Here is a 41,936-nt window from a genome sequence, read left to right on the forward strand (position 1 = left end):
CTTTACCCAGCAAACCGTCGACGATCCGCTCCCCCGCCAATTATTACCACGATTAGACGTTGAAGCAGTAGCAGGCCAGTCGGCCAGCTCCGCCTTTATTGATGTCTGGCTGGAAGATGGCGAGCAATTACATGCAGAAACCGCTGTCTATCGCGGTCATCCGCAAAACCCGCTAACTGATGATGAACTCCGTGCCAAATTCGACACATTAACCATCCCGGTTCTGGGCGTAACCCGTAGCGATCGACTCTATCAGGCAGCATTTCATTTCGAACAGCCGGGTTCACTCGCCGCCATTGCAGAGATCCTGGCGGGATAACGAGAAGCGCAATCCCTTTTTATTACCCCCGGCTGACAACCTCAGCCGGGTATGAATACCGTAATTGATACAGGAACGATTTCATGACTATTGCCAGCCAGTTTGCACATAATCTGCTGGAATTTTCTCGCCAGACCTTTCCACCCGCGGTGCTGGCCCATGCCCGAACGGCCATGATTGATACGCTGGGCGTCACGCTGGCAGGCGGCATACAGGATGGCGCGCATAAGCTCAGAGCAGTAATTGTCCCGTCGGCGGCAACAGGCAAGAGCCGGATCTTCGGCACCGACCTTAAGCTGAATGCGCTGGATGCCGCACTGTTGAACGGCACATCCGCTCATTTGCTTGATTTCGACGATTCAAACTCCTGGCTGCACGGTCATATTTCCGTCGCGGTCCTCCCTGCCTTGCTGGCGCTGGCGGACGATCATGACGCGGACGGACCGGCTATTCTGCATGCCTACCTGTGTGGCTATGAAGCCGCCGTACGCATGGGAAAAACCGTCAGCCCGTTTCAGTACCGCCACGGCTGGCACCCCACCACATCGGTGGGTGTGTTCGCAGGCGTCGCCGCGTGCGCCGTATTGCTGAAGCTCAGTGAGGAAGAAACGGCTGCCGCTTTCGCCATCACCGCCTCTCTGGCCTCGGGGATTAAATCCAACTTCGGCAGCCAGACCAAATCGCTGGCGGTAGGACACGCCAACCGTAACGCGGTGATGGCGGTTTTATTGGCGCGTCAGGGATATAGCGCAGGCCCGACCGCGTTCGAGCACCATCACGGCTACTTCAATGTCTATAATCAGGGACCGGAAAATTATGACGCGACGCCGCTGACCGAACCCTGGGACGCGCCATCACACATCCTGGACCCGGCAAAAGGCAATAATTTCAAATACTTCCCTTGTTGCTATGCGATATTATCGCCGCTGGATGGCCTGCTGGCCCTGCGTGAAGAAACCGGGCTGGCCGCAGAGGCGCTTGAGCGTATCCAGATTGCCATTCATCCGATTCGTTTTCCCCATATCAATATTCCGTCACCGGCAACGCCGCTGGCTGGAAAATTCAGCCTGCACTACTGTATTGCCCGCGCCTGGGTACAAGGCCGACTTACGCTGGAGGATTTCATTGATGACGCCGCACTGGCCGATCCTGTCACACAGTCGCTGATGAAAAGAATAGAATTGGTCTGCCATGACGAGAAGACAACACATGCATCTCACGTCACGCTGTTCACCCGCGATGGACAAACGTACTATCGTCACGTAGCAGGAGCACAGGGTTCAAGTGCGGATAATCCGTTGCCAGAAAATCTAATCGCACAAAAATTTCTCGATTGCGCCAGTCAGGCACTGCCATACGCGGAAGCGCAGGCGTTATATCAGCGCCTGTTGCAGGATGATTATCGTTAATATAAAAACCGATGCCTGCCGCTATCTCTGCGGGTCAGGTATCGTGTATACCGTTTATCCTATGATGCTATGCTGGAATTTGACTCATGTTGCCTTTCGTTCCCCCTGAAATCTCGCCGCTATTTGCCGGCGTGTTGGTTTTTTGCAGCTTCCTGACATCGGCCCTGACCGCTGCGCTCGGGCTGGGTGGCGGCGTCACGCTGTTAGCCATTATGGGACTCGGAATGCCCGTCAGCAGCCTGCTTCCGGTCCACGGCATTGTGCAGCTTGGTTCCAATCTGAGCCGCAGCCTGATGCAACGTCTGTATATCGTCTGGCCGCTGGTACTGTGGTTTTTTATTGGCAGTGCGATCGGTATTGCACTGGGAACGCCTGTCGCGGTATGGATCCCGGATAGCGTGGCAAAAATCGCGTTGGCAGGCTTTATTCTGTGGTCGGTTTTCCGCAAACGCACACCACCTAAAAACGTCAACCGTCCCTTCTTTATTCTGGGAGGCGCCATCACCAGCCTCGGTACCATGATCGTCGGGGCGACAGGCCCGTTGGTCGCCGGCCTGATCAGCTCGCAAGGGTTGACAAAACAGCCCCTGATCGCCACACACGCCGTCTGCATGGTGCTGCAACACGGTCTGAAAATCCTGGCATTCGGGCTGATGGGGTTTGCCTACCATGACTGGTTGCCCATGTTGATCGCCATGATAGCCAGCGGAACGCTGGGCACCTGGCTCGGTACGCGGCTGCTGGATAATCTGCCGGAAAAGCTGTTTCGAACCACCTTTCGTCTCACCATGCTGGTTCTTAGCATTCAGCTCATTTGGCAGGGCATCCAGGGATTGTCCCTTATTTAACGCGCATCAGGCTCACCATCTGCCGTGGCACGGTCGGGAAGATTTGTGCCACCCATCAGCATCGCCCGCTTCCCAACGTCTATATCCAATATTCAACTTTAGATAGAGAAATATGCTATTTGCCATTTATCGGCAACATTGAGAACATTTGTATACAAAGGAACGCAATAAAATAAAAAACAATAATTACAGTGCGTTAAACAAAAACCACTACTTCCAGGATGACTTATGCTGAAAAAATTACTCACGCTGATCGCCACTACCGCGCTAACACTGGGAAGTTTTTTACTCCCCGTAGCCCACGCAGACACCGTGACGACCGGAAGCGGGGAAACCCTCAAGAAAATCAAAGCCCGTGGCGAGCTGATCTGTGGCGTCCATCCGGCTCGCCATGGTTTTTCCGCCATTGACAGCAAAGGGCAATGGACCGGCTTGGATGTTGACTACTGCCGGGCATTGGCCGCAGCTATTTTCGGGGATGCCAGCAAAGTCCGTTTTGCCGCGCTATCCACCGCGCAGCGCTTTCCGGCCATCCAGTCCGGCGAAGTGGATGTCTTGTCGCGTAACGTCACCGCAGACCTGTCGCGCGACACCTCTCTGGGGCTGAATTTTGCGCCGCCGACGTTTTATACCGGGACCGGCTTCATGGTCCGCGCCAACGCGGGCGTACAAAAAGTTGAAGATCTGGATGGCGCAACCGTCTGTATCACGCCAGGCAGCAGTACCGAACGTAACGTTGCCCAGATTTTTGCCACACGGCATCTGCGCTATACCCCGGTCGTTATCGAAAACAACAAGGAATATGTCGCCGCCTACCTGTCAGGACGTTGTGATGTAATTGCCCGCGATAAGGTCGCGTTGCCCGGCGTTCGCACATTCGATGCCGAAAAACCTGAAGACCATGTGATTCTGCCGGGGATCTACTCCAAAGAGCCGCTGGCGATGGCGGTTCGTCAAGGTGATGATCAATGGTACGACATCGTGAAATGGGTGGTTTACGCCACGTTCAACGCCGAAGAAATGGAAATTGACCAGCAAGGCGTGGACAGCAAACTCACGTCCAACGATCCTGATATACAGGCGCTGCTGGGCGTGACGGGTGATTATGGACAAAAGCTCGGATTGGATAACAAGTGGGCTTACAACATCATTAAACAGGTTGGTAATTACGGTGATATCTATAACCGCCACTTTGGACCGGATACACCTGCGCCGCTGGATCGTGACTTGAATAATCTCTGGACAAAAGGCGGGTTACTCTACGGATTACCTGTCCGTTAACCCGCTAAATCACGGGAGTAAACTCAGACTACCGGACTTACTCCGCAAAACGACGTTACCGGCGGTTTTCTCTTCGGGTTCTCCCTGTCGGGTAACGTATTGAAAACAGGCGACGACCTGAAATAAAAGACATATCGGTAATGAAATCACCACAAAAAGCGCTATCGCCTGCACATACGCCTTTATTTTCAGGGAAACGTCCTCATCGTCTGGTGAACATGTTTGACAGCAAGTCACTGCGCGCCTGGTTTTATCAATGCCTGCTGGGAATGCTGATCGTCGTCTTCAGCTACTGGCTGTATACCAATGTGGTCGATAACTTACGCTCACAGAATATCGCGACCGGTTTCAGCTTCCTGAATCATGCGGCACAATTCGCCATCGGTGAAAAGCTTATCGATTTCACCCCGCGTGACAGCTACGCGCACGCCGTTGCCGTGGGATTACTGAACACGCTCTATGTAACATTTTGCGGTATTGTTCTCGCCACAACGCTGGGTTTCTCGGTGGGGATCGCACGGGTTTCCCGTAACTGGCTGCTAGCCAGGCTTGCCGGGGGCTACATCGAAATGATGCGCAATATCCCGGTCATCCTGCAAGTGATCTTCTGGTCCGTTGTCATCCGTAATCTCCCCTCGCCGCGTGAGGCTATAGAACTCGGCAGTCTGGGTTTTCTCACCAACCGCGGGCTGTCTTTCACACAGCCTGCCGCCCACGCAGGCTGGCTGTGGACCGGTATCGCCCTGTTCACGGCATTGCTCATCAGCCTGATGTTGACGCGCGTAGCCCGCTACCTGCGCGAGTACCATGGCAGAACATTGCCCGTTAGGGGGCTGTCGCTGGCCCTGATTGTGGGCCTTCCCTTATTGGTGTGGTGGCTTTCCGGCAGCCCGGCGCAGCTCGAACGCCCTGTCCTGCGCGGGTTCAACTTTCAGGGCGGCTTCACCGTCAGTCCTGAATTTACGTCCCTGCTGCTGGGTATTTCGCTCTATTCGTCGGCATTTATCGCAGAAATCGTACGCGCCGGCATTCAATCGATCCCCAGGGGACAACTGGAAGCGGCGCGCGCGTTGTCATTTTCGCCCTGGCACATGATGCGCTATATCATCATTCCGCAGGCGATGCGCGTGATCGTTCCGCCGCTGACCAGCCAGTATGTCAGCCTGTCCAAAAACAGTTCGATTGCGGTCGTCGTGGGTTATCCGGAACTGGCAAATATCAGCAATACACTGATGAACCAGACTGGTCAGGCACTGGAAGTCATCGCCATCATGATGGTGGTTTACCTGACTGTCAGTATCGTGACGTCGTTGTTGATGAATATCTTTAACCGTGCCGTTGCCATCAAAGAGCGTTGAGGAACACCGTATGTTATTTTCAACATTGCCACTCGCCTCCGTCAACCCGCGGCTCCGTAAGTCCTTACTGTGGCTGCAATGCCATTTATTCAGCAGCGTACCGCAAACCCTATTGACGCTACTGCTGGTCGCCCTGCTGTGGATAGTCGGCGGTAAACTGATTCGTTGGGGAATGCTCGACGCCGTCTGGCAGGCTGCCGATCCTGACGTGTGCCGTGCGGCGGCGGGCGCCTGCTGGGTCGTTATTGCCGAGAAACATCGTCCCATTCTGTTCGGGCTCTATCCTTACGAGCAGCACTGGCGTCTGGTGATTGCCATGTTGATCTGGTTTCTGGTTCTCGGTCTATCACTGATGCCACGCTTCTGGCACAGCCGTATTTTGCTGCCCTTATGGACCGCCGCCGTCATCGGGATCGCGATATTGATGAGTGGAGGGATTTTCGGTCTGTCCTACGTCCCGTCTACGGAATGGGGTGGATTGCCGCTTACCCTGTTGCTTTTCAGCGGCACCGTAACGATCGGCATGCCGATTTCCGTTCTGCTGGCGTTGGGGCGTCGCTCTCCATTGCCATTCCTGCGCGGTCTCTCGGTCATTTTCATCGAAAGTCTGCGAGGCGTTCCGCTGATCACCATTCTGTTTGTGGCTGTTAACGTTTTTCCGCTTTTCCTGCCGCAAGGGATGGAAATCAATAAGCTGTTACGCATCGTTATCGGCATCGCCCTGTTTTTTGCCTGCTATCAGGCCGAGGTGATCCGCGGCGGATTGCAATCTGTTCCGCGCGGGCAATACGAAGCGGCCACAGCGCTCAATCTGGGGTATTGGCATACGACGACAAAGATCATTCTGCCGCAGGCGCTGCGCATCTGTCTGCCGGCGATGACCAACCACATTATCGCCGCGATGAAGAACACCTCGTTTGTCATTATCATCGGGTTGTTCGATATTCTCACGGCCACCAGTTCGGTGATGCAGGATCCGCTTTGGCGTCGCTATTACATTGAAACCTATATTTTTATTTCGGCTATCTATCTGCTGTTCGGTTTTTTACTCTCACGCTATGCGCTGTGGGTAGAAAGACGCATTGACGCCAGTCGTAATCCTGAAGTGCTTAACCACGGAGCTTTGTCATGAGTCGTTCACCTTCCACCGAACCAGTAATTGAAATCAAATCCGTCAGTAAATGGTATGGCGACTTTCAGGCGCTCAATAACGTATCGCTGAACGTGGCCAAAGGGGAACGCGTGGTGATCTGCGGACCTTCCGGCTCCGGCAAATCCACACTGATTCGCTGCATTAACCGGCTGGAAGAACATCATCAGGGACACATTCTGGTTAACGGCATTGAGATGAATGACAACATCAAAAACATCAACCGAATCCGCCTGAGTATTGGTATGTTGTTCCAGCAATTCAACCTGTTCCCGCATCTGAGCGTACTGGATAACCTGATTATCGGCCCGACGCTGGTCAGGCAGATGAAAAAGCAACAGGCGACCGAACTGGCCATGCACTATCTGGAAAAGGTGCATATTGCCAATCAGGCACATAAATTCCCACTCCAGCTTTCAGGGGGCCAGCAGCAGCGCGTCGCTATTGCCCGCGCCCTGTGTATGCAGCCGGAAATCATGCTGTTTGATGAACCGACCTCCGCACTCGACCCGGAGATGATCAAAGAGGTGCTGGACGTTATGCTTGATTTAGCGGAGTCGGGAATGACGATGATCGTCGTTACTCATGAAATGGGATTCGCGAAAACCGTCGCGGACAACGTGATCCTGATGGCTGACGGCAGCATTGTTGAATCCGCGCCACCACAAACCTTTTTCAATACCCCGTCACACCCGCGGACACAACAGTTTCTGGATCAGATACTTAGTCATTAACGGGGAAGATTGTCGTCGGTTAGAGACAGAATAGCGGTGGTAAAATTAATTTATTTTATATCAATGGATTAGGCGTCTCTTTTTCACGACAGGACGCTAAACAATGCCGGTGTTCCACCGGCATTGGGGGTTGGCTTAACGGGACGTCAACTGCTCCAGACTTTGTTTCGCTATCTGATACAGATAGTGCGCCGTCGGGAACAGCGCGCGATCGTCCACGCGGAATTTAGGATGATGCAGTGCATACGGGCCGCCAGAGCCCACCATCATAAAGGTGCCGGGCAGCTTTTGCTGATAGAAGGCAAAATCCTCGCCAATCGGGCTGGCATCGACACGACGCGCTTCAAAGCCTTCTTCACTCGCCACTTCCAGCGCGAAATCGACCCATTCTGCCGTATTGACCACCGATGGCGGCCCTGCATGCCAGATAAACTCGATTTCCGCGCCAAAAGTGCTGGCAATACCTGCCACGATTTGCCGGAAACGCTGTTCAATCAGATCGCGAACCTCCTGGCTGAAGGTTCTCACCGTCCCTTCGAGATAAGCCGTATCGGGGATCACGTTCCAGGTACTGCCGCTGTGCACCTGAGTAATCGACACCACGGCATTGTTATCAGAAGGAACGGTACGACTGATGATGGTCTGCACCGATGAAATCAGCTGACCCAGAATAACAATCGGGTCGTTGCCCTCGTGCGGCTTCGCCGCATGGCAACCTTTGGCGGCAATCTTGATTTCAAAGCGATCAACGCCAGCGGTCAATGCGCCCTCTTTGCCGCCAATCACCCCAACCGGCAGCGTCGGATCGTTATGAATACCAAAAATTGCCGCGGCGTTGTCCAGTGCGCCGGTGGCAATCACTTCCGGCGCGCCCAGCCCCGTTTCTTCGGCTGCCTGAAACAGAATACGCACGGTGCCTTTCAGCTCCGGCTCAATTTTCTTCAGCAGAATCGCCGCGCCCAGCGCAGCGGAAGAGTGAAAGTCATGCCCACAGGCGTGCATGACGCCTTTGCTGGTTGAGGTGAATTCCACGCCTGACTCTTCTTCGATAGGCAGGGCGTCGATATCGGAACGCACGATCACCAGCGGACCTTCCTGCTGACCGCCGATTTCCGCGACCAGCCCCGTTTTCAGCGGTAATTCGAGAATACGGATCCCTTCTTTTTCCAGAACTTCTCTGATCTTGCGCGTTGTTTCAAATTCCTGGTTTGATAATTCAGGATGCCGATGCAGATCGTGTCGGAATGCCTGAATAAACTGAGCCAGCGGCTCATGCTGAGATGCTATTTTCATTAATGCTTACTCCACATTATCCGCCCTGTTTACGGGCGTGCAGGTTGCCGGTCCGTCAGGGTACTTTTTGTTTGTTTTTGGGTTAAATATCGTACTCAACCGGCTCGGAGATCTTGGTCAGTTGACGCAGGAAACGCTGTGTCTGCGGGTTATCGGAAAAACTGATCACTTTTTCCGCCGGGCCTTCTTCAACAATATGACCGTCCGCCATGAAGATGACCCGATCGGCCACTTCCTTAGCGAACTGCATCTCATGCGTCACAATCACCATGGTGGTGTTGTTTTTTGCCAGCTTCTGAATCACCTGCAACACTTCATGCACGCGTTCCGGGTCCAGCGCCGACGTTGGCTCATCGAACAGAATCGCTTTCGGATCCACCGCCAGTGCCCGCGCAATACTGACCCGCTGCTGTTGCCCGCCGGATAACGTCACCGGATACTGCGCCGCCTGCGGCAATAGCCCCACCTGTTCCAGCAATGCCAGTCCAATCTCGGTGGCTTGCTTTTTCGGCATTTTCTTCACCACGATCAACGCTTCCGTGACGTTTTCCAGCGCCGTCTTGTTTTTGAACAGATTGTAATTCTGGAATACCATCGCCGTCTGACGACGCAGGGCGTAGGCCTCTTTGGTTGAATAACGGCGCGTATCCAGCAATTGCTCGCCGATCTCAATCGTGCCTGACTCGGGTGTTTCCAACAGATTCAGACAGCGCAACAACGTAGATTTACCGGAGCCGGAGGGGCCGATGATAGCCACGACTTCACCTTTCGCGATATCCAGGCTGATATCGTTCAGCACCACCTGATCGCCAAAGCTTTTAGTGAGATTCTTTACACTGATCATTTCAGCCCCTTATCGCTGTAGCGAGTGATTCAGTTTCTTTTCCAACTGTTTTTGCAGCCAGGCATAAACGATGATCACCAACCAGTAAATCAAACCCACCACCAGGAAGGTTTCGAAGAAACGCAGTGATTCTGCGGCAATCATCTTGCCTTCCGCAAACAGCTCGGATACGCCCAGCGCGAACGCGACCGACGTGTCTTTAATCAGGGAAATAAACGTGTTGCCCGTCGCGGGTAACGCATTGAGCATGGCCTGGGGCAACACAATCCGGCGATAAATCTGCGCCTTGTTCATGCCGATGGATAACCCAGCCTCTGTCTGGCCGAAATCCACCGAGGCCAGCGCCGCCCGGAATATCTCCGCCATATAAGCCGACGTTTTCAGACTGAAACCAATAATGGCTGCCGTCATCGCATCAAGGTTGGATAACCCCGGGAAAATCTGCGGCAGACCAAAATAGATGATAAACAGCTGCACCAGAGAAGGAATACCGCGGAATAGAGAAATGTAGAGCTCTACGATTTTCACCACGATGATGTTTTTGGTTTCACGAACCAGCGCCAGTACCAGACCGATAACCATGGCAAACAACATCGACACCACCGCAAGCAGCAGCGTGGTCGGTAAATAGCTTAGTACCTGGGGGAAGACCTTTAGCAGGTAGGCGAGATCGATATTCATGAGTCATACCATTGATACTGCCATCGGTGCTGTATTCCCGTCATACTTCAAGCTGCATACGCTTTGCGCTGTTCAAAACGACAACGTTTTGTCCTGCAACCCGAATTATTTCGGGTATCGCCGCACCGACGGCATTAAAATTATCGTGAGCGTGCCACGAATTACTGAGCAGAAGGCGGTGTCGTGATATCTTCACCAAAATATTTAATCGCCAGCTCTTTCAAACGCCCATCATCACGCATTTTATTCAGTTCTTCATCAAACTGTTTACGTAAGACATCACCCTGTTCGTTTTTATGGAACGGGAAACTGACTTCTTCTACCACCAGCGAATTACCGACCAGCTTGAACGGCAGATTGCGCTTGTTAATTTCCGCCAGCAAAATCGGACGGGAATTCACATAACCTTCAACACGTTTGGACAAGGCGTCATTCATCGCACCGTCGCGCGTTTCATAAGTACGAATAGTTACGCTGCCATCAGGAAATGCTTTCTTTAAGTTGTTGATATGATTGGAGCCCAACACGCCGGCAACGGTTTTCCCTTTCAGATCATCCAGCGTATTGATATCGGCGTTGTCCTTATGAGTCACAATCTGGCTGCCGTAGTAACTGTAAGGCTGTGCGAAATTGTATTTCTCCTGGCGTGCCGGGGTAATTGCCACCACGTTAGCCACCGTATCCAGTTTACCCGCTTCCAGTTGCCCCATCAGGCCGCTGAAATCGGCCGTCACCCACTCAACCTTGTAGTTCAGATCCTTGGCGATAGCTTCCGTGACTTCAACATCAAAACCGACCAGTTTATTATCCTGCTTGAAGCCGCTGGGATAGCTCTGGCCGGTTGACCCTACTTTCAACACTTTCTCTCCCTGGGCTGCATCCTGAGAATCACAGCCAGCCACAAGAAAAGCTGTCGTTAGCGCTAAAACAGACAACGTTAATTTTTTCATTATCATGCCTCTATTTTGAATTTCTTTTTTTCCACTGGTTATACAGTTGGTCATCAAGGATTTTTTCCATAAAGATCGTCAGGTGTCCTTTCCCCAAATCAGCTTGCCCGACTTCCCTGAAACCATAATTTTTATACATTTCAATCAACCACGGATGGCTTTGCGCAGTCCCCAACGACACGGCGGGAGCCTTAAGCTGAGCAATCAAAATATTCTGCTCGAGCCAGGTCATCATTTGCTTACCCAGCCCCTGCTTTTTATAGTCAGGATGGGTGGCAAACCACCCCAGATGCGGCAAACCATAAGGGCCAGGCTCTGGCCCCCAGGGATAGCGGATGGAGAATGAAGACACCATAACGCCGTTCTTCTCCATCACGTACACGCCGTGAGACGAAATGTGTTTGCGAACCATTTCAATGTCCGCATGCGCGGCAGAGAAATTGATGCCTAGCTGACGTATCGGTTCAAAAGCAGCCAATGCCAGTGCCAGAAAGGGTTCATCATCCTCCAGCGTAGCCTGGCGGAATACGGTACTCATGATGTCACCTTCTACGCAGACAGCAGGCCGGATTTATCCGCATAGCGGATCACCTCATCCACTTTCTGGGGCGCACTCCCCAGATAGTTGGCCGGATTCAGCCACTCTTCCAGTTCAGCAGACGTCAGTTGTTCCGACAACACCGGGTGTTCCAACAGGACGGATTTGAATGACTGGTTCTGCTCGAATGCCTGCATGGAGCATTCGTAAACCAGATGGTGAGCCGTCTGTTTACCCAAACGTTTACCAATCTCAAACATCACTTTCTCGGACAGCAGCAAGCCGTTTTGCAGTTCCAGGTTCGCCAGCATCTGTTTCTCATTCACCGACATGCCGCGCAGAATACCCAGTGCATTCTGAAGCTGTGCCGACAGATAAATGTTGATTTCCGGTAATGCGATCCACTCCGCACGCCAGCTCATTGCATCACGCTCATGTTCCACTTTCATGGATTCATGAATCAGCGCGGCGCTTTTAAACACCGGCGCAGTCAGGCTTGCCAGCCCTTCCAGTGCGGCCGGATTACGTTTGTGCGGCATCGTCGTGGAACCGATTTTACCCTCGGAGAAAGGTTCTTCGATTTCATTGATTTCGGTACGCATCAGGTTATACAGCTCGTTGCCGATCTTGCCCAGAGTACCGCTGATCAATACAACGACAGAGGCGTACTCGGAGAAACGATCGCGAGCGGACTGCCAGCCGATGTTTGGCGTATTCAGGCCCAGCTTATCCAGCGTCAGACGCTCGATATCCGGCCCTTTATCGCCGAAGGAAGCATAAGTCCCGATGGCGCCGTTAATGTTGCCGACCAGCACGCGTTCTTTAATTTCACTCAGGCGTTCGAGGTGACGGACAAACTCATCCAGCCAGACCGCCAGCTTAAAACCGAACGTGGTCGGCAGCGCTTGCATGCCGTGAGTACGACCGGTCATCAGCGTGTATTGGTATTTTTTCGACAGGCGTTTTAATTCGACCGCCAGCAGTTGAGTATCACGGAAAACAATGTCAAAAGATTGCTTTAGTTGCAGAACGGTAGCCGTATCGACAATATCCTGCGTGGTTACGCCATAATGGATAAATTCGCCGGCCGCGCCACACTGCTTCTGGATCGCAGTAATCGTCGGCATCAGAGAATGTTTCATGCGGACAGCATCTTTCGCAATCTCTTCCACATTCAGCGTGCTGGCATCCGCTTTTTCGGCGATGGTCTGTGCCGCTTCCTGCGGGATAACGCCAAGCTCCCCTTCAGCCAACGCCAGCGCCACTTCCACTTCAACCTGCTTTGTCAGACGATGATGTTCTGACCACACGTCCCGCATTTCAGGCGTGCCAAAATTATTCCCTATAAGAAGAAAATCAATAAGATGTGATGCCATAATAGCTTACTCGTTTGTTTGGATTTATCAGGCGGGGTTTTGTCGTTGTTCTAAGTTCTAATCTTGGGAATATAACATGCGCCATATAGCCCCGATATAACTTCTGGATCTATCTTAGATCCAGAAGGTCGGATATGCGGAGCGCGTCAATGGCGCGTCGTAGCGACATACATTGCGCCAGCAATTCGGCATCGGGCCGCCCATCACCATAGGCAAGGGGGGATTTTATGGTTAACACGAGGATTCCTTCATTTTCTTTTTACCAATAACCCGTGCTTAGGCTATTGGTAATTCAAACTGCAAAAGGCGAACAAGTAAACGGAATAAATTATAACGCTAAGATATAAACCCCTTTTTTTTGTGAATGATATAGTCCCTTGCGGATACGCCGTATCGATCCCCTTTAAATAACAATGTGCTGATAAGGTGGTGTCCCATTTAATTTCAGACAGGAACACCACCATGAAAAAAACATTCTCCACCGGCCTAAAAACCATACTATTTGCGATAGGGATATCCGTCGCGCTCACCGGGTGTGATAATTCCGCTTCCACCGACCAGGAAAATATCTTGCGTATCGGCACCACCGGACAAAGTTTCCCCGGCTCTTATAAGGAAAATAATAAATTGGTCGGTTACGACGTTGATGTCGCGGAAGCCATTGCCAAGGAATTAGGATACAAGATCCAATGGACAACGGCCGATTTCAGTGGGTTATTGGGCCAATTAGAAGCGGGCAAACTTGACACCATCGCAAATAATTTCGTCAAAACAACCGAGCGCCAGAAAAAATACAATTTTTCCGATGCCTATTTAAATTATGCATCGCAAATCGTCACCAGCGTAAAAAATGAAAATATCCAGTCGATAGCCGATTTAAAAGGTAAAACCATTTCGGGCGTATTAGGATCGACGCACCTCACCAACTTGCGTAATGCCTTTCCTGATAACAGCATCACCATTCGGACCTATGAAACGCGTGATGCCGCCGTCAGTGATGTGATAAACAATAGAGTGCAAGGCTATGTGAATTCCCGCCCGATCTTATTAGCGGAAATCAATAAACATCAATTGCCGCTCAAACTGGTTGGCGAACCGCTGTCCAATGAAATAGTCAGCTTCCCCTTTGCCAAAACGCCTGAGGGAGACAAACTCCTCGCCGGCTTTAATGAAAAACTCAATGTATTACACCAAAACGGTCAGCTGAAAACGTTGGCAGAGCAATATTTCGGTAGTGATGATGTCGTGGCTAATTAATTAACGAAACGATTAAATCGCCAGGGACAACAAATAGCGCCCCTGGCGATTTAATATCAATTTGGATAATACTGGCGAAAAAAAAGCACATCTTTCGATGTGCTTTTTTTAAAATTGGTCGGCGAGAGAGGATTCGAACCTCCGACCCACTGGTCCCAAACCAGTTGCGCTACCAAGCTGCGCTACTCGCCGAATATACTGCTTTATTGCTTAAGCATCACTGACGCTTATCGTTTGTGTGGTGCGAAGAGAGGGACTTAAACCCTCACGTCCGTTAAGACACTAACACCTGAAGCTAGCGCGTCTACCAAGTCCGCCACCTTCGCATAACCATAAATCACAAACTTGAATCTGGGGTGGCTAATGGGACTCGAACCCACGACAACTGGAATCACAATCCAGGGCTCTACCAACTGAGCTATAGCCACCATAAACCACGCTTTACTACCTTTACGTACTATTTGTTACGCGGTACTTCCTTTACGGGGTAATTGTACCACCGCAGCTCTTGCACACAACTTAGTGGTGCGCCCGACAGGATTCGAACCTGAGACCTCTGCCTCCGGAGGGCAGCGCTCTATCCAGCTGAGCTACGGGCGCTTAGCGCCGTTGCGGGAGGGGATACTACGGATTTAACGAGTGCCTGTCTAGTGCTTTTTTATCGAAATGACGTGTTTGCTTATGCTTTGCTCATTTCGAGTTAAATAACGTACAAATCCGTTTTCCCCTCCCCAAAAAACTACGATTTCACCCCGATTATCGCCGTTTTTTTACCCAGTCCCAGCGCAAAATAGCAAAGGCTAACAAGCGCTAAAAACGCCATACCGACAATTAATGACATTCGCGTATCAATATTTATGTACATTCCTACCAGAACACACAGTAAAAACGCCATCGTCAAATAGTTCACCCAGGGGAAAAGGATCGATTTGAATGGATGGTTCACCAAAGCCGCGCGATGCTGTTCACGAAAACGCAGTTGGCTAATCAGCACCACAAACCACGGCACCATGCCCGGCAGCACGCTGGCGCTATACACATAAACAAATACCTTCTCTGGATTAGGGATGATGTAGTTCAGCAACGATCCCGCCATCAGGCAGAGAATGGATATCGCCACCCCCGTCGCCGGAACGCCGCTAACCGTCACTTTACCCAACCATGCCGGCAGTTGGCGGTTATTAGCCAGTGAATAAAGCATACGCCCACAGCTGTACATACCGCTATTGCAACCGGATAGCGCCGCCGTTAAGACAACAAAATTAATAATCCCCGCCGCGGCGGTAATGCCAATTTTCGCGAAGGTTAAAACGAATGGGCTACCAGACGTACCGATTTCATTCCACGGGAAGATGGTCACGATGACAAAAATCGCCCCCACGTAGAAAATCAGTATGCGCCATAAAATATTATTGATGGCGCGTTTCAGCGTTACCTGTGGATTTTTGGCTTCCCCCGCCGTGATCCCGACCAGCTCAACGCCCTGATAAGACGCGACCACCAGACACAGCGCAAACAGCAAACCTTTCCAGCCACCGGCAAGGAAACCTCCGTGCGCGGTCAAATTGGTAAAACCGGTCGCCTGCCCGTGGTTACCGAAACCGAAGAAAATTACGCCCAATCCGACCACGATCATCGCAATAATGGTCGTAATTTTAATCATCGCGAACCAGAACTCGATTTCACCATACAGCCGTACCGCCGCAAGATTTGCCCCTGCGACAAGCGCAACCGCCGCAATCGCCGGTATCCATTGCGGCAATTCGGGGAACCAGTACTGAACATACACCCCAATCGCCGTGATTTCGGAAATTCCGACCGCCATCCACATGAACCAGTAACCCCACGCGGTGAGATAGCCGAAAAAGGGATTCATATATTTGTGGGCATACACTGCAAAAGAGCCCGCAACAGGCTCCAGATACAGCATCTCGCCCATGGAGCGCATGATAAAGAAAACGAATATCCCCGCGACAATATACGCCAGCAGGACCGATGGCCCTGCCCATTTCAGCGCACTGGCCGCCCCCATAAATAGCCCGACACCGATCGTGCCTCCCAACGCAATCAGCTCAATATGCCGTGCTTCCAAGCCTCGATGGAGCTTTTCCTGTTTTACATCTTCTGCCATAAATCCTCTGTCTTTACTATGTTGTGTTTCTCCCGGCTGCTGCCGGTTTTTGTTGTTATCAGCCACCCAATGCACAACCGTAATCCCTGCGCACTCCCTAAAATCAGCGGCCGTGAAGATACCGTAATATGAGTTGGAATGACATATCAGGTATGACGGCATCAACAGACAGATAGAATTCTGTATCTCTTATCGATTGGCAAACAGGCAAGTAAAACCGAATAAGCATAAAAAGCTAGTTTTATATGCTAAGGAAGAAGGTTGGAGCGAGCGATTGTCGCTCCAGTTGAAGAAAAACTACAAACGGCCGCTGTAATGATAGGCAAGATACTTCAATAGCTTCAGCTGCCGGAAAATACGGCTCGGCTGGGAGACCAGACGATAGAGCCATTCCAGCCCCAGATTTTGCCAGGCCAGCGGCGCGCGTTTCACATGTCCGGTAAAGACATCGTAGGTGCCCCCCACGCCCATGTATAAAGCGTCAGGGTAGTGACTACGGCAATCGCGCATCAGAATTTCCTGCCGGGGCGATCCCATCGCCACGGTGACAATCTGTGCGCCGCTGGCACGAATACGCTCAAACAGCGCATCGCGCTCTGCCGGGGCGAAATAACCATTTTGACTACCGACAATATTGACGTTCCACTGAGCCCGAAGCTTTGCTTCTGTTTGGGTCAATACGTCCGGCTTACCCCCGACCAAGAAAACCGGCGTCCCTTCCCGGCCGGCACGCTGCATCAGCGCTTCCCACAAATCGGCGCCCGCAATACGGCTCACATCAGCCTGCGGATATTTGCGGCGAATCGAGCGAACAATACTGATCCCGTCCGCATATTTGTATTCCGCCTTTTCCAGCAATGCGCGCAGGGCGATATCTTTCTCGGCCGTTAAGACTTTTTCGGCGTTAATGGCCACCAGCGTACCGGTTTTTACCCGTCGATCGGCAAACAGATAGTCAACAAATTGCGCCATGTGACGAAATCCGTGGATAGCTAAACCACGGATCGAATACTGAGGGATAACTGCTTTTTCTTCCATTCTCAATCCTTTACGGCACGCTGCGCGTGGGTGTGGCCGGCGGCGTGGTTGACGGCGTAACCTGTGGCCGGGAGCGCAACAGGCGCTGCCTGATTAAACCTGCACTTTCCAGCAGCCAATACAGCAATTTGGCCACCAGCAGACAAAGGCCAAAGATGAGGCAGAAAAACACGACGCGTGAAACAAACGCATCAACCCCTTCACGCGTCAATACGATGATATTAAACACCGCCCCAAAGCAGAACGCTTGCAGAACGGCCGCCTTGTATCGATTACTGTCGTTTTTGCCCAGTTCATAAACCCAGTCGAACCATTTGATAATCAATCCAACGGCAATCGCACCCAGCGGAATGAACAGCACCCCGCCCATCACCACCAGTGAGCCTAATAACGTTGGAGAAATTGCCAGTCCGGAATGGTTATTCAATACTTCCCAGGTAAAGTAGTTAGCGCTGTTCAATACCAGATTCGGGCGTTCAGGCCACAGCCAGGAAGGAATATACACGTAGAAATCACGCACGATAGGCGCAAGTCCCTGAAAATCGATTTTATCGTAATTCTGCCACAATAACGCCAGATTCTCCCACGGAGAGAACGTATCGCGAGTCAGGTACAGAAAGGTATAAAACGCTTCATCACCGCTGACATCCATGCCGTAGCGCTTAAGCGCCAGCCAGAACATGCCCACCACGCCGAACATCCCTGCCGCCGCCAGCATCCACAGCGTTATCCAGCCCCGCACGATGCCAATAAACAGGAACAGCGCGAAAGCAATAATCACATTCGCCCGCGTCCCTCCGACGATGACATAAGTCAGCATGCCAAATGCCACGGTCCCGATAAGAAACAGCAGCCAGGCCCGCTGCGTCTGACGCAGGAAATACACCACCAGCATGGCCGGAATAAAGAAATAGAAAAAGCGCTTCAATGCCACACCGGAGACTTCACTGGAAAAGATCTGACTGTAAGAACGCAGTTTGAACAGCAGAAAACCGTTGTTGAGGAAGAACATCCCCACCGTCGCTATCGCGATCAGCGCCAGCAACACCCAGGTCAGATTCGTTTCCACCCGGTTCATGGTAAGAAAAGGCGGACGTATAACGCTCGTTTTCCTGCGCAGGCGGGTTTTATAACTGACATAGTAAATAGCGTAAAACGCCGTCGCGGAAAGCAGCGCCTGCAGTAAATACGGGACGGGCACCACCTCAACGCCAAAACGGAAGATCAATACGCAGGTGAACGGAAAACCGAAATAGAACGTCAACAGATAAAGCAGCGAAAACAAGACATTGAAGTTAAAACGAACACGACGAAACTCCTGCCAGGTCAGCGTCAGAATAAAAATGACCGAAATAAGGTAAACCACGAACAGGCCACCAAATTGTCCCAGCGTCATGTTGGTTCTCCCGCCGCCAGCGCCAGAGCCTGCCGCCAACCTTGCAGATAGTTAGGGTTAAAGAACGCGATTTGATGCTTATCAACGGATATCAACTGACGCTGAGCTTCACGAACCAGCGCTTCATCCAGATTATCACCGTAAAACAGCACCGGCAGATGCTGCTGCGCCAAATCCTGCCAGAAAGGGTTCTTCCGGCTAATGACAAAAGGCACGCCAAACTGAATCAGCAGGCACAGCGTACCGATACCCTGTTGACGGTCAAAAATAAAGTAACCTAAATCGCAGGTGCGCAGCATATTCAGATAATCATCAAACGCCAGCTGATCTTTCAATAGCTGAAAATGTTTCACGCCGAACAGCGCCAACCCTTCTTCCTCAACCTGCGCAATGTAGGATGCGTTATTTGCCGGATAGCCCATCGGCACGATCACCCGAACATTAGTGCCGAACTGCTTATGAATGGCGCGCAACGCTTCCTGGTGACGATTGGTGCGATCGCCGGAATTACCGACCAGAATAGTCAGCGGCCCCGCCAGCGGCTTGTCCGCCTCTATGCCCGTCAACGCGGGATCCATTCGCGTCGGGAAATAAAGCAACGATGTGGGTACGTGAGGATATCGCTGCTGATACCACGCTAAATCGCCCTGCGTCGCAAAGACGTGTCCGATCCGCTTTTGCGCCAGACGCCGCAGCAGATAAAACAAGCGATACTTCAAACCACTGTCTTCTTCGTACAAATCAGCGCCCCAGACGTGCCAATAAACCTGTGCCGGCTTGATGTTACCGCTCAGCAGCGCCAGCCACAGCGTGGGATTAAATTGCCCGTGCAGAAAAAAACGCGTATTCCGATCGGCCTTTGCTTTCGTCATCACCGCCTGAGCCAGCGTCTTTTTATCCGCATACGTTTCAATATCAAGGGCCGGAAAATCCGCCAGCGGCAACGCGCCGCGCGTCGCCACCATAAAATGTCCCACCTGTTGTTGCGGCAATTCATTCGCCAGAACATCATTAAAGAAACGTAAAACGGTCTGGTTATGGTGTGGGATATCAGATCCCAGGACATGAATCAGTGTCGTCATGCTCGCCTACGGTAAATAATGAATACGCTACAACAAAGCAAAAAATAGACCAGATACGTTGCCATATACGCCTGCGCCGCACCCAATGCGCCATGTCGGGGGATCAGCCAGTGCGCAAACCCGGTAAGCAGCAGAAACTGGCTCACCTCCGTCAGCAGATAAAAACGCAACGCAGCTTTGGCTATCACCAGATAACCAAATACGTAAGCGCCTACTTTCATTACATCGCCCACCAGTTGCCAGGCGAACAAGTCTCTCATCGCGGTAAACTGGCTGGAAAACAACAGCCAGATAGCAAAATCACGCAACAGCCAGACACCAAAACTGACCGCAGCCACCACGGGCAGTACAAACTTCAACGACCGGACGATTTCCTGCGCCAATGCCGTTTTATCCGTCAGGCGTGAGAGCGTCGGTAGCAGATAAACGGTGAACGATGCGGTAATAAATTGCAGATAAGCATCAGAAATACTGCTGACGCCTTGCCAGATACCGACATCGTCCCAGCTGTAGTGTTCCGCCAACAGGTTACGCATCATGATATACGCAACGGGCAGCGTCACGGCGGTCATCAGCGCCATCAGCGTGAACTTGCCGAGATGACCCGCAATCGCCTTGTCCCAGGATGGTTTCAACAACGACAGCGAGAGCGGTGTACGCCGCAACATCAGCCAGCCCGCCGGTAAAACCACCAGCGCTGGCACCAATGCCAGCCCGGCCAACGCGCCACGGTATCCGCCCAGCGAAAAGCACAGCCAATAGGCAGCCAGGCCAATCAGGCTGCCGCTGATGACGGCCAGCGCATTCCCGACAGCATCACGGTAACCTTTCAGTATTGCCAGAAACAGGTTGGCATAGGCGATGCCCATCTGGATAAAAGCCAGCGCCCGCACCACATCCCGATATTCATCGTGTCCAAACAGCGCGTTAGCGATAGGACGCGAGGCAAACAGAAATACCGCAGCCAGCAGCGTGGAAAATCCCAGAACCAGCACGACGGCGGTGCCAAGCAAGGGCGTTAATCGGTCCGGCTGCTGGTGATATTCCGCAACGTACTTGGTCACGCCGTTAAAAATACCGGCGCCAGACAGAACACCCAGCACGGTAATAAGCTGGCGGAAATTACCCGCCTGCCCAACCCCGCTGGGCCCGAATGCCACCGCCAACAGTTTGACGACTATCAGCCCCGCGCCGATTTTTATCAGCGTGGAGCCCGCCGTCCAGATTGACGCTTTCGCTAACGACATATCAGGAGAAGAAGCTCAGGGCGGTATTGATTACCGTACGCTGATTGACGTCAGGCAGGTTGTAGAACAGCGGCAGACGTACCAGACGTTCACTTTCCTGCGTGGTATAACGATTTTCGCCGACAAAATGTCCAAAATTCAGCCCGGCAGGACAATCGTGCAGCGGAATATAATGAAAGACCGTCAGAATTTCGGCTTCTTTCATATAATTGATAAAGGCGCTTCGATCTTCCGCATCGCGCAGTTTGATATAAAACATATGCGCATTGTGAATACAGCTGCCCGGCACCGTCGGCAATGTGATGCGGCCGGCATCAGCCAGCGATTTGAACGCGGCATAATAGTTTTGCCACAGACGTAAACGGCGTTCATTAATCGGTCGGGCGGCTTCAAGCTGCGCCCACAGATAAGCCGCCTGAATATCGGCCATCAGGTAGCTGGAGCCAATATCGCGCCAGGTATACTTATCAACCTGTCCACGGAAAAACTGACTGCGGTTAGTGCCTTTTTCACGCACGATTTCCGCCCGTTCAATCAGCCTTGAGTCATTAATCAGCGTCGCTCCACCTTCTCCGCCGGAGGTGTAGTTCTTGGTTTCATGGAAGCTAAAACAGCCGATATGGCCGATCGAGCCCAATACACGCCCCTTGTAGCTCGACATCACGCCCTGTGCGGCATCTTCAACCACAAACAGATCATATTTCTTCGCCAGCGCCATGATGGCGTCCATTTCACACGCGACGCCAGCATAGTGAACCGGCACAATAACGCGCGTTTTATCGGTAATCGCCGCTTCGATTTTCGTTTCATCGATATTCATGGTATCCGGACGAATATCGACAAATACAATTCTGGCGCCGCGTAACACAAAGGCGTTGGCGGTCGAAACAAAGGTATAACTCGGCATGATGACTTCATCACCGGGTTTGATATCCAGCAGGATTGCCGCCATTTCCAGTGAAGCCGTACAGGATGGCGTCAACAGCGCTTTCTTGGTACCGGAATAGTGCTCCAGCCACTGCTGGCAGCGACGGGTAAAACCACCGTCACCGCACAGTTTGCCGCTGCTCATGGCAGCCTGCATATAATCGAGTTCTGTACCCACAATCGGAGGCGCATTAAACGGAATCATGTGATCACCTGTATAACCAATAAGCCGTGCCCTCAACCCGGGCACCGCGACGAAGATAAAGACGAAGTGCCGCCACATTACCGACCTGTGTCGCGACCCGTAAACGCTGTATCCCTTGCTGCCGACACCACATTTCAGCAAGAACCATCAGTTGTGCACCCACACCGCGGGTGGTGACGTCCGGAAAAACGCCAAGTAACCCGATACGCGCTTCCCCATCACCAAGCTGGCGAATCGTCACCCAGCCCTGCGGCACACCCGCCTCGTTTTCAACCAACAGACACAGGTGATCAAAGGTGCCAAGCACGGCGTTTTCTATCCACCGGGCATAAAAACGGCCGCTGTCCGTTGGCTGATACCAGGGGAAACGGAAACGGCTCAGGGAGAAGACCTTTGCCGCCGCCTGCCGCAGCATCGGGATATCGGCGCTGCCGGCCACGCGCCAGCGAGGTAATACCGCCGTCGCGGGCGCATCGTCCAGCGACAGGCAGAGGTCGACTTCCCCTTCGACCAGACGAAAACCGATATTCGCCAATGCATCCGCCAGCGCCAGATTATCGGCCGGTATCTTAGCCTGCGTCAGCGTATAGCGCGTCAACGCTGCTGGCGTCAGGACGGGCGCGGAGGATGAAAAATTCAGCTTGCCGCTGACCAGATTGAAAAATTCACTTTCCCAGTTCAGCGGTTCAATCGTGGCGCGGATCGCAGACGCATCTGAGGACGTTGGCTTCCCCTCCGTCACAATGAAGTCAGAATTTTTCATATCCGCTCCTTATTCTTGTATAAACCCGCGCCGATCAGTCGTTCAGCCCCAAACGCTCGCCGGTATAGGAGCCATCCTGTACGCTGCGCCACCAGGATTCATTATTCAGATACCAGTTGACGGTTTTTCTCATGCCGGTTTCAAACGTTTCCTGTGGACGCCAGCCCAATTCACGCTCAATTTTACCGGCATCAATGGCGTAACGCATGTCATGACCGGGGCGATCTTTCACATAGGTTATTAAGTCACGGTAGCGCTGCACGCCCGCGGGTTTGTTGGGAGCCAGTTCTTCCAACAGCTCACAGATCGTCTGAACGACTTCGATGTTCTTACGTTCGTTATGACCACCGATGTTATAAGTTTCCCCAACGATACCTTCCGTCACGACTTTATAGAGCGCACGAGCGTGATCTTCGACGAACAGCCAGTCACGGATCTGGGCTCCATCGCCATAAACCGGCAGCGGCTTACCCGCAACCGCATTCAGAATTATCAGCGGGATCAGTTTCTCAGGGAAATGATAGGGACCATAGTTGTTGGAACAGTTAGTGATAATGGTCGGCAAACCGTAGGTACGTAGCCAGGCACGCACCAGATGATCGCTGGATGCTTTAGACGCGGAGTAAGGGCTGCTTGGCGCATAAGGCGTCGTTTCCGTGAACAGGTCATCGGTACCGTGCAAATCGCCGAACACTTCATCGGTCGAGATATGGTGAAAGCGGAACGCCGCTTTTGCTGCGGCTTCCATACCTTGCCAGTAATGACGTGCGGCCTCTAACAGATTGTAAGTACCCACTATATTGGTTTCGATGAACGCCGCCGGGCCATCAATAGAGCGATCGACGTGACTTTCCGCGGCCAGATGCATCACCATCGCTGGCTGATATTCGGCAAACACCCGATCGAGCGCCGCACGATCGCAAATATCTACCTGCTCAAAAGCAAAACGGGCGCTGTCCGCGATCGGCGCCAAAGAGGACAGATTGCCTGCGTAGGTAAGTTTGTCCACCACCACCACACTGTCCGGTGTCTCGGTCAGAACGTGCCTTACCAACGCTGAACCAATAAATCCGGCTCCGCCGGTAATTAAAATACGTTTCAACGCCACACTCCTTTTGTATCAATAACCCAATCTTGTTTAACGTCTTCGGGGTTAACGGCTTTGAACTGGCGGTGATCAACCAGCATCACCAGGACATCCGCATCCCGTAACGCCGACGCCGTATCGACCAACTGTACGTGCCCCGCCAGCGCAACAGGCAGTTGTTTCACATTAGGCTCTACCGCCAGCGTGGCGCCCGCATGCCACTGCGCGATCATTGCCGTAATTTCCACTGCAGGGCTTTCGCGCAGGTCGTCAATGTCCGGCTTAAACGCCAGACCAAAACAGGCGATCGTGACTTCGCTGGCGCGTTTGTCAGTCTGTGCCAGGTAATCCGCCACCGCCGCTTTAACCCGATCGACAACCCATAGCGGTTTGCCATCATTCACCAGCCTGGCCGTATGAATCAGTCTCGCCTGCTGCGGGTTCTGGGCCACAATAAACCACGGATCAACGGCAATGCAGTGCCCGCCCACACCAGGGCCGGGTTGCAGAATATTGACGCGGGGATGGCGGTTTGCCAATCGGATAAGTTCCCATACGTTAATGTTTTGCTCGGCGCAAATCAGCGACAGCTCATTGGCAAACGCAATGTTGACATCACGGAAGCTATTTTCCGTCAGCTTGCACATCTCGGCCGTGCGAGAGTTAGTGATTACACACTCACCTTCAAGGAAGATTTTGTACAGTTCACTGGCTCGTGCGGAGCACACCGGCGTCATACCGCCAATGACCCGATCGTTTTTAATCAGTTCGACCACGACCTGCCCCGGTAAAACGCGTTCGGGACAGTAGGCAATATTGATGTCGGCGGCGTCTCCCGCCTGCTGTGGGAAGGTTAGATCGGGGCGAACCTGAGCCAGCCATTCAGCCATCTGCTCCGTTGCGCCGACAGGCGAAGTCGATTCCAGAATGACCAAATCGCCTTTTTTAAGAACGGGAGCAATCGACTCCGCCGCAGCCTGTACATAAGCCATATCCGGTTCATGATCGCCTTTAAACGGGGTGGGTACCGCAATCAGAAACGCATCCGCCGCAACGGGTTTATTAAAGGCGCGTAGATAGCCATGCTCTACTGCCACTTTTACCAGCGTATCCAGATCGGGCTCGACGATGTGAATTTCACCCCGGTTAATGGTGTCCACCGCCTGCTTATTTACATCAATACCCACCACATTCTTTTTACGAGACGCAAATGCCGCTGCGGTCGGTAATCCGATATATCCCAGTCCAATAACGGAGATTGTGTCAAAACTCATAATGTCACCTGATATTTTTGTATGGCGGGCTATCCTGCCCGCCCCCTTCGGCCGTCGCAAGCGACGTTGAAAATTTCTCCCGGAAATTTTTTATGGCGGGATCAATCTGGTTCGCCCCTGCGGGACGCTTACTCATGCATGGGCAGGCGCGCGCTTTTCAACGCTTCAACAATACGCTGGCAGGCCTGACCATCGCCATAGGGGTTATGTGCACGACTCATCGTCTGGTATTCATTTTCATCAGTCAAAAGCAGGGAAACGGCATCTACGATTTTCGCCACGTCAGTCCCCACCAATCTTACCGTACCGGCCTCCACCGCCTCGGGACGCTCGGTAGTTTCACGCATGACCAACACCGGCTTACCTAACGAGGGGGCTTCCTCCTGAATCCCGCCGGAATCGGTCAGAATCACATACGAACGATTCATCAGATAAACAAATGGCAGATAGTCCTGTGGCGCAATCAACATCACATTGTTAATGCCACTCAGGATGCGGTTGACCGGCTCACTGACGTTAGGATTAAGGTGTACCGGATAAACAATCTGCACATCCGGATGCCGTCTGGCGATATCGGCCAGCGCGCTGCAAATACGTTCGAAACCGCCGCCAAAACTTTCACGCCGGTGTCCGGTGACCAGGATCAGCTTTTTGGTCGCATCCAGAAAAGCGTACTGCTCATCCAGACGGCGACACAAGTCCGCATCACTGACGATGCGATCCCGTACCCAGAACAACGCATCAATGACCGTATTCCCGGTGACGACAATATGTCGATCCGACAAATGCTCACGCAGTAAATTCTGACGGGCATTTTCCGTTGGCGCAAAATGGTACATGGCCAGGTGCCCGGTCAGCTTACGGTTCGCTTCTTCCGGCCAGGGGGAATAGAGATTTCCGGTACGCAGCCCGGCCTCCACATGTCCAACGGGAATGCGTTGATAAAACGCAGCCAGACTGGTGGTCAGCGTCGTGGTGGTATCACCATGCACCAGCACCAAATCGGGTTTAAATTCAGTCATAACGGGCTCGAGCCCTGTCAGAATGCGGCAGGAGATCTCACTGAGGCTCTGTCCCGGCTGCATGATATTCAGATCGTAATCTGGCGAAATATTGAACAAACGCAGCACCTGATCCAGCATCTCCCGATGCTGGGCTGTTACGCAAATTCTCGATTCAAAGGCTTCATCCTGAGCCAGGGCATGAACCAACGGAGCCATTTTAATGGCCTCCGGCCGGGTGCCGAAAACAGTCAACACTTTCACAGTGAATCTCTTTAATCAGGTTAGACGCAGACTTTTACTGCGAATCGGACGTCAATCAGCGAGCCGGTTGACGTGGACGGCGTACCAAAGCAAAACCCGCGCCCACTAACGCACCGATCGCTCCCCACATCACCATCAGAAAGGCACGACGCGGGCTATCGCGCTTCACCGGTTCTTCCGGTGTACGCAGGTAGCGGTAGGTCTGGAAACTGGCGTCAAGCGTGGGCCCGACATTCAGAGTGGTTAGCATGGCGCGATTTTGATCGTAATCGAGATCATAGTGCGGCCCGCTGGCTTGCAAAGACTCCAGACGCGCCTGCAACATCGGCCTTCCCAGTAAAAACATTTCTGACGCAGGCAGCTCATCCGCCGGCGTATCAGTCTGGCTACGGCTGATACCTTGCTGCTGGGCGATTTTCAACGCCTGTTCGACGCTACGGATTTCACGTTCGTAAATCGCCCTGGCGACGGCTTCCTGCCGCTTGATCTGCGACTTGATGAAAATGGTTCTGGCCGCCCATGCGCCAGTGATTTCTTCATTCAGGTGACCCGCGGCGTGTTGACTGGCGAACACCACATACTGACGAAGCAACGTATTGGCGTCAGCGGGCGTTTCCGCCATCAGCTTCACCGTATCACTGGTTTTTTTGGCATCATCACGCGGCGTAAACTGAATATTATTCACCAGTTCATCCAGCAGGGCGGCATCAGCCTTCACATCCCCCTCCTGACGCTGCTTGTAATAGTCAGTCTGTAACCAGAAATCCCGGCGGGTATCATAGGCCGCCAGCTGCATGATGAACTCATCATAAACATCGGCCGAAATAGATGGCTGCTCCGATTGCGGTACAGCAAAGGATTTCGCATCCAGATTGCGGAGAAACTGTTGTTGCGAATAGTACCCGCCCAACATGTTTACCGTCGGTTTATCCGTAATCGCCGTTGCACTCCACTCCTGTTTTACCAGATAAGAATAGAGTAACGCCGTAACGCTAAACAGCACGGCAATAGCGATGATCCAGGGCTTACCACGCCACAGCGTGCAAACTAAGCCGCGAATGTCCAGTTCATTATCAACTAACGTATTCCCGGTAGACAGGTTCTCTGATTTCATTACTTCCCCAAGGTTATTTGGTCAAGGGAACTGCTTTTGCTCATCGGCATTCCGCATTCGACGCTTGATGCGCTTGATAAAACGAGCGACTCGCCATGCGCGTTTCAGGCAGTAGCCATAGAGCAAAAACGTAAGCAAGAATAATGCCAACATTACCCATTCTGGCACAAAGGAGAGGTATTCTCCAAGCACACCAACTGCGGCTAATAACGCGGCCGCCAGCGTAATCAACACAAAAGCCTGTCGAGAAGTAAAGCCGGCCCGCATCATCAAATGATGGATATGCTGGCGATCGGGAGAAAACGGACTCATCCCTTTATGCAGGCGGCGATACATAATCGCGATCATATCAATGAGGGGAATCGCAATAATCCACAATGCGGTAACAGGATTAATCGGGTGCTGTTTACCTTGCGTGGTCTGAATCAGGATCCAGATAGCCGTGAAACCGATCATGGTACTCCCGGCATCACCCATAAAGACTTTGTATCGTTTACCGAAAACGCCGAGATTCAGCAGAATATAGGGAAGCGTAGCGGCGATCATGGCAAAGCACCACAGCGCCAGATTCATATGACCGCCCAGATAGAGCAATATCCCCATTGCGCCAAATGAGACACAGGATAGCCCGCCCAGCAACCCATCAATCCCATCAACCATATTGAAGGCATTAATTGCGGCCCAGACCGCAAACAGCGTGACCAGATAGCCAAAAGGCCCCAATCCCATTTCCCAAGGACCAAAAATATGCCCGAGGTTATGCAAAGAAAGCCCCGCAAACCCCATCATGATGGCCGCGACACATGCCTGTACGACAGCACGGATTTTCACGCTGATATCAAAACGGTCATCCAGTGCGCCGACAAACACCAAAACACCGGCACAAAGCAGGTAAAGACGGAAATTGGGAATGTAGTAATCGGTGATCAGAAAGGTAAAGCAGATCCCTGCGAACACGGAGATACCTCCCACCAGAGGAATCAGCCCCTGATGCCGTTTACGGTAGTTCGGGCGATCGACAAGTCCTATCTTTCTCGCCACCTGGCGAGCAAAAAACAGAAAGCCCAGAGAAAACAGGAAAATGATTAATAATTCGATACTCATAATGAGTAAATTCACCGTTCACAGCTTCGCTATGGCTGCTCAATATATGCTCGGTTTACGCCTTAAATACTATCAATCGCATTGATACATTTCCGTTCAGCAAGGCCACAATCCTATGGCCTGCTTCCCAAGCGATCAGCATAGTCTAAAAAGAACGCAGTTTATAACCTTTATGGCTCAAATAACCATTTTACAGGCTTGGATATAAAAAATCGCCGGGAGCGATTTTAAACATCGCTTGCGACGACCGAAAGGGGCAGGAATAGTCCGGCATAAAAAACGCCACGACCCAGCGTGGCGTTCCCCGAGTCCATTCGTGATTTACGAACGCTTCATCATATCGAAGAATTCATCGTTGGTTTTGGTCATCGCCAACTTGTTAATCAGGAACTCCATCGCATCAATCTCACCCATCGGGTGGATAATCTTACGCAGAATCCACATCTTCTGTAGTTCTTCAGACGTGGTCAGCAATTCTTCTTTACGCGTACCGGAACGGTTGTAATCGATAGCCGGGAATACGCGTTTTTCAGCAATTTTACGTGCGAGATGCAGCTCCATATTACCGGTGCCTTTAAACTCTTCGTAAATGACTTCGTCCATTTTTGAACCGGTATCGACCAGTGCGGTTGCAATGATCGTCAAGCTGCCGCCTTCTTCAACGTTACGGGCCGCACCAAAAAAACGTTTTGGACGATGCAGGGCGTTGGCGTCCACACCACCGGTCAATACCTTGCCGGAAGCAGGCACCACGGTGTTATAAGCACGTGCCAGACGTGTAATAGAGTCCAGCAGAATGATGACGTCTTTTTTGTGCTCGACCAGGCGCTTCGCTTTTTCGATTACCATTTCGGCAACCTGAACGTGGCGAGAAGCGGGTTCATCAAAGGTAGAAGCAACGACTTCACCTTTAACCAGACGCTGCATCTCGGTCACTTCTTCCGGACGTTCGTCAATCAGCAGCACCATCAGCACGCAGTCAGGATGGTTGTAAGCAATGCTTTGTGCAATATTCTGCAACAGCATGGTTTTACCTGCTTTTGGCGGAGCAACAATCAGACCGCGCTGACCACGGCCGATAGGCGCGGCCAAATCCAGCACCCGGGCCGTCAAATCTTCTGTTGAACCATTACCACGTTCCATCCGCAGGCGAGAATTCGCGTGCAGGGGAGTGAGGTTTTCAAACAGGATTTTACTGCGGGCGTTTTCTGGTTTGTCGTAGTTGACTTCGTTGACTTTCAGCAGGGCAAAATAGCGTTCACCTTCTTTTGGCGGCCGGATTTTGCCTGAAATGGTGTCACCAGTACGAAGGTTAAAACGGCGGATTTGACTGGGGGAAACGTAGATATCATCAGGACCGGCAAGGTAGGAACTGTCTGCAGAACGGAGGAAGCCAAAGCCATCCTGCAATATCTCCAGCACACCGTCGCCGAAAATATCCTCGCCACTTTTCGCGTGCTGCTTGAGGATGGCAAAAATAATATCCTGCTTGCGCATGCGAGCGAGGTTTTCCAATCCCATATTTTCGCCAAGAGTAATCAACTCAGAAACCGGCGTATTCTTTAATTCGGTAAGATTCATAATGGTGGGTTCTTAAACTCGGGGTAAATCTCGAACTATTAACGTGAATGGTATGGCAGGGTCATCCGTGCCTCTATAATAACCTTCGATCACCCATATACCCGTCATCTTTCAAGCTGCAGGCGCGTTGGCTACCTTCATTCGCCCCAGCCGCTTACTAATGTAAGCTTCTGAGGATTCACTCGGCTGCCGCCTTCCTGCACCTCGAAATCTATTGGGTATGCCCGTTTTGTTGCGTTCTTAACGCATGCAGAATCTGCACAAAACGACAGCAAAGGATTTCGAAGATACATAAAACCAGTTATTTTAAAACTATTAGATTGTCCAAACCAGATAACGAACATTTTTGTAAATCAATGACTTTCCGATTTTGACACAGAATAATACTTTAGATTCAAACTTTCAGGCTTAAGCCTAAGGGCTTAAACGTAGGTAAGTACGATATGCAGTATTGACGAATCTAGCACGCTTCCTGACGGGCGGCAAGCGGTCAATGGAGAATTATGCCACCCTCAGGAATGTAGGACGAATTACAGATTGGCGGTCAGGAACTCTTTCAATTGTCCTTTAGACAGAGCGCCGACTTTGGTCGCTGCAACTTCACCATTCTTGAACAACAGCAAAGTAGGAATACCACGGATACCATATTTCGGTGCAGTTGCCGGGTTTTCATCGATATTGAGCTTGGCAACCGTCAGTTTACCTTCGAATTCTTCTGCAATTTCATCCAGAATCGGAGCGATCATTTTACAGGGACCACACCACTCAGCCCAGAAATCAACCAGGGTTACGCCCTCAGCCTGCAATACTTCCGTATCGAAACTGCCATCAGTCAGGTGAATAATTTTATCGCTCATGTTTTACTCCACAGGATTATGTCTACCTTGTTGGTGTAGCATTAACCAACAATAAGGTTGACTTTATTTCACCGGATACGCTTTCGTAAAGCAATAGTTAGCTGATATTCTACCACACTATGAGCAAAACACACTTAACAGAACAGAAGTTTTCCGACTTCGCCCTGCACCCGCGGGTTATCGAAGCTCTTGAAAGTAAAGGGTTTCATAACTGCACGCCTATCCAGGCGTTAACATTGCCACTGGCTTTGTCAGGGCGTGATGTAGCAGGTCAGGCGCAAACCGGTACAGGCAAGACGCTAGCTTTTCTCGCGTCTACTTTCCATTATCTGCTTTCACACCCTGCAAATGCAGAGCGTCAGACCAATCAGCCGCGCGCCTTAATTATGGCGCCGACCCGTGAATTAGCCGTGCAAATCCACTCTGACGCAGAAGCCCTTTCCCGCCTGACAGGACTGAAACTCGGTCTGGCTTATGGCGGCGATGGCTATGACAAACAACTCAAGGTGCTGGAAAGCGGCGTCGATATCCTGATCGGCACTACGGGCCGTCTGATCGACTACACCAAACAGAATCATATTAATCTGGGTGCAATCCAGGTCGTGATTCTGGATGAAGCCGACCGCATGTATGATCTGGGCTTTATCAAAGATATCCGCTGGCTGTTCCGTCGGATGCCGCCGGTAACGCAGCGCCTGAACATGCTCTTTTCCGCGACGCTTTCCTACCGCGTACGCGAACTCGCTTTTGAACAAATGAATAATGCCGAGTATGTGGAGGTCGAACCGGAACAAAAAACCGGCCACCGCATCACAGAAGAGCTGTTCTATCCGTCCAATGAAGAAAAAATGCGCCTGCTCCAGACGCTGCTCGAGGAAGAGTGGCCGGATCGCTGCATTATTTTTGCTAATACTAAACACCGTTGTGAAGATATCTGGGGCCACCTGGCCGCCGATGGTCATCGCGTTGGTCTGCTGACGGGTGACGTGGCGCAGAAAAAACGTCTGCGTATTCTGGATGACTTCACCAATGGCAATCTGGATATTCTGGTTGCGACCGACGTAGCGGCGCGTGGCCTGCATATTCCGTCAGTCACACACGTCTTCAACTACGACCTGCCGGATGACTGTGAAGACTATGTTCACCGTATTGGCCGTACCGGCCGCGCAGGTCAAAGCGGTTTCTCCATCAGTCTGGCGTGTGAAGAATACGCGTTGAATCTGCCCGCTATCGAAACCTACATCGGTCACGGTATTCCGGTCAGCAAATACAACAGCGATGCATTACTTAACGATTTACCGGCACCGAAGCGCTTAACGCGCCCGCCTCGCTCCAATAGCGGCCCGCGCAGAAGCAACGCGCCGCGCCGTAGCGGAGCGCCACGTAATAATCGTAAACGACCAGGTTGATCGCGAATGCTAAGCTCCTCTTCACTTTATGCGGCTATCGATCTCGGCTCCAACAGCTTTCATATGCTGGTGGTTCGGGAAATCGCAGGCAGCATTCAGACGCTGGCAAAGATAAAACGAAAAGTTCGTCTTGCCGCAGGATTGGATAAGCAGAGTCGGTTATCGCAGGAAGCGATGCAGCGGGGCTGGCAGTGTCTGCAATTGTTTTCAGAACGATTGCAGGATATTCCACGGGAACAGGTACGCGTTGTCGCGACGGCAACCTTACGGCTGGCCACCAACGCTGACGAATTTCTGCAACAGGCCCAGCAAATTCTGGGGTTACCGATTCAGGTTATCAGCGGTGAAGAAGAAGCCCGGCTGATCTATCAGGGCGTTGCCCACACCACCGGCGGACCAGAGCAGCGTCTGGTCGTTGATATCGGCGGCGGCAGTACAGAACTGGCTACCGGCGTGGGCGCCAAGGCAACCAGGCTCATCAGCTTGCCCATGGGCTGCGTGACCTGGCTGGAACGTTATTTTAGCGATCGTAATCTGGAAGCAGGTAATTTTGAGCGCGCCGAACAGGCGGCTCGCGAAATGCTGCGCCCGGTCGCCGCATCTCTGCGTGAACAGGGCTGGCAAATCTGCGTCGGCGCATCAGGTACGGTGCAGGCGTTGCAGGAGATTATGGTCGCGCAGGGGATGGATGAATACATCACGCTGACAAAACTCCAGCAGCTAAAACAGCATGCTATCCAGTGCGATAAGCTGGAAGAGCTCGAGATTGAAGGCCTGACGCTGGAAAGAGCCCTGGTTTTTCCCAGCGGGCTGGCGATTCTGCTGGCCATATTTCAGGAACTCGGCATAAAAACCATGACGCTGGCTGGAGGCGCACTGCGTGAAGGTCTGGTGTATGGCATGCTTCATCTACCGATTGATCAGGATATCCGCCATCGGACGCTGCATAATTTACAGCGTCGTTATCTGTTGGACCGCGAACAAGCCAATCGGGTGGGTTCGCTGGCCGACAACTTTCTGCAACAGGTCGCGCGCGACTGGCAGTTGGACGATCGATGTCGTGAGCTATTGCAAAGTGCCTGTCTGGTCCACGAAATTGGTCTGAGCATCGATTTTCGCCAGTCTCCTCAACATGCGGCCTATCTCATCCGCAACAGCGATCTTCCCGGCTTTACCCCCGCGCAAAAGAAACTACTGGCTACGCTGTTACAAAATCAAAGCAATCCTGTCGACCTGATGCCACTCAGTCAACAAAATGCATTGCCGGTGATACAGGCCCAGCACCTGTGTCGCCTGCTCCGTCTGGCGATTATTTTTGCCAGCCGCCGCCGTGACGATACGTTGCCTGCAGTACGTCTGCGCGTCGAAGGCGAAAGTTTACGAGTCATTTTGCCTGCCGGCTGGATGGCCCAACATCCGTTACGGGCAGAAGCACTGGAGCAGGAAAGCCGCTGGCAAAGCTATGTTCACTGGCCGCTGATACTGGAAGAAACCCCGCTCTGACGCCGACCGATGTGTTGGCCAGTGGAGCGCTACTCCCCTTTGGTGTTTTGGTCCAGTAAAAGCTAACACACCATTAAGTGGCAACCGCACCCATGCCAGCCGCTCTTGCGCGTCGAATGGTAGAGCTCCCTGACCGCCGTTGATTTCCAGAAAGTGGCGTACGTGTCAGTAATGTTGTCTGAGTTGATGGTTGCCGGGAAGAAACTTGATAACGGATTCAGTTTTCGATACTCATTCAAAAACGAGGTTTGCACTCGTACTGCTGGTTGGGATCATGCTTCAGACTGCTTTTCGTCAGCCACTCTTTGGTAAAATCATTCTCTGGTAATAATTCATTGCCCTTATCCGAGACTTTCAGTCGGAAAGCGCCATTAGAATACAAGGTGATAATTCGGTCATCATCCCTTCCCTCGATAATATAAGCGGCTCGAATAAAATCAAAAAGAGCCTGGCCTGCCGGACAAAAAGTCAGAGTTTTCGCCAGCGCATTTTTATCCTGATTGACAAATACGCCTTCCAGCCATTGAGGCTCATCACTCACCGCCATTAATGGCATTCCCAGCGCCAGCGTAGCGAATAAAATTTTAATATACTTTTTCATTATTATTTTCTCTCCTTAATAAGACTCAACATTATTAACATCAAAAATGTTTATATATTTGTTCCTGCGACCACACTAACGCCGTTCATCACAACCAACTGGGAGGCGTTGACCATGGCTGAAATGCATTTTAAGTCAGACGGCGCGACTAAATAAGCGAAAACAGAATTTACCGCAGCCCATCCTGCACCTTGCTTATCCGCCATCCGAACGCATCATAACGATATCATCGCCGCGCTGCTGGCAGAACTGGACGACCACGATAGCGAGGGCGCGGACTGGATGCGCGATAACGGCGAGCTGACTCTGGCGGGCGACTGGCTGACCCGCGGCGGGTTGCTCGGCCAGTCGTTAAATATTGAACTGCTGCCCGGTAAGATGATTATTCGGGCGGAGCGAAGAATTATGCTGGCGTAACAATAAAATAGCCGGAAGGATCGTTAGATCTTTCCGGATATAAAAGTACCACTTATTATGAATTTGATAAAAATTCATGTAATTACATTAAATTTCTTATTTCCACTGAGGGAACTTAAAAAAGACTGACAAAAAGCATCATCCTCATCAAAAGATATAATACCAAACCCCAAGTCATTATGAGGGTATATCGCCAAATTTAATTTTAAATTAACCATAAAAAAAACCTGACCTAACACACCTCCATGCCCCATAATCAATTTACAAATATCCATAAATTTATTATTATCAAAATGCAGACTTAATGAAGACACCGGAAGTAGAATGTCACCATATAAATAACTTTCAAAATCATTACTCAACGGTTTCAAATAGTCATTAGCTTTAGCATTATTATATATCTCCCCATATTTTTTTATTATATTTTTATCAGTTTCTCTTTCATCATCAAAAGATAAGGCTGATAGAGCAAAAAAACCTCCCCAATATGGAGAAAAAAAATCACTCACTATTTTTATAGATTCATCAATTAATGATAGAGTAAATGATGTGTTTTTTTCAAAACAACCAACCCATTTATTTGATGAGCTAAATGAGCTAAAGTTAATATTAGCTAAATTGAAATCACTACTTGTCAACTTTAATGATTTTTCCATCGCTCATCCCCACTGTAATTTTTTTACTCGGAGTAGGTGCGTTTTTTCCTATCCCAACCTTCCACTCACCAAGCTTATCGCTGTGAGTGGTATTACTTTTACTCCATATTTCTCCTGTGTTTTGATTTTTATAATCACCACCTCTTATTCTTGTGAAATTGTAAGCATACCTGTTTTAGTTCCACGCACTTTTTGAGAGTTCCGGTTTTTCAGCTATCAGCCGGTACTCTTCCGGCGTCAGGTTATTCAGGGATTCGTGGGGGCGCTCGCCGTTATATTCAGCCAGCCAGCGCTCTGTAATTTCCCGTGCTTCATTCAGCGTTCTGAATAAATAAAAATCCAGTATTTCTGTCCGGTACGTCCGGTTGAACCTTTCGATAAACGCATTCTGTGTCGGCTTGCCGGGCCTGATAAATTCCAGTATCACTCCATGCTCTTCTGCCCATTGTGCCAGCGTCAGCGAGACCAGTTCCGGACCGTTATCCATCCGCATTTTCAGCGGATATCCACGGTTTGCCACGATCCTGTCCAGCACTCTCACGACCCGCTGCGCCGGGATATTCAGGTCAATTTCGATCGCCAGCGCTTCGCGGTTAAAATCATCCACTACGTTGAAGGTCCGGAAGCGTCTGCCGCACACCAGCGCATCGTGCATAAAATCAATGGACCAGCTCTGGTTCATCGCCTCTGGCGTCGCCAGCGGAGCTGGATTACGCACCGGCAGGCGCTGTTTTCCCTTACGGCGAAAATTTAGTTTCAGCAGGCAGTAAATACGGTGAACGCGCTTATGGTTCCAGCTGTTGCCCTGCCTGCGCAGCACCTGAAAAAGCTTTTTAAATCCGTATCGCGGATAGCGTTCAGCCGCCACGGTCAGTGCCATAATGACTGGCTCATCACGTCGCGTATCCGGCTGATAACGAAATGCCGTCCTGCTCAGCGACAATGTCCTGCATGCCTGACGTAAGCTCATGGCAAACTGCGCGGTCAGATAGCTGACCAGTTCACGCTTTATCGCTGGTTTTAAAGCTTTTTTTCAATAACGTCTTTCAGTGCACGGCACTCGAGACTCAGGTCCGCAAACATCTGTTTCAGCCGGCGGTTTTCATCCTCAAGGTCTTTCATCTTTTTGATATCAGAGGCTTCCATACCGCCAAACTTCGCTTTCCAGTTGTAGTACGAGGCCTCAGAGATCCCGGCCTCGCGGCAGACATCCTTAACGGTACGTCCGGCTTCGACGGACTTCAGAACAGCAATGATCTGGTGTTCGGTGAATCGGGCTTTACGCATGGTGATCTCCTCAGCGGACATAATCAGTATGCCGGAAGATCTCTGAAAGTGAATGGGCCGTTTTACCGGGATACTTACACGACAACCGCCCCGACGACCACGCCAGTAGCTGCCCCGCCGGTAGCCCGCATCATAACCGTAACGATACGCCCGCCCGTCGTAATGCCGCTCCCCGCTCAGTTGGCCGCTGGCGTCAAACTCATACAGCCAGTCCTGCCCCTGACTGTTGGTCACCCCGGCGAGCTGTTCCGTATCAGCCTGTACCGCAACGGGTTGATACTGACCCGGCTCAGTGAGGATACCGATATCGCCGCGCTGTTGGCAGAGTTGGACGGACAGTGAGGGGGCGGACTGGGTGGGCGACAACGGCGAACTGACGCTGGCGGGCGACTGGTTGACCCGCAGCGGCTTGCTCGGCCAGTCGTTAATATTGAACTGCTGCCCGGTAAGATGGTGATTATTCGGGCGGAGCAAGGATTGATGATGGCGTAACCTTGCGCGACAATACTGGCAGATAAAAATAAAAAGCCGGAAGAATCGGAGATCACTTCCGGCTTTTTTATTAAGATAAATTAGTTTTTATAAATTCATTTAATTCATCTTTTGTTAATTCAAACTCAGGGCCAGCTTCCATTCCCTTTAGATAATCAACTACATATTCTAACTTTTCATCATCAATATCATAATCAAGATAAAACGTGTAAGCATATCTGGCAATATTTGAAGGTTGGTAGTCTTCTTTCAAGAGGAAATTTAATCCATCAAGAAATAATCGTTTCAGATCTTTCTTCATTTCTTCCCCTTACATTGCTTACTCTGATCTATAGCCTTGCCTGATGGAGTTGCTTTTCCGGCATCAATATCTGATTTTGTCGGTGGGTAGTGTGGTTTATCTAAAACTTCCCCATTACTCATTTTAGGATGTACGCGATTAACCTTACCCGAATGGTCATAAGTTTCTTCCCAACTTCTGACGTTACCATTCGATGGATTCCATTCTGTTACATGGGAACGACCACGCGTCGGCCCTGCTGTCCTTGCTGGAGCTTCCTTATCGTAATAACGGATACGGCCATCAGGCAACTCCCTTACATTTACTGCTGTTTTCTGCGCTTTCTCAAGCGCACGCATTTTCCTATTCAATAATTCGGCGGGAGAGCCACTTAACCCAAAGGGATCAACCCACTCCAATGGGTTATGCACATAGGACTGTGGTCGGATGCCCCCACCCAGCCCTATCGGGTCATCGGGACGATCCTGACGCCGTCATACTTTTTAACGCACTTAACCCGCTGACGGCAATCACTTTTTAAAGCGCGTTTTACAGTATTAACAGCACCTTAACCCTACAGCCCCGACGCGCACTTTTACCCTCGGACACGCTACCGCCACGCGGTGACTTCCCTGCCTGCCCCGCATCATGGCAGCGGTGTCAGCCGCTGCCATTAGTCGTTTGCTGTTGAACCGGCTTTTTAACGCGGCGCGAGCCGTTCCACAGCTTGCTGTGGGACGGTGAAGCGTCTGCCGGGTGCGGGCTGGCGAAGCCCGTAGGAGAAGAGGTTGAACAGGGAGGCCCCCGGCGGGGGCCGCACGGGGCGGAATAGCCGGAAGGAGCGTTACGATCACTTCTGGCTTTTTGTTAATATTGTTTACCAATTACTATCTAACTAATTTTCATTTCTCACAAATACCCAGCCTTGGTAAGATTTCAACTTACCAATTGGCTCATATGATTTAACCAAGTTAATTTCTTGACTTTCCAGATCAGGATATGACGCCATTATTTCACTTATTGCTATATCGATAACTTCATAATCATCATCATCAGGATCTGTATCCAAATATCCAAGTATGATTATTTTATTATCATAATAATCATATGCTAACGCTCTAACATTATTATTAACATTCCCCAACAAGGAGTTAAATATTGTTAATTTCAGATCTTTCATATTCATTTTACAATCAACCTAAAGAGCATCTGGTAAAGCTGGAACAATGTGAGCGCCATTTTTCCCACTATGAATTATACCCCATGATGTGGGAGTGCTAGCCCCATTCATATCTTTATGAGTACCGATCACGTCACCAAAATCCACTTTTACTTTATTATCATTAATCACCCTAGTGGTATTAACATTTCCTGAATGATAGTTGTCTAACAACTCCTGAGGTTTAGCATCAATAACACTCTTACCTTCAACATAGTTATTATGACCCGGTATATGTTTACCTTGCGCGCCGTCGTGAATTTTCGTTGAAATATTCGGTTTTTTAGACGTTGACTTTTGGCTATTTTCTGGTGACTGAGGACATTTATCCGAATTCAACCCCAGCGGATCCACCCACTCCAGCGGATTATTCACATAACCCTGAGGTCGGATACCCCCGCCAACCCTATCGGGTCAAGTGCAACAATTCATCCGATTCCCGCGTCGTACTACCTGTATCGGCTGTAAGTTGCCTTCATTCAGTCGTCATAGTGCAGGTAATCGCACACGCTACCGCCCGTCGACGAGAAAGTTGACTATAGCTGAGACACATTCTAAGTTAGATAGTGCGGTAAATAAAGCAACCAAAACAGAACGTTACTACACGGTGGGATACGCCCCGCAAAACGGCAGGCCCAACCCGCCGTCGGCCATCAACCTGAAAGGCCGCTGGCTGGAAGAATCGGGCTTTATGACCGGGATGCCCGTCACGGTGGAGCGGGGCAGGATTATTATTGAGACGCAGATTAATCTGTAGCGACTAACCAACATATAAAATAAAAAGCCGGAAGGATCGTTGTGATCACTTCCGGCTTTTTATCATTTAACTGAATTCAGTCCCAGCGATCATCAATATAAGGCTTAATATCATTAATTGTTAAAAACTTTGATTTACAGTAAAAGTAAAGCTTAGGATTTTTAATTTCAACAATCGAATATTCCTTATCTGTTTTAATTATTGGCGTTGAAGTAAACATAACATTAGCACCTTTACTTTCAAAAAAGAAAATCTCAGATAAGGTAATACTTAGTAATAATGAATTAAAACCATCAGCATCCCATTTCTTAGGGTATTTCTCAGGAATATTTCGACAAGAAAAACTTAAGTACAAACTCGAAAAGTTAAAAGAAAATGAAACCAACTCTAAATCCAGCAATGAAAACTCATTACCAAACATAAACTTAACCTTTTCTTTCCCTATAGCATGTTCAAACCACATAATCAGTATCCTCTAAGGAAATTGTAGTGCCCATGTACCCCAGGAGGGGTTTTAGTATCTAACGCAGCTCCTGTTATAGGATCCGCTTGACCTGCCCCCAGTATTAGATACAACTGTTAGTTAGTAATATCTGAATTCTTACTGTCCAATTTCCCGTTTCGCCACCGTGCTGCAAACTCTGATGGCGTCTGATAATTCAGTGCTGAATGTGGACGACACTCGTTATAATCCTGCCGCCAGTCATTAATGGTTTTCCGGGCGTGAACGATATCGCTGAACCAGTGCTCATTCAGACATTCATCGCGAAAGCGACCGTTAAAACTCTCAATAAATCCGTTCTGCGTTGGTTTCCCCGGCTGGATTAATCGCAACTCCACACCATGCTCAAAGGCCCATTGATCCAGCGCACGGCAGATAAACTCCGGGCCCTGATCGGTTCTTATCGTCGCCGGATAGCCACGAAATATTGCAATGCTGTCGAGAATACGCGTGACCTGTGCGCCTGGAATCCCGAATGCGGCGGTGATCGTCAGGCACTCCTTAGTAAAATCATCCACACAGGTCAGACACTTAATCCGGCGACCGCTGGCAAGTGCATCCATGACAAAATCCATCGACCAGATTAGGTTCGGCACATCCGGGCGTAGAAGCGGAAGCCGCTCAGTCGCCAGCCCTTTACGACGCCGTCTGCGCTTTACGCTCAGGCCATTAAGGTGGTAAATGCGGTATACGCGCTTGTGATTAACGCAAAGGCCTTCACGCCGCAGAAGCTGCCAGATACGCCGGTAACCAAATCGCCGGCGTTCGAGCGTAAGCTCAGTGATGCGCACAGATAACTGCGCGTCAGCAGCCGGACGCTGAGCTTCATAACGGCAGGTTGACAGGGACAAACCTGTCAGACTGCATGCACGACGTTGCGACAGACCCGTCTCCTCACACATGACTTCCACGGCTTCCCGCTTCTGGTCTGTCGTCAGAACTTTCGGCCCAGAGCCACCTGAAGCGCCTCCTTATCCAGCATGGCTTCGGCGAGGAGCTTCTTGAGTCGTGCGTTCTCCTCTTCAAGTGACTTAAGCCGCTTCACTTCTGGTAGTTCCATGCCGCCAAACTTCTTGCGCCAGGTGTAGAAGGTGGCGTCTGAAATAGCATGCTTGCGGCAGAGTTCCCGGGCAGAAACCCCGGCTTCGGCCTCTCTGAGGATACTGATGATCTGTTCGTCGGAAAAACGCTTCTTCATGGGGATGCCCTCACGTTGCTAATGAAGACATTACTAACATTGAGGTGTATTAATCAACGGGGAGCTGGTCACGCTGGCCTTACATTGAAGTGTGGATCAGCGCCATGTAAAGGTGTTGCTTTTGTATGACCTAAACTATGTTCCTGTATGAATATTCTTTCGCCTTTATTATTGACGAACTCATATTGTCTAGTTTTAATCGGTAACCCATTCTTATCCAGCATTACATTACCGTTACCATCAAGAAGGTCAGGCCTAGTTACATTACGAGGCTGTTGGCTCACTGATATCCCTGCATCTCGTTTCGCTTCCCTAAATGCATCACGACGGCTGGCACCTTCATATGTTGTTTTTTTGTTCTTCTCGCCCGGACATCCACTCAACCCCAGCGGATCAACCCACTCCAGAGGATTATGCACATAACCCTGAGGTCTTATTCCCCCACCCAACCCTATCGGGTCAGGCGAAATATACTGCTGGATACCTTCTGCATCATAATAACGATG

At 51.0% G+C, this 41,936-nt stretch carries 43 protein-coding genes, 4 tRNA genes and 2 pseudogenes (1 of these 49 cut by a window edge); 14 read left to right on the forward strand and 35 right to left on the reverse strand.

Translation table 11 applies throughout. From position 1 onward, the window contains the following. The 7 genes from B4923_RS13210 to B4923_RS13240 all read left to right on the forward strand — a co-directional run. Positions 1 to 319, forward strand: partial view of an MmgE/PrpD family protein gene (locus tag B4923_RS13210; protein ID WP_109054831.1) — the end only. Its footprint begins 1,034 nt before the window's first position; the window shows 319 of its 1,353 coding nt (coding positions 1,035–1,353); its start codon lies beyond the left edge, outside the window; it ends in the stop codon at positions 317 to 319. Between the two features lie 83 nt (positions 320 to 402). Continuing rightward, positions 403 to 1,728 (forward strand): MmgE/PrpD family protein, encoded by a 1,326-nt coding sequence (locus B4923_RS13215; RefSeq protein WP_109054832.1) that lies wholly within the window; start codon positions 403 to 405, stop codon positions 1,726 to 1,728. An 86-nt stretch (positions 1,729 to 1,814) separates the two neighbouring features. After that, the gene (locus B4923_RS13220; RefSeq protein ID WP_109054833.1) at positions 1,815 to 2,576 is read left to right on the forward strand and encodes a sulfite exporter TauE/SafE family protein; all 762 of its coding nucleotides are present in this window, start codon (positions 1,815 to 1,817) and stop codon (positions 2,574 to 2,576) included. A gap of 228 nt (positions 2,577 to 2,804) precedes the next feature. Further along, complete coding sequence (locus B4923_RS13225) at positions 2,805 to 3,857, forward strand: amino acid ABC transporter substrate-binding protein (protein ID WP_109054834.1); 1,053 nt, start codon at positions 2,805 to 2,807, stop codon at positions 3,855 to 3,857. Positions 3,858 to 3,997: 140 nt separating this feature from the next. Next, positions 3,998 to 5,215, forward strand: a complete 1,218-nt coding sequence (locus tag B4923_RS13230; protein WP_109054835.1) for an amino acid ABC transporter permease — start codon at positions 3,998 to 4,000, stop codon at positions 5,213 to 5,215. A 10-nt stretch (positions 5,216 to 5,225) separates the two neighbouring features. Next, a complete protein-coding gene (locus tag B4923_RS13235) occupies positions 5,226 to 6,347 on the forward strand; it encodes an amino acid ABC transporter permease (protein WP_109054836.1) in 1,122 nt (373 codons plus the stop codon). Then, positions 6,344 to 7,099: an amino acid ABC transporter ATP-binding protein gene (locus tag B4923_RS13240; RefSeq protein WP_109054837.1), complete on the forward strand. Its 756-nt coding sequence runs from the start codon at positions 6,344 to 6,346 to the stop codon at positions 7,097 to 7,099. The genes B4923_RS13235 and B4923_RS13240 overlap by 4 nt, the downstream gene beginning before the upstream one ends. A 135-nt stretch (positions 7,100 to 7,234) precedes the next feature. On the opposite strand, the gene B4923_RS13245 is transcribed toward B4923_RS13240, so the two are convergent. The 3 genes from B4923_RS13245 to B4923_RS13255 form a co-directional block, all read right to left on the reverse strand. Beyond that, positions 7,235 to 8,392 carry a M20 peptidase aminoacylase family protein gene (locus B4923_RS13245; RefSeq protein ID WP_109054838.1) on the reverse strand — a complete coding sequence of 386 codons (1,158 nt, stop codon included), beginning with the start codon at positions 8,390 to 8,392 and terminating at the stop codon, positions 7,235 to 7,237. Positions 8,393 to 8,474: 82 nt separating this feature from the next. Next, the gene (locus tag B4923_RS13250) at positions 8,475 to 9,236 is read right to left on the reverse strand and encodes an amino acid ABC transporter ATP-binding protein (RefSeq protein WP_109054839.1); all 762 of its coding nucleotides are present in this window, start codon (positions 9,234 to 9,236) and stop codon (positions 8,475 to 8,477) included. Between the two features lie 9 nt (positions 9,237 to 9,245). Beyond that, on the reverse strand, positions 9,246 to 9,917 hold the full coding sequence (locus B4923_RS13255) for an amino acid ABC transporter permease (RefSeq protein ID WP_109054840.1): 672 nt from the start codon (positions 9,915 to 9,917) through the stop codon (positions 9,246 to 9,248). On the opposite strand from B4923_RS13255, the gene B4923_RS20785 reads away from it, so the two are divergent. Beyond that, positions 9,916 to 10,104 carry a hypothetical protein gene (locus B4923_RS20785; RefSeq protein ID WP_146187258.1) on the forward strand — a complete coding sequence of 63 codons (189 nt, stop codon included), beginning with the start codon at positions 9,916 to 9,918 and terminating at the stop codon, positions 10,102 to 10,104. The two genes, B4923_RS13255 and B4923_RS20785, sit on opposite strands and share 2 nt — an antisense overlap. Here the strand turns inward: B4923_RS20785 and B4923_RS13260 are convergent. The 3 genes from B4923_RS13260 to purB are packed head-to-tail and all read right to left on the reverse strand — an operon-like array spanning position 10,079 to position 12,781. Continuing rightward, positions 10,079 to 10,873, reverse strand: a complete 795-nt coding sequence (locus B4923_RS13260) for an amino acid ABC transporter substrate-binding protein (RefSeq protein ID WP_211313953.1) — start codon at positions 10,871 to 10,873, stop codon at positions 10,079 to 10,081. The genes B4923_RS20785 and B4923_RS13260 overlap by 26 nt on opposite strands. A 4-nt stretch (positions 10,874 to 10,877) precedes the next feature. Then, a complete protein-coding gene (locus B4923_RS13265; protein ID WP_109054841.1) occupies positions 10,878 to 11,405 on the reverse strand; it encodes a GNAT family N-acetyltransferase in 528 nt (175 codons plus the stop codon). A gap of 11 nt (positions 11,406 to 11,416) precedes the next feature. Further along, a complete protein-coding gene (gene purB, locus B4923_RS13270) occupies positions 11,417 to 12,781 on the reverse strand; it encodes an adenylosuccinate lyase (RefSeq protein ID WP_109054842.1) in 1,365 nt (454 codons plus the stop codon). Positions 12,782 to 13,243: 462 nt separating this feature from the next. Here purB and B4923_RS13275 point away from each other — a divergent pair, with 462 nt between their 5' ends. Beyond that, positions 13,244 to 14,038, forward strand: a complete 795-nt coding sequence (locus tag B4923_RS13275; protein ID WP_109054843.1) for a transporter substrate-binding domain-containing protein — start codon at positions 13,244 to 13,246, stop codon at positions 14,036 to 14,038. 115 nt (positions 14,039 to 14,153) lie between these two features. Here B4923_RS13275 and B4923_RS13280 read toward each other — a convergent pair. The 18 genes from B4923_RS13280 to trxA form a co-directional block, all read right to left on the reverse strand. Then, a tRNA-Pro gene (locus B4923_RS13280) sits at positions 14,154 to 14,230 on the reverse strand. A gap of 47 nt (positions 14,231 to 14,277) precedes the next feature. Next, positions 14,278 to 14,364 (reverse strand) — tRNA-Leu (locus B4923_RS13285). 26 nt (positions 14,365 to 14,390) lie between these two features. After that, positions 14,391 to 14,466 (reverse strand) — tRNA-His (locus tag B4923_RS13290). A gap of 95 nt (positions 14,467 to 14,561) precedes the next feature. Further along, positions 14,562 to 14,638: transfer RNA gene (locus B4923_RS13295), tRNA-Arg, on the reverse strand. 139 nt (positions 14,639 to 14,777) lie between these two features. Beyond that, a complete protein-coding gene (thrP, locus tag B4923_RS13300; protein ID WP_109054877.1) occupies positions 14,778 to 16,169 on the reverse strand; it encodes a bifunctional threonine/serine APC transporter ThrP in 1,392 nt (463 codons plus the stop codon). A 297-nt stretch (positions 16,170 to 16,466) separates the two neighbouring features. Next, positions 16,467 to 17,207, reverse strand: a complete 741-nt coding sequence (gene wecG / locus B4923_RS13305; RefSeq protein ID WP_109054844.1) for a lipopolysaccharide N-acetylmannosaminouronosyltransferase — start codon at positions 17,205 to 17,207, stop codon at positions 16,467 to 16,469. Positions 17,208 to 17,217: 10 nt separating this feature from the next. Next, positions 17,218 to 18,603, reverse strand: a complete 1,386-nt coding sequence (wzyE, locus tag B4923_RS13310; RefSeq protein ID WP_109054845.1) for an ECA oligosaccharide polymerase — start codon at positions 18,601 to 18,603, stop codon at positions 17,218 to 17,220. Next, positions 18,600 to 19,685 (reverse strand): TDP-N-acetylfucosamine:lipid II N-acetylfucosaminyltransferase, encoded by a 1,086-nt coding sequence (locus B4923_RS13315; protein ID WP_109054846.1) that lies wholly within the window; start codon positions 19,683 to 19,685, stop codon positions 18,600 to 18,602. The genes wzyE and B4923_RS13315 overlap by 4 nt, the downstream gene beginning before the upstream one ends. Continuing rightward, positions 19,682 to 20,932, reverse strand: a complete 1,251-nt coding sequence (gene wzxE, locus B4923_RS13320; protein WP_109054847.1) for a lipid III flippase WzxE — start codon at positions 20,930 to 20,932, stop codon at positions 19,682 to 19,684. The genes B4923_RS13315 and wzxE overlap by 4 nt, the downstream gene beginning before the upstream one ends. 1 nt (position 20,933) lies before the next feature. Then, entirely contained in the window at positions 20,934 to 22,064 is a 1,131-nt protein-coding gene (gene rffA / locus B4923_RS13325) for a dTDP-4-amino-4,6-dideoxygalactose transaminase (RefSeq protein WP_109054848.1), read from the reverse strand. A 4-nt stretch (positions 22,065 to 22,068) separates the two neighbouring features. Continuing rightward, the gene (rffC, locus tag B4923_RS13330; protein WP_109054849.1) at positions 22,069 to 22,827 is read right to left on the reverse strand and encodes a dTDP-4-amino-4,6-dideoxy-D-galactose acyltransferase; all 759 of its coding nucleotides are present in this window, start codon (positions 22,825 to 22,827) and stop codon (positions 22,069 to 22,071) included. 34 nt (positions 22,828 to 22,861) lie between these two features. Further along, the gene (gene rffG / locus B4923_RS13335; RefSeq protein ID WP_109054850.1) at positions 22,862 to 23,929 is read right to left on the reverse strand and encodes a dTDP-glucose 4,6-dehydratase; all 1,068 of its coding nucleotides are present in this window, start codon (positions 23,927 to 23,929) and stop codon (positions 22,862 to 22,864) included. Then, positions 23,926 to 25,188, reverse strand: coding sequence for a UDP-N-acetyl-D-mannosamine dehydrogenase (gene wecC / locus B4923_RS13340; protein WP_109054851.1), 1,263 nt, complete (start codon positions 25,186 to 25,188; stop codon positions 23,926 to 23,928). Before wecC ends, rffG begins: the two co-directional genes overlap by 4 nt. 128 nt (positions 25,189 to 25,316) lie before the next feature. Beyond that, positions 25,317 to 26,453: a non-hydrolyzing UDP-N-acetylglucosamine 2-epimerase gene (wecB, locus tag B4923_RS13345; protein WP_109054852.1), complete on the reverse strand. Its 1,137-nt coding sequence runs from the start codon at positions 26,451 to 26,453 to the stop codon at positions 25,317 to 25,319. A gap of 55 nt (positions 26,454 to 26,508) precedes the next feature. Next, on the reverse strand, positions 26,509 to 27,567 hold the full coding sequence (wzzE, locus tag B4923_RS13350) for an ECA polysaccharide chain length modulation protein (RefSeq protein ID WP_109054853.1): 1,059 nt from the start codon (positions 27,565 to 27,567) through the stop codon (positions 26,509 to 26,511). A 21-nt stretch (positions 27,568 to 27,588) separates the two neighbouring features. Beyond that, a complete protein-coding gene (gene wecA, locus B4923_RS13355; protein ID WP_109054854.1) occupies positions 27,589 to 28,686 on the reverse strand; it encodes a UDP-N-acetylglucosamine--undecaprenyl-phosphate N-acetylglucosaminephosphotransferase in 1,098 nt (365 codons plus the stop codon). A gap of 306 nt (positions 28,687 to 28,992) precedes the next feature. Next, positions 28,993 to 30,252, reverse strand: coding sequence for a transcription termination factor Rho (gene rho / locus B4923_RS13360; RefSeq protein WP_109054855.1), 1,260 nt, complete (start codon positions 30,250 to 30,252; stop codon positions 28,993 to 28,995). A 530-nt stretch (positions 30,253 to 30,782) separates the two neighbouring features. Then, positions 30,783 to 31,109 carry a thioredoxin TrxA gene (gene trxA, locus B4923_RS13365; protein WP_109054856.1) on the reverse strand — a complete coding sequence of 109 codons (327 nt, stop codon included), beginning with the start codon at positions 31,107 to 31,109 and terminating at the stop codon, positions 30,783 to 30,785. Positions 31,110 to 31,228: 119 nt separating this feature from the next. Here trxA and rhlB point away from each other — a divergent pair, with 119 nt between their 5' ends. Both rhlB and ppx read left to right on the forward strand, forming a co-directional pair. Then, positions 31,229 to 32,518 carry an ATP-dependent RNA helicase RhlB gene (gene rhlB, locus B4923_RS13370; protein ID WP_109054857.1) on the forward strand — a complete coding sequence of 430 codons (1,290 nt, stop codon included), beginning with the start codon at positions 31,229 to 31,231 and terminating at the stop codon, positions 32,516 to 32,518. Between the two features lie 6 nt (positions 32,519 to 32,524). Beyond that, positions 32,525 to 34,021 (forward strand): exopolyphosphatase, encoded by a 1,497-nt coding sequence (ppx, locus tag B4923_RS13375; protein ID WP_109054858.1) that lies wholly within the window; start codon positions 32,525 to 32,527, stop codon positions 34,019 to 34,021. Positions 34,022 to 34,256: 235 nt separating this feature from the next. Here the strand turns inward: ppx and B4923_RS13380 are convergent, their stop codons facing one another. Beyond that, positions 34,257 to 34,622: a hypothetical protein gene (locus B4923_RS13380; protein ID WP_109054859.1), complete on the reverse strand. Its 366-nt coding sequence runs from the start codon at positions 34,620 to 34,622 to the stop codon at positions 34,257 to 34,259. Positions 34,623 to 34,871: 249 nt separating this feature from the next. On the opposite strand from B4923_RS13380, the gene B4923_RS13385 reads away from it, so the two are divergent. Next, complete coding sequence (locus B4923_RS13385; RefSeq protein ID WP_342752524.1) at positions 34,872 to 35,039, forward strand: SymE family type I addiction module toxin; 168 nt, start codon at positions 34,872 to 34,874, stop codon at positions 35,037 to 35,039. 74 nt (positions 35,040 to 35,113) lie between these two features. On the opposite strand, the gene B4923_RS13390 is transcribed toward B4923_RS13385, so the two are convergent. Next, positions 35,114 to 35,695: a hypothetical protein gene (locus B4923_RS13390; RefSeq protein WP_109054861.1), complete on the reverse strand. Its 582-nt coding sequence runs from the start codon at positions 35,693 to 35,695 to the stop codon at positions 35,114 to 35,116. Between the two features lie 175 nt (positions 35,696 to 35,870). Continuing rightward, a protein-coding gene (locus B4923_RS13395; protein WP_109054862.1) for an IS3 family transposase occupies positions 35,871 to 36,982 on the reverse strand; the annotation gives its coding sequence in 2 pieces (ribosomal slippage) (positions 35,871 to 36,721 and positions 36,721 to 36,982; 1,113 coding nt in all). A gap of 162 nt (positions 36,983 to 37,144) precedes the next feature. Here B4923_RS13395 and B4923_RS13400 point away from each other — a divergent pair. Then, positions 37,145 to 37,474 (forward strand): annotated as a pseudogene (locus tag B4923_RS13400) (SymE family type I addiction module toxin). Between the two features lie 70 nt (positions 37,475 to 37,544). On the opposite strand, the gene B4923_RS13405 reads toward B4923_RS13400, so the two are convergent. The 5 genes and pseudogenes from B4923_RS13405 to B4923_RS20990 all read right to left on the reverse strand — a co-directional run bounded on the left by B4923_RS13405 (position 37,545) and on the right by B4923_RS20990 (position 39,348). After that, on the reverse strand, positions 37,545 to 37,775 hold the full coding sequence (locus tag B4923_RS13405; RefSeq protein ID WP_109054863.1) for a hypothetical protein: 231 nt from the start codon (positions 37,773 to 37,775) through the stop codon (positions 37,545 to 37,547). Then, on the reverse strand, positions 37,772 to 38,113 hold the full coding sequence (locus B4923_RS13410; RefSeq protein WP_211313954.1) for a hypothetical protein: 342 nt from the start codon (positions 38,111 to 38,113) through the stop codon (positions 37,772 to 37,774). Before B4923_RS13410 ends, B4923_RS13405 begins: the two co-directional genes overlap by 4 nt. 24 nt (positions 38,114 to 38,137) lie before the next feature. Next, a pseudogene (locus tag B4923_RS21325) lies at positions 38,138 to 38,227 on the reverse strand (RHS repeat-associated core domain-containing protein); the annotation flags it as partial. Between the two features lie 422 nt (positions 38,228 to 38,649). Beyond that, complete coding sequence (locus B4923_RS13415) at positions 38,650 to 38,940, reverse strand: MafI2 family immunity protein (protein ID WP_109054864.1); 291 nt, start codon at positions 38,938 to 38,940, stop codon at positions 38,650 to 38,652. A 12-nt stretch (positions 38,941 to 38,952) separates the two neighbouring features. Beyond that, positions 38,953 to 39,348 (reverse strand): polymorphic toxin type 50 domain-containing protein, encoded by a 396-nt coding sequence (locus tag B4923_RS20990; RefSeq protein ID WP_211313955.1) that lies wholly within the window; start codon positions 39,346 to 39,348, stop codon positions 38,953 to 38,955. A 163-nt stretch (positions 39,349 to 39,511) separates the two neighbouring features. Between B4923_RS20990 and B4923_RS13425 the strand changes: the two genes are divergently transcribed. Further along, a complete protein-coding gene (locus tag B4923_RS13425) occupies positions 39,512 to 39,730 on the forward strand; it encodes a SymE family type I addiction module toxin (RefSeq protein WP_109054878.1) in 219 nt (72 codons plus the stop codon). 76 nt (positions 39,731 to 39,806) lie between these two features. Here B4923_RS13425 and B4923_RS13430 read toward each other — a convergent pair whose 3' ends face one another. From B4923_RS13430 to B4923_RS13440, 3 genes are all read right to left on the reverse strand, one after another. Next, on the reverse strand, positions 39,807 to 40,193 hold the full coding sequence (locus B4923_RS13430) for an Imm50 family immunity protein (RefSeq protein ID WP_109054865.1): 387 nt from the start codon (positions 40,191 to 40,193) through the stop codon (positions 39,807 to 39,809). 116 nt (positions 40,194 to 40,309) lie between these two features. Next, positions 40,310 to 41,430 (reverse strand): IS3 family transposase gene (locus B4923_RS13435; RefSeq protein ID WP_109054866.1). Its coding sequence is split into 2 segments (ribosomal slippage): positions 40,310 to 41,172 and positions 41,172 to 41,430, totalling 1,122 coding nucleotides; the frame shifts between segments, so codons are not numbered across the junction. Between the two features lie 68 nt (positions 41,431 to 41,498). Continuing rightward, positions 41,499 to 41,936: HNH/endonuclease VII fold putative polymorphic toxin (locus B4923_RS13440; protein ID WP_245929581.1), on the reverse strand; the 438-nt coding region annotated here is incomplete at its 5' end.

Origin of the sequence: Brenneria roseae subsp. americana, assembly GCF_003115815.1 — a bacterium.
Classification (GTDB): Bacteria; Pseudomonadota; Gammaproteobacteria; order Enterobacterales; family Enterobacteriaceae; genus Brenneria; species Brenneria roseae.

Bases quoted from the DNA above. Each gene is read 5' to 3' on its own strand.
- B4923_RS13215 (WP_109054832.1), top strand. From the start codon at position 403: ATGACTATTGCCAGCCAGTTTGCACATAATCTGCTGGAATTTTCTCGC.
- B4923_RS13220 (WP_109054833.1), top strand. From the start codon at position 1,815: ATGTTGCCTTTCGTTCCCCCTGAAATCTCGCCGCTATTTGCCGGCGTG.
- B4923_RS13225 (WP_109054834.1), top strand. From the start codon at position 2,805: ATGCTGAAAAAATTACTCACGCTGATCGCCACTACCGCGCTAACACTG.
- B4923_RS13230 (WP_109054835.1), top strand. From the start codon at position 3,998: ATGAAATCACCACAAAAAGCGCTATCGCCTGCACATACGCCTTTATTT.
- B4923_RS13235 (WP_109054836.1), top strand. From the start codon at position 5,226: ATGTTATTTTCAACATTGCCACTCGCCTCCGTCAACCCGCGGCTCCGT.
- B4923_RS13240 (WP_109054837.1), top strand. From the start codon at position 6,344: ATGAGTCGTTCACCTTCCACCGAACCAGTAATTGAAATCAAATCCGTC.
- B4923_RS13245 (WP_109054838.1), bottom strand. From the start codon at position 8,392: ATGAAAATAGCATCTCAGCATGAGCCGCTGGCTCAGTTTATTCAGGCA.
- B4923_RS13250 (WP_109054839.1), bottom strand. From the start codon at position 9,236: ATGATCAGTGTAAAGAATCTCACTAAAAGCTTTGGCGATCAGGTGGTG.
- B4923_RS20785 (WP_146187258.1), top strand. From the start codon at position 9,916: ATGAGTCATACCATTGATACTGCCATCGGTGCTGTATTCCCGTCATAC.
- B4923_RS13255 (WP_109054840.1), bottom strand. From the start codon at position 9,917: ATGAATATCGATCTCGCCTACCTGCTAAAGGTCTTCCCCCAGGTACTA.
- B4923_RS13260 (WP_211313953.1), bottom strand. From the start codon at position 10,873: ATGATAATGAAAAAATTAACGTTGTCTGTTTTAGCGCTAACGACAGCT.
- B4923_RS13265 (WP_109054841.1), bottom strand. From the start codon at position 11,405: ATGAGTACCGTATTCCGCCAGGCTACGCTGGAGGATGATGAACCCTTT.
- purB (WP_109054842.1), bottom strand. From the start codon at position 12,781: ATGGCATCACATCTTATTGATTTTCTTCTTATAGGGAATAATTTTGGC.
- B4923_RS13275 (WP_109054843.1), top strand. From the start codon at position 13,244: ATGAAAAAAACATTCTCCACCGGCCTAAAAACCATACTATTTGCGATA.
- thrP (WP_109054877.1), bottom strand. From the start codon at position 16,169: ATGGCAGAAGATGTAAAACAGGAAAAGCTCCATCGAGGCTTGGAAGCA.
- wecG (WP_109054844.1), bottom strand. From the start codon at position 17,207: ATGGAAGAAAAAGCAGTTATCCCTCAGTATTCGATCCGTGGTTTAGCT.
- wzyE (WP_109054845.1), bottom strand. From the start codon at position 18,603: ATGACGCTGGGACAATTTGGTGGCCTGTTCGTGGTTTACCTTATTTCG.
- B4923_RS13315 (WP_109054846.1), bottom strand. From the start codon at position 19,685: ATGACGACACTGATTCATGTCCTGGGATCTGATATCCCACACCATAAC.
- wzxE (WP_109054847.1), bottom strand. From the start codon at position 20,932: ATGTCGTTAGCGAAAGCGTCAATCTGGACGGCGGGCTCCACGCTGATA.
- rffA (WP_109054848.1), bottom strand. From the start codon at position 22,064: ATGATTCCGTTTAATGCGCCTCCGATTGTGGGTACAGAACTCGATTAT.
- rffC (WP_109054849.1), bottom strand. From the start codon at position 22,827: ATGAAAAATTCTGACTTCATTGTGACGGAGGGGAAGCCAACGTCCTCA.
- wecC (WP_109054851.1), bottom strand. From the start codon at position 25,188: ATGAGTTTTGACACAATCTCCGTTATTGGACTGGGATATATCGGATTA.
- wzzE (WP_109054853.1), bottom strand. From the start codon at position 27,567: ATGAAATCAGAGAACCTGTCTACCGGGAATACGTTAGTTGATAATGAA.
- rho (WP_109054855.1), bottom strand. From the start codon at position 30,252: ATGAATCTTACCGAATTAAAGAATACGCCGGTTTCTGAGTTGATTACT.
- trxA (WP_109054856.1), bottom strand. From the start codon at position 31,109: ATGAGCGATAAAATTATTCACCTGACTGATGGCAGTTTCGATACGGAA.
- rhlB (WP_109054857.1), top strand. From the start codon at position 31,229: ATGAGCAAAACACACTTAACAGAACAGAAGTTTTCCGACTTCGCCCTG.
- ppx (WP_109054858.1), top strand. From the start codon at position 32,525: ATGCTAAGCTCCTCTTCACTTTATGCGGCTATCGATCTCGGCTCCAAC.
- B4923_RS13380 (WP_109054859.1), bottom strand. From the start codon at position 34,622: ATGAAAAAGTATATTAAAATTTTATTCGCTACGCTGGCGCTGGGAATG.
- B4923_RS13390 (WP_109054861.1), bottom strand. From the start codon at position 35,695: ATGGAAAAATCATTAAAGTTGACAAGTAGTGATTTCAATTTAGCTAAT.
- B4923_RS13405 (WP_109054863.1), bottom strand. From the start codon at position 37,775: ATGAAGAAAGATCTGAAACGATTATTTCTTGATGGATTAAATTTCCTC.
- B4923_RS13410 (WP_211313954.1), bottom strand. From the start codon at position 38,113: ATGCGTGCGCTTGAGAAAGCGCAGAAAACAGCAGTAAATGTAAGGGAG.
- B4923_RS13415 (WP_109054864.1), bottom strand. From the start codon at position 38,940: ATGAATATGAAAGATCTGAAATTAACAATATTTAACTCCTTGTTGGGG.
- B4923_RS13430 (WP_109054865.1), bottom strand. From the start codon at position 40,193: ATGTGGTTTGAACATGCTATAGGGAAAGAAAAGGTTAAGTTTATGTTT.